The organism is Geodermatophilus sp. SYSU D01106 (genome assembly GCF_054049995.1).
In genome coordinates this window covers 1-57518 of sequence record NZ_JBJGYM010000018.1, presented here as the reverse complement: position 1 = coordinate 57518, position 57518 = coordinate 1, and the positions used below count along the sequence as shown (strand labels likewise).

General features: G+C 74.9%; 54 protein-coding genes and 1 pseudogene (1 of these 55 running past the window's edge). 31 read left to right on the top strand and 24 right to left on the bottom strand.

The window, feature by feature from the left end; all coding sequences use genetic code 11:
- Positions 1–1074 carry the end of a putative bifunctional diguanylate cyclase/phosphodiesterase gene (locus ACI78R_RS17645; protein ID WP_457041664.1) on the top strand. The gene continues 1452 nt to the left of window position 1, outside the view, so 1074 of the gene's 2526 nt are visible here — the last part of the coding sequence; its start codon lies off the left edge, out of view; the stop codon is at positions 1072–1074.
- A 54-nt stretch (positions 1075–1128) separates the two neighbouring features.
- On the opposite strand, the gene ACI78R_RS17640 is transcribed toward ACI78R_RS17645, so the two are convergent.
- On the bottom strand, positions 1129–1539 hold the full coding sequence (locus ACI78R_RS17640) for an ArsI/CadI family heavy metal resistance metalloenzyme (protein WP_073417900.1): 411 nt from the start codon (positions 1537–1539) through the stop codon (positions 1129–1131).
- A gap of 119 nt (positions 1540–1658) precedes the next feature.
- On the opposite strand from ACI78R_RS17640, the gene ACI78R_RS17635 reads away from it, so the two are divergent.
- From ACI78R_RS17635 to ACI78R_RS17620, 4 genes are read left to right on the top strand one after another with little or no spacing between them, the layout of a single operon-like run.
- Positions 1659–1997: an ArsR/SmtB family transcription factor gene (locus ACI78R_RS17635; RefSeq protein WP_245794219.1), complete on the top strand. Its 339-nt coding sequence runs from the start codon at positions 1659–1661 to the stop codon at positions 1995–1997.
- A complete protein-coding gene (gene arsB / locus ACI78R_RS17630; protein WP_457041663.1) occupies positions 1994–3103 on the top strand; it encodes an ACR3 family arsenite efflux transporter in 1110 nt (369 codons plus the stop codon). Before ACI78R_RS17635 ends, arsB begins: the two co-directional genes overlap by 4 nt.
- Positions 3100–3516 carry an arsenate reductase ArsC gene (locus tag ACI78R_RS17625; RefSeq protein ID WP_457041662.1) on the top strand — a complete coding sequence of 139 codons (417 nt, stop codon included), beginning with the start codon at positions 3100–3102 and terminating at the stop codon, positions 3514–3516. Before arsB ends, ACI78R_RS17625 begins: the two co-directional genes overlap by 4 nt.
- Before the next feature lie 58 nt (positions 3517–3574).
- Positions 3575–4621: a GGDEF domain-containing protein gene (locus tag ACI78R_RS17620; protein ID WP_457041661.1), complete on the top strand. Its 1047-nt coding sequence runs from the start codon at positions 3575–3577 to the stop codon at positions 4619–4621.
- Between the two features lie 26 nt (positions 4622–4647).
- Here the strand turns inward: ACI78R_RS17620 and ACI78R_RS17615 are convergent, their stop codons facing one another.
- A complete protein-coding gene (locus tag ACI78R_RS17615; RefSeq protein WP_457041660.1) occupies positions 4648–5547 on the bottom strand; it encodes an MBL fold metallo-hydrolase in 900 nt (299 codons plus the stop codon).
- An 84-nt stretch (positions 5548–5631) separates the two neighbouring features.
- Here ACI78R_RS17615 and ACI78R_RS17610 point away from each other — a divergent pair, with 84 nt between their 5' ends.
- The 9 genes from ACI78R_RS17610 (at position 5632) to ACI78R_RS17570 (ending at position 14354) form a co-directional block, all read left to right on the top strand.
- A complete protein-coding gene (locus ACI78R_RS17610) occupies positions 5632–6405 on the top strand; it encodes a FadR/GntR family transcriptional regulator (RefSeq protein WP_073417910.1) in 774 nt (257 codons plus the stop codon).
- The gene (locus ACI78R_RS17605; protein ID WP_457041659.1) at positions 6402–7166 is read left to right on the top strand and encodes a cache domain-containing protein; all 765 of its coding nucleotides are present in this window, start codon (positions 6402–6404) and stop codon (positions 7164–7166) included. Before ACI78R_RS17610 ends, ACI78R_RS17605 begins: the two co-directional genes overlap by 4 nt.
- Positions 7167–7292: 126 nt before the next feature.
- Positions 7293–8609 carry an NAD(P)/FAD-dependent oxidoreductase gene (locus ACI78R_RS17600; RefSeq protein WP_457041658.1) on the top strand — a complete coding sequence of 439 codons (1317 nt, stop codon included), beginning with the start codon at positions 7293–7295 and terminating at the stop codon, positions 8607–8609.
- Between the two features lie 31 nt (positions 8610–8640).
- Positions 8641–10176: an aldehyde dehydrogenase family protein gene (locus ACI78R_RS17595; RefSeq protein WP_457041657.1), complete on the top strand. Its 1536-nt coding sequence runs from the start codon at positions 8641–8643 to the stop codon at positions 10174–10176.
- Between the two features lie 53 nt (positions 10177–10229).
- A complete protein-coding gene (locus tag ACI78R_RS17590; protein WP_457041656.1) occupies positions 10230–11390 on the top strand; it encodes an aminotransferase class III-fold pyridoxal phosphate-dependent enzyme in 1161 nt (386 codons plus the stop codon).
- Complete coding sequence (locus ACI78R_RS17585) at positions 11387–12151, top strand: amino acid ABC transporter ATP-binding protein (RefSeq protein ID WP_073417918.1); 765 nt, start codon at positions 11387–11389, stop codon at positions 12149–12151. Before ACI78R_RS17590 ends, ACI78R_RS17585 begins: the two co-directional genes overlap by 4 nt.
- Positions 12151–12789 (top strand): amino acid ABC transporter permease, encoded by a 639-nt coding sequence (locus ACI78R_RS17580; protein ID WP_083628114.1) that lies wholly within the window; start codon positions 12151–12153, stop codon positions 12787–12789. Before ACI78R_RS17585 ends, ACI78R_RS17580 begins: the two co-directional genes overlap by 1 nt.
- A complete protein-coding gene (locus tag ACI78R_RS17575; protein WP_073417922.1) occupies positions 12786–13442 on the top strand; it encodes an amino acid ABC transporter permease in 657 nt (218 codons plus the stop codon). The genes ACI78R_RS17580 and ACI78R_RS17575 overlap by 4 nt, the downstream gene beginning before the upstream one ends.
- A 75-nt stretch (positions 13443–13517) precedes the next feature.
- Positions 13518–14354, top strand: a complete 837-nt coding sequence (locus ACI78R_RS17570) for a substrate-binding periplasmic protein (protein ID WP_457041655.1) — start codon at positions 13518–13520, stop codon at positions 14352–14354.
- Between the two features lie 109 nt (positions 14355–14463).
- On the opposite strand, the gene ACI78R_RS17565 is transcribed toward ACI78R_RS17570, so the two are convergent.
- Positions 14464–15573 (bottom strand): NAD(P)/FAD-dependent oxidoreductase, encoded by a 1110-nt coding sequence (locus ACI78R_RS17565; protein ID WP_457041654.1) that lies wholly within the window; start codon positions 15571–15573, stop codon positions 14464–14466.
- Positions 15574–15655: 82 nt separating this feature from the next.
- Here ACI78R_RS17565 and ACI78R_RS17560 point away from each other — a divergent pair, with 82 nt between their 5' ends.
- A complete protein-coding gene (locus ACI78R_RS17560; protein ID WP_457041653.1) occupies positions 15656–16204 on the top strand; it encodes a DinB family protein in 549 nt (182 codons plus the stop codon).
- On the opposite strand, the gene ACI78R_RS17555 is transcribed toward ACI78R_RS17560, so the two are convergent.
- Both ACI78R_RS17555 and ACI78R_RS17550 read right to left on the bottom strand, forming a co-directional pair.
- Complete coding sequence (locus ACI78R_RS17555; protein ID WP_457041652.1) at positions 16201–16764, bottom strand: LOG family protein; 564 nt, start codon at positions 16762–16764, stop codon at positions 16201–16203. The genes ACI78R_RS17560 and ACI78R_RS17555 overlap by 4 nt on opposite strands.
- Positions 16764–17222, bottom strand: a complete 459-nt coding sequence (locus tag ACI78R_RS17550; RefSeq protein WP_454555416.1) for a MaoC family dehydratase — start codon at positions 17220–17222, stop codon at positions 16764–16766. The genes ACI78R_RS17555 and ACI78R_RS17550 overlap by 1 nt, the downstream gene beginning before the upstream one ends.
- A gap of 66 nt (positions 17223–17288) precedes the next feature.
- On the opposite strand from ACI78R_RS17550, the gene ACI78R_RS17545 reads away from it, so the two are divergent.
- A complete protein-coding gene (locus tag ACI78R_RS17545; RefSeq protein WP_454555417.1) occupies positions 17289–17780 on the top strand; it encodes an NUDIX domain-containing protein in 492 nt (163 codons plus the stop codon).
- Between the two features lie 4 nt (positions 17781–17784).
- On the opposite strand, the gene ACI78R_RS17540 is transcribed toward ACI78R_RS17545, so the two are convergent.
- A complete protein-coding gene (locus ACI78R_RS17540) occupies positions 17785–18588 on the bottom strand; it encodes an endonuclease/exonuclease/phosphatase family protein (protein ID WP_245794221.1) in 804 nt (267 codons plus the stop codon).
- Between the two features lie 130 nt (positions 18589–18718).
- Between ACI78R_RS17540 and ACI78R_RS17535 the strand changes: the two genes are divergently transcribed.
- The 4 genes from ACI78R_RS17535 to ACI78R_RS17520 all read left to right on the top strand — a co-directional run bounded on the left by ACI78R_RS17535 (position 18719) and on the right by ACI78R_RS17520 (position 21548).
- On the top strand, positions 18719–19495 hold the full coding sequence (locus ACI78R_RS17535; RefSeq protein ID WP_457041651.1) for a hypothetical protein: 777 nt from the start codon (positions 18719–18721) through the stop codon (positions 19493–19495).
- Positions 19496–19548: 53 nt separating this feature from the next.
- Positions 19549–20439, top strand: coding sequence for a 1,4-dihydroxy-2-naphthoyl-CoA synthase (locus ACI78R_RS17530; protein WP_073417932.1), 891 nt, complete (start codon positions 19549–19551; stop codon positions 20437–20439).
- Between the two features lie 13 nt (positions 20440–20452).
- Positions 20453–20800, top strand: coding sequence for a hypothetical protein (locus tag ACI78R_RS17525; protein WP_457041650.1), 348 nt, complete (start codon positions 20453–20455; stop codon positions 20798–20800).
- A 133-nt stretch (positions 20801–20933) separates the two neighbouring features.
- Entirely contained in the window at positions 20934–21548 is a 615-nt protein-coding gene (locus ACI78R_RS17520) for a TetR-like C-terminal domain-containing protein (protein ID WP_457041649.1), read from the top strand.
- Between the two features lie 10 nt (positions 21549–21558).
- On the opposite strand, the gene ACI78R_RS17515 is transcribed toward ACI78R_RS17520, so the two are convergent.
- Positions 21559–22260: a TetR/AcrR family transcriptional regulator gene (locus tag ACI78R_RS17515; protein WP_457041648.1), complete on the bottom strand. Its 702-nt coding sequence runs from the start codon at positions 22258–22260 to the stop codon at positions 21559–21561.
- 255 nt (positions 22261–22515) lie between these two features.
- Between ACI78R_RS17515 and ACI78R_RS17510 the strand changes: the two genes are divergently transcribed.
- Positions 22516–23631 carry an NDMA-dependent alcohol dehydrogenase gene (locus ACI78R_RS17510; protein ID WP_457041647.1) on the top strand — a complete coding sequence of 372 codons (1116 nt, stop codon included), beginning with the start codon at positions 22516–22518 and terminating at the stop codon, positions 23629–23631.
- Between the two features lie 29 nt (positions 23632–23660).
- Complete coding sequence (locus tag ACI78R_RS17505) at positions 23661–24611, top strand: Gfo/Idh/MocA family protein (protein ID WP_457041646.1); 951 nt, start codon at positions 23661–23663, stop codon at positions 24609–24611.
- A 13-nt stretch (positions 24612–24624) separates the two neighbouring features.
- Here the strand turns inward: ACI78R_RS17505 and ACI78R_RS17500 are convergent, their stop codons facing one another.
- The 6 genes from ACI78R_RS17500 to ACI78R_RS17475 form a co-directional block, all read right to left on the bottom strand.
- Positions 24625–25785 (bottom strand): glycosyltransferase, encoded by a 1161-nt coding sequence (locus ACI78R_RS17500; protein WP_457041645.1) that lies wholly within the window; start codon positions 25783–25785, stop codon positions 24625–24627.
- An 8-nt stretch (positions 25786–25793) separates the two neighbouring features.
- On the bottom strand, positions 25794–26756 hold the full coding sequence (locus ACI78R_RS17495) for a glucosyl-3-phosphoglycerate synthase (RefSeq protein WP_457041644.1): 963 nt from the start codon (positions 26754–26756) through the stop codon (positions 25794–25796).
- 127 nt (positions 26757–26883) lie between these two features.
- The gene (locus ACI78R_RS17490) at positions 26884–27852 is read right to left on the bottom strand and encodes a glucosyl-3-phosphoglycerate synthase (protein ID WP_457041643.1); all 969 of its coding nucleotides are present in this window, start codon (positions 27850–27852) and stop codon (positions 26884–26886) included.
- 88 nt (positions 27853–27940) lie between these two features.
- Positions 27941–30067 carry a phage holin family protein gene (locus tag ACI78R_RS17485; RefSeq protein ID WP_457041642.1) on the bottom strand — a complete coding sequence of 709 codons (2127 nt, stop codon included), beginning with the start codon at positions 30065–30067 and terminating at the stop codon, positions 27941–27943.
- A gap of 32 nt (positions 30068–30099) precedes the next feature.
- Positions 30100–30774, bottom strand: coding sequence for a DedA family protein (locus tag ACI78R_RS17480; RefSeq protein ID WP_073417952.1), 675 nt, complete (start codon positions 30772–30774; stop codon positions 30100–30102).
- A complete protein-coding gene (locus ACI78R_RS17475; RefSeq protein ID WP_457041641.1) occupies positions 30771–31580 on the bottom strand; it encodes an MBL fold metallo-hydrolase in 810 nt (269 codons plus the stop codon). The genes ACI78R_RS17480 and ACI78R_RS17475 overlap by 4 nt, the downstream gene beginning before the upstream one ends.
- Positions 31581–31684: 104 nt before the next feature.
- On the opposite strand from ACI78R_RS17475, the gene ACI78R_RS17470 reads away from it, so the two are divergent.
- The 6 genes and pseudogenes from ACI78R_RS17470 to ACI78R_RS17445 all read left to right on the top strand — a co-directional run bounded on the left by ACI78R_RS17470 (position 31685) and on the right by ACI78R_RS17445 (position 39356).
- Entirely contained in the window at positions 31685–31948 is a 264-nt protein-coding gene (locus tag ACI78R_RS17470; RefSeq protein WP_457041640.1) for a hypothetical protein, read from the top strand.
- Between the two features lie 28 nt (positions 31949–31976).
- On the top strand, positions 31977–32363 hold the full coding sequence (locus tag ACI78R_RS17465; protein WP_457041639.1) for an MmcQ/YjbR family DNA-binding protein: 387 nt from the start codon (positions 31977–31979) through the stop codon (positions 32361–32363).
- Between the two features lie 98 nt (positions 32364–32461).
- A pseudogene (gene fdh, locus ACI78R_RS17460) lies at positions 32462–35752 on the top strand (formate dehydrogenase).
- Entirely contained in the window at positions 35749–36813 is a 1065-nt protein-coding gene (locus ACI78R_RS17455) for a 4Fe-4S dicluster domain-containing protein (RefSeq protein ID WP_457041638.1), read from the top strand. Before fdh ends, ACI78R_RS17455 begins: the two are co-directional and overlap by 4 nt.
- Complete coding sequence (gene nrfD, locus ACI78R_RS17450; protein WP_457041637.1) at positions 36810–37862, top strand: NrfD/PsrC family molybdoenzyme membrane anchor subunit; 1053 nt, start codon at positions 36810–36812, stop codon at positions 37860–37862. The genes ACI78R_RS17455 and nrfD overlap by 4 nt, the downstream gene beginning before the upstream one ends.
- 396 nt (positions 37863–38258) lie before the next feature.
- On the top strand, positions 38259–39356 hold the full coding sequence (locus ACI78R_RS17445) for a glycosyltransferase (RefSeq protein ID WP_457041636.1): 1098 nt from the start codon (positions 38259–38261) through the stop codon (positions 39354–39356).
- Here ACI78R_RS17445 and ACI78R_RS17440 read toward each other — a convergent pair.
- Together ACI78R_RS17440 and ACI78R_RS17435 are read right to left on the bottom strand one after the other, a co-directional pair.
- Positions 39326–40519, bottom strand: a complete 1194-nt coding sequence (locus ACI78R_RS17440; protein ID WP_457041635.1) for a glycosyltransferase family 4 protein — start codon at positions 40517–40519, stop codon at positions 39326–39328. The two genes, ACI78R_RS17445 and ACI78R_RS17440, sit on opposite strands and share 31 nt — an antisense overlap.
- Before the next feature lie 172 nt (positions 40520–40691).
- On the bottom strand, positions 40692–41696 hold the full coding sequence (locus ACI78R_RS17435; protein WP_457041634.1) for a hypothetical protein: 1005 nt from the start codon (positions 41694–41696) through the stop codon (positions 40692–40694).
- A gap of 689 nt (positions 41697–42385) precedes the next feature.
- Here ACI78R_RS17435 and ACI78R_RS17430 point away from each other — a divergent pair.
- The gene (locus tag ACI78R_RS17430) at positions 42386–42928 is read left to right on the top strand and encodes a YdcF family protein (RefSeq protein ID WP_457041633.1); all 543 of its coding nucleotides are present in this window, start codon (positions 42386–42388) and stop codon (positions 42926–42928) included.
- 86 nt (positions 42929–43014) lie between these two features.
- Here the strand turns inward: ACI78R_RS17430 and ACI78R_RS17425 are convergent, their stop codons facing one another.
- The 6 genes from ACI78R_RS17425 to ACI78R_RS17400 form a co-directional block, all read right to left on the bottom strand.
- Entirely contained in the window at positions 43015–44037 is a 1023-nt protein-coding gene (locus ACI78R_RS17425; RefSeq protein WP_457041632.1) for a GNAT family N-acetyltransferase, read from the bottom strand.
- Between the two features lie 47 nt (positions 44038–44084).
- Positions 44085–45275, bottom strand: a complete 1191-nt coding sequence (locus ACI78R_RS17420) for a lipopolysaccharide biosynthesis protein (protein WP_457041631.1) — start codon at positions 45273–45275, stop codon at positions 44085–44087.
- Between the two features lie 160 nt (positions 45276–45435).
- Complete coding sequence (locus tag ACI78R_RS17415) at positions 45436–46089, bottom strand: sugar transferase (protein ID WP_457041630.1); 654 nt, start codon at positions 46087–46089, stop codon at positions 45436–45438.
- Positions 46086–47237 (bottom strand): DegT/DnrJ/EryC1/StrS family aminotransferase, encoded by a 1152-nt coding sequence (locus ACI78R_RS17410; RefSeq protein WP_457041629.1) that lies wholly within the window; start codon positions 47235–47237, stop codon positions 46086–46088. Before ACI78R_RS17410 ends, ACI78R_RS17415 begins: the two co-directional genes overlap by 4 nt.
- Complete coding sequence (locus ACI78R_RS17405; RefSeq protein WP_457041696.1) at positions 47234–49063, bottom strand: polysaccharide biosynthesis protein; 1830 nt, start codon at positions 49061–49063, stop codon at positions 47234–47236. The genes ACI78R_RS17410 and ACI78R_RS17405 overlap by 4 nt, the downstream gene beginning before the upstream one ends.
- 109 nt (positions 49064–49172) lie before the next feature.
- Entirely contained in the window at positions 49173–50645 is a 1473-nt protein-coding gene (locus tag ACI78R_RS17400; protein ID WP_457041628.1) for a polysaccharide biosynthesis tyrosine autokinase, read from the bottom strand.
- 480 nt (positions 50646–51125) lie between these two features.
- On the opposite strand from ACI78R_RS17400, the gene ACI78R_RS17395 reads away from it, so the two are divergent.
- Positions 51126–52484: a hypothetical protein gene (locus tag ACI78R_RS17395; protein WP_457041627.1), complete on the top strand. Its 1359-nt coding sequence runs from the start codon at positions 51126–51128 to the stop codon at positions 52482–52484.
- Positions 52481–53452, top strand: a complete 972-nt coding sequence (locus ACI78R_RS17390) for an NAD-dependent epimerase/dehydratase family protein (protein WP_457041626.1) — start codon at positions 52481–52483, stop codon at positions 53450–53452. Before ACI78R_RS17395 ends, ACI78R_RS17390 begins: the two co-directional genes overlap by 4 nt.
- A 9-nt stretch (positions 53453–53461) precedes the next feature.
- Here ACI78R_RS17390 and ACI78R_RS17385 read toward each other — a convergent pair whose 3' ends face one another.
- The 3 genes from ACI78R_RS17385 to ACI78R_RS17375 form a co-directional block, all read right to left on the bottom strand.
- Positions 53462–55057: an FAD/NAD(P)-binding protein gene (locus ACI78R_RS17385; protein WP_457041625.1), complete on the bottom strand. Its 1596-nt coding sequence runs from the start codon at positions 55055–55057 to the stop codon at positions 53462–53464.
- The gene (locus ACI78R_RS17380; protein WP_457041624.1) at positions 55054–55755 is read right to left on the bottom strand and encodes an acetyltransferase; all 702 of its coding nucleotides are present in this window, start codon (positions 55753–55755) and stop codon (positions 55054–55056) included. Before ACI78R_RS17380 ends, ACI78R_RS17385 begins: the two co-directional genes overlap by 4 nt.
- Before the next feature lie 480 nt (positions 55756–56235).
- Positions 56236–57369, bottom strand: a complete 1134-nt coding sequence (locus ACI78R_RS17375; RefSeq protein WP_457041695.1) for a glycosyltransferase — start codon at positions 57367–57369, stop codon at positions 56236–56238.
- Positions 57370–57518 lie beyond the last annotated feature (149 nt).

The window sequence follows — 57518 nt, the reverse complement described above, 5'->3', positions numbered from 1 at the left end:
CTGGTCGACGTGACCGCCCGCGCGGCCACCCGGGTCGAGGCGCTGGTCCGCTGGCCGCGCCCGTCCGGGCTGGCGCTGCCGGCCGACTTCCTCCCGGTCGCCGAGCGCAGCGGCCTGGTGCGCACCCTCGGCCAGCAGGTGCTGCGGGCCGCCTGCCGGGGGCTCGCCCCGTGGCTGGCGGCCGACCCGGGCCGCTCGGTGGCGGTCAACGTCTCGCCGGTGCAGCTGCGCGAGCCGGACTTCGCGACGACGGTGCTCGGCATCCTGGCGCGCACCGGCGTCGGCCCGCGGCAGCTGCTGCTGGAGGTGACCGAGACGCTGTTCCTCGAGGCCGGCCCGCGGGTGGTCGGCCAGCTCGCCGAGCTGCGCGCCGCGGGCATCCGGGTGGCCATCGACGACTTCGGCACCGGCTACTCCTCCCTCGGCCGGCTGCAGGACCTGCCTGTCGACGGCGTCAAGGTCGACCGCACCTTCGTCCAGCAGATGGGCGCCGGCCCGGGGGACGCCGCGATCCTCACCGCGATGGTCACCCTCGCCCACGACCTCGGCCTCGAGGTGACCGCCGAGGGCGTGGAGACCCGGGACCAGGCGACCCGGCTGCTGGAGCTGGGCGTGGACCACCTGCAGGGCCACCACCTGGCCCGCCCGGTGCCGCTGGACGCGCTCGACGACGCGGTGGCCGCGGCCGGCGCCGCGGTGCGGGCCGCCGCCGGCTGCCCGGGCCGGTCCGGGCGGGCCACCGTGCAGCTCGTCGCCGGCGAGGACGCCCTCGGGCGGGCGGTGCGCGGCGCCCTGGTGCGCGCCGGCCTCGCCGTGGCCGGGCCGGGCGAGCCGCCGGACGCCGTCGTGCTGGTCACCGCCCGCGGCGAGGACGCGCTCGCCCGGCCGGCCGCGCTGCGGCCCCCGGGCGGTGCCGCCGTCCTGGTGCTGTGCGCGCGGGCCGACCGGGCGACCCGGGCGCGGCTGCTCGCCGCGGGTGCCGACGACGTCGTCGTCGACCCGGGCTGCCCGGCGGGCCTCGCCGACCGGGTGCGCGGGGCGCTGCGGACGGCGGCCGCCGAGGCGGGCGGCTGAGCTCCGCGACGGGACCCGGCAGCGGGACCCGGCAGCGGGACTCAGCAGCAGGACTCAGCAGCAGGACGAGGTCGTCGTCGCGCCCTCCAGGTCGGGCCGGGCGTCGGCGGTGACGGTGTAGACCTCCCACGGCTCGCCGCCGGGCGCGGTCACCCACACCTTGTCCTGGACCGCGTAACAGCAGGTGGTCTGCTCCTCGGTGCGCGTGGCGAGGCCGGCGTCGGCGAGCCGGCCGGTGGCGGCCGTGACCTCCGCCGTGTCCGCCACCTCCACGCCCAGGTGGTCGAGCCGGGTGGGCTCCCCGCCCTCGCCCTCCAGCAGGACGAGCTTGAGCGGCGGCTCGGCGACGGCGAAGTTGGCATAGCCCGGGCGGCGCTTGGCCGGCGGCGTGCCGAACAGGCGGCCGTAGAAGTCGACGGCGGCGTCGAGGTCGGCGACGCGCAGCGCGAGCTGGATCCGGGACACGGGGACCTCCTCGGGTCGGGAGACATCGACGTTCGTCGATGTCCGGGCCACCGTGCGCCTTGACATCGACGTCTGTCAATACGATGGTCGTCGAAGTAACCGACGTCGATGGAGGACCCGTGAGCGACCCGGCGGCCTGCTGCACGCCCCTGACGGGCACCGCCATGTCCGCCGAGCGCGCCGAGGAGGTGGCCGGGCTGCTCAAGGCGCTGGCCGACCCGGTGCGCCTGCGGCTGGTCAGCCTCATCGCCGGCAGCGACACCGGCGAGGCCTGCGTCTGCGACCTCAACGCCGCCTTCGACCTGACCCAGGCAACGATCAGCCACCACCTCAAGGTGCTGCACACCGCGGGCCTGCTCGACCGCGAGAAGCGGGGCGTGTGGGTGTACTACGCCGTCCGCCGGGAGGCGCTGGCCGCCGTCGCCGGCCTGTTCGACGCCGCCGCGGTCCCCGCGTGAGCGACGCCGTCCGCGAGGCCCCGGTCGCGGGGCCGGAGGCGCCGGTGCTCCGGCGGCTGTCGGTCCTCGACCGGTTCCTGCCCGTCTGGATCCTCGCCGCCATGGCCGCCGGCCTGCTGCTCGGCCGCCTGGTGCCCGGCTTCGACGACGCCCTGGCGGCCGTCGAGGTCGGCGGGGTCAGCCTGCCGATCGCCGCAGGCCTGCTCTTGATGATGTACCCGGTGCTGGCGAAGGTCCGGTACACCGAGCTCGGCCGGGTCGCCGGCGACCGGAGGCTGCTCGCCGCGAGCCTGGTGCTCAACTGGCTGGTCGGCCCGGCCGTCATGTTCGCGCTGGCCTGGCTGCTGCTGCCCGACCTGCCCGAGTACCGCACCGGCCTGGTGGTCGTGGGCCTCGCCCGCTGCATCGCCATGGTGCTGATCTGGAACGACCTGTCCTGCGGCGACCGCGAGGCCGCAGCCGTGCTGGTCGCCGTCAACGCGGTGTTCCAGGTGCTCGCCTTCGGCGCGCTCGGCTGGTTCTACCTGCAGGTGCTGCCCGGCTGGCTCGGCCTGCCCACCACGTCGGCGGAGTTCTCGGTCGCGGCGATCGTGGTCTCGGTCCTGGTCTTCCTGGGCGTCCCGCTGGCCGCCGGTGCGCTCACCCGCGTGCTGGGGGAGCGGGCCCGCGGCCGCGCCTGGTACGAGCAGCGCTTCCTGCCGCGGATCGGCCCGGTGGCGCTCTACGGCCTGCTGTTCACCATCGTCGTGCTGTTCGCGCTGCAGGGCGACGCCATCGCGTCGCGCCCCTGGGACGTCGCCCGCATCGCGCTGCCGCTGCTGGCCTACTTCGTCCTCCTGTTCGGCGGGTCGTTCCTGCTCGGGATGCGGCTTCGCCTCGGCTACGCGAGGACGGCCACGCTGGCCTTCACCGCGGCCGGCAACAACTTCGAGCTGGCCATCGCCGTCGCCATCGGCACCTTCGGCGTCACCAGCGGGCAGGCCCTGGCCGGCGTCGTCGGCCCGCTCGTCGAGGTGCCCGTCCTCGTCGCGCTCGTGTACGTCTCCCTGTGGGCCGCCCGCTGGTTCCCCGGCGACCCGACCGTCCCCGTCAGGAGCACCCCGTGACCCGTCCCAGCGTCCTGTTCGTCTGCGTGCACAACGCCGGCCGCTCGCAGATGGCCGCCGGCTGGCTGCGACACCTCGCCGGCGACGCCGTCGAGGTCCGCTCGGCCGGCTCGATGCCCGGCGACCGGATCAACCCCGCCGCGGTGCAGGCGATGGCCGAGGCCGGTATCGACATCACCGACCAGCGCCCCCGGGTCCTCACCACCGACGCCGTCGAGGCCTCCGACGTCGTCGTCACGATGGGCTGCGGGGACGCCTGCCCGGTCTTCCCGGGCAAGCGCTACCTCGACTGGGCGCTCGACGACCCCGCCGGCCAGGGGGTCGAGGCGGTCCGGCCGATCCGCGACGAGGTCGAGCGCCGGGTCCGCGGGCTGCTCGCCGAGCTGGAGGTCCCCGCTCCCGCGCGGGACTGACCTCCCCCCTCGGGGTGGCCCGGCTCAGGACGGCGGCCCCACCTGCCGAAGACCAGGTGTGGCCATCGCCCGGGGACTGCGCGCACGGCAGCCGCGCGCCGCCGCGCGGTCGCTCGTGCTGATGATCGCCGTGTCCGCCGTCGTGCTGGCCGTGGTCAGCACCTTCGGCGCCAACGCGGCGAGCGCCGTGACCGTCGGGGCCACCTGGGCGGGCGTCGCGTTCCTCGTCGTCCTCGCCGCCGTCGTGCGCCGCACCGAGCCCGGCCGGCTCGACCGGGCCGGCGTCTTCGTCGCCGTGGGGATCGCCGGGGTGGCGATGGTCTGCGTGCTCAACTGGATCACCGAGGACACCTCGGCCGGCGCGCAGGCCTTCCTCGCCTTCCCGGTGCTGTGGGCCGCCTCGCACCTGCGCCGCACCGCCGTCGTGGTGGTGACGACGACGGCGGTGCTCGCCAACGGCCTCGTCGTCCCGCTGCTGGTGCCGCTGGAGACCGCGCTGTCCGACGTGCTGCTGACGGGCGTCGTCCTCGCGGTCGTGGCCTCGATGCTCGAGCGGGCCGGGTCGGTGCAGGAGCGGCTGGTCGAGGCGCTGGAGCAGCAGGCCACCGTGGACACCCTCACCGGCCTGGTCAACCGCCGCGTCTTCGACGACGCCCTCGCCGTCGCGCTCGACGGCCGCCGCGCGGGCCCGGCCGAGGGCACCGCGCTCATGCTGCTCGACGTCGACTCGTTCAAGCAGATCAACGACGTGCACGGGCACCCGGTGGGCGACGACGCGCTGGTCCACCTCGCCGGGATCATCCGCCGGCAGATCCGCGCCGGCGACGCCGTGCTGTCCCGGCTCGGCGGCGACGAGCTCGCCGTGCTGCTGCCCGGCTGCAGCGCCGACGTCGCGGTCGACCGCGCCGGGGCGCTGCTGGAGAGCGTGCTGTCGACGCCGCTGACGCTGCCCGACGGGAGCCTGCTGGCCATGTCGGTGAGCGTGGGCGTGGCGCACTCCGGCGGCCGGGCACCCGGGATGCGCGAGTTCTACGCCGCCGCCGACCGTGCCCTCTACCGGGCCAAGCGCGGCGGCCGCGGCCGCGTCGAGGTCGCCCCGGTCTGAGTCGCCCCGGTCTGAGTCGCCTCGGTCTAGGCCAGTGCCCAGGTGCCGCCCTCGGCGCGCACCACCCCGGCGCGCTCCAGCCGGGCCAGGTGCTGCTCGGCGGTGCGCCGCTCCACCGTCGGCACGAACGGCAGCTGCACGTGCGGGCGGTACACCAGCCGGTGCTCGACCACCTCGGCCACCGTGCGCGGCCGCTCGGCGAGCAGGCCGAGCAGCGTCTCGTCGCGGCGGGCGACGACGCCCGCGTAGGTGTCGAGCGCGGCGAGGAACGCCTCCCGCCCCTCGACGACGCCCTTCTGGTGCGCGGTGCCGTACCAGCGGGCCTCGATGCCGCGGAGCCGGTCGAAGGAGGCCTCCAGCGCGTCGAGGTCGCTGCTCACGTCGCCGTAGTACGGGCCGAAGCCGGTGAGGTCGATGTCGCCGATGAACAGGAAGCCGTCGGGCTCCACGAGCAGCCCGCAGTGCCCGGCGGTGTGCCCGGGTAGGTGGACGACGGTCAGCGTGCGCCCGCCGAGGTCGATCACGTCGCCGTCGGTCACCTCCCGGACGTCGGCGTGCCCGGTGATGCCGAAGTCCGTGCGCAGTTCGTCGCGGAAGACGTCGGCGGCCGCGTCGTCCATCCCGAAGCCGGCGAGCAGCGCCTCGGTCTCGCGCACCGCGGGGGCGTCGGCCGGGTGCGCGTGCGCCGGTACCTCGGGGAAGACGTGCAGGCCCGCGACGTGGTCCTCGTGCCCGTGGCTGACGAACGCCAGGTCGACCGGCCCGACGGCGCCACCGCGGCGGCCGACCTCGATCGACGGGTCCACGAGCGCCGTCGCCTCGGTGCCCGCGACCAGCAGCGAGTTGCCGCACGGGTAGCGGCCGCCCTCGGCGGAGGCGAGGAGCGTGATGCCGCCGTAGCGGAGGTCGTCGTCGCGGCTGCCCACGCGCCCACCCTGGCACGGCGCGGAACGGCGGGGGCGACGGCGGCTCGTAGAGTGCCGCCCGACGGCGGCGGAGGAGGGGGCGGGATGCGCGACGTGCTCTCGACGCTCACCCGCGACGTGCTCTTCGGCCCGCTCGACACCCCCGGCCGGACCGAGGCGGTGGTCAACCGGTTGCGCACGGCCGTCGCCCTCGGTGTGCTCGCCGACGGCGCCCAGCTGCCCTCCGAGGTCGAGCTCGCCGCCCAGTTCAACGTCGCGCCGGGGACCCTGCGGGAGGCGCTCGCGGCGCTGCGCGAGGAGGGCATCGTCGAGACCCGGCGCGGGCGCGGCGGCGGCAGCTTCGTCCGGGTGCCCGAGTCGCTGCACGTCGCGCACGCGTCGGCGCTGCTGGCGTCGATGCCCCCGCCGGAGTTCCGCGACCTCTCCGACTGGCGGGCCGCCGTCGCCGGCGCCTCCGCCGAGCTGGCCGCCGAGCGCGCCTCCGACCAGGACGTCGGCCACCTCGGCTCGCTGGCCGGCAGCCTGGCCGCCGCCGAGGACGAGGCGACCGCCCGCCGCTTCGACGCCCGGTTCCACATCGCGCTCGCGGCCGCGGCCCAATCGCGCCGGCTGAGCACCGAGGCGATCAACCTGCAGGTCACCTACGCCCCCATGCTCGCGCTCGTGTACGCCGACCCCGACGTCCGGCGCGAGGGCGGGACGCGGCTGGCCGAGGTCGCCGACTGCGTCCGCGCCGGCGAGGCCGAGCGGGCGCGCCGCGTCGTGACCGAGCTGACCAGCGACACCGCGCGCAGACTGTCCCGGCTGCGGAGCCGGACGGCGGCGCCGGGCACCGGGACGGGGAGGGAGGCGCGGTGACGCAGGACGACGTCGACCAGGGGACCGAGGTGGCGCGGGCCGTCACGCGGGTCCGCACCCACCTCGACGGCCTGGCCGCCCTGCTGGAGGGGGTGCGGGAGCCGGTCGAGGCCGGCCTGGCCGCCGCCGGCGCCGACGTGCCCGCGCTCGGCTACCGGGAGCTGACCGCGCTGCTGCGCGAGGTCGCGGCGCCGCACTGCACCGCGGCGCTCGGCGCGGCGCCGTCGGTGGCCGGCGTCGGGTGCGTGGCGCAGAGCCCGGCGGAGGCGGGGGAGGCCTTCGCGATGGTCTGGTGGGTCAGCCGCAACGGCGTGGTGAGCGAGAAGCGGCACGACCTCAACCCCACCTCCGACGCCTTCTACGACTACCGGGACGCCGAGTGGTTCTCGGTGCCCCGCACCACCGGCGGGTTCGTCGTCGCGGGCCCCTATATCGACGCGTGGGGCACCGACGACCTCACGATCACCGCGGGCCTGCCGCTGCGGGCCGGCGGCCGGGCGATCGGGGTCGTGGCGCTCGACGTCGCCACCGCCCGCTTCGTCGGCGAGCTCACCGACGCGCTCGACGAGCTGCCGCAGGACGCCGTCCTGGTGAACGCCGACGGCCGCGTCGTCGCCTCGACGGCGCCGGACCTCAGCACCGGCCTGCGGCTGACCCCGCGCTCGCGCGCCGCCGCGGGAGCGCCGGCCGGCACCGCGGTCCCGGCCGGCGCCCGCGGCTGGTCGCTGGTGCTGCTCCCCGGGGCCGACGCCCCCGCCTGACCCGGCACCCCGCCCGCCGGGTCCCGGCGGGCCGCGCGCAACGACTCGGCAACGACCGTCAGAACAGCCGTTGACCTCTAAAACGTCAGGACTGTAGGTTTTCGCCACCGCGCCGCCCGGGAGGGCGTGCGAGGGCCCGCGGGAGCCACCTGCCGGACCCTCCGCAGCGGTCCGTCCACCGCCTCCAGACGACGTCCGGCTCCGGCCGGTCGCCGTCCGTGGAGTGCGGTCCACCAACAGCAGGGAGCCGTCGTGGGGGATGTCCGGGTCGCCGTCGTGGGAGCCGGGGTGTGTGGGGTGACCACCGCCCTGGAGCTCCAGGCGCTCGGCGTGCGCGACGTCGTCGTCCTCGACGCCCGCCACCCCGGCGACGGGTCCTCCGGGCTGTCGGTCGGCATGGTCGAGACGCAGTACGTCGAGGTGCCCGACATCGCCGTCCGGGCGCACGGCCGCCGGTACTACGACGCGGTCGAGCGCGACCACGGGCTGACGTTCGTCCGCGGCGGCTACCTGCGCACCGCCCACGACGGCGCCGACCTCGCCGACTACGAGCGCAGCGTGCGGCGGCAGCGCGAGGCCGGCGTCCCCGACGCCGAGGTGCTCGACGCCGCCGAGATCGCGCGGCGCTGGCCGCAGCTGGTGGTCGACGACCTCACCGGCGGGCTGTACGGGCCCTCCGACGGCCACATCGACGGCTACGAGTACTGCACGCTGGCCGCGCGGCTGATCCGCGAGCGCGGCGGCCGGGTGCTCCCCGGCACCCCGCTCGTCGGCGCGGAGTCCCTGCCCGGCGGCGGCTGGCGCCTGGTCACCGGCCGCGAGCCGGTGGAGGCCGACGTCGTCGTCAACGCCGCGGGGCCGTGGGCCGGGGTGGTCGGCGACCTGCTCGGCGCGCCGGTGCCCCTGGTGCCGCAGCTGCACGGGGCGGTGACCGTCGAGCTGGCCGCGCCGCTCACCCCGCTGCTGCCCTTCGTCATGGACTACGTGCCCGGCTCCGGCCAGGCCGGCGTCTACTTCCGCTCCGAGCGCGCCGACCAGCTCGTCGCCGGCCTGCACGTGGAGGAGGCCGTCGCCGAGTCGGTGTCGCCCGACGTGCCGCTGGGCCGGGTCGACGACGCCTTCCTCGAGGAGCTCGTCGAGCGCATGGGCGAGCGCCTCGCCGACACCGACGGCGCCGGCATCGGGCGCAGCTGGACCGGCATCTACCCGATGACGCCCGACCACCGGCCGATCGTCGGGCGCCACCCCGCCCGCGCCGACGTCGTCTGCGCGGTGGGCGGCGGCGGCAACGGCATCCAGCTCGCCCCGGCCATCGGCCGCGTCGCCGCCGAGGCGCTGACCGGCGCCGCCGACCCGACGTTCGCCGCGACCGACCCGGGCTGGGACCCGGCCCGCATCGCCGACGGGGCCCCCGCCGGCCCCGCCTCCGCGCAGACCCCCTGACCGACCCGACCCGACGACTGAGGAGTCCCCGGTGACCACCAGGCTCGACTACGGATCGACCGACCTCGGCGACGCCGCGCTCGACGCGCGCTTCGAGGCCGCCCTCGCCGAGGCGCGGAAGGGCGCCGACGTGCTCGACCACGTCATCGGCGGGCGGCCCGACGGGCGCGGGGAGACCTTCACCCGCGAGGACCCGTGTGCCCCCGGGACCGTGGTCTCCACCGCCCGCACCGCCGACGACGCCGTGGTGGCCGACGCCGTGGCCGCCGCCCGTGCCGCCGCCCGGGGCTGGCGGACGACGTCCCCGGCCGACCGGATCGCCGCCCTGCGCGCGGCGAAGGCCGGGTTCGCCGACCGCGCCGTGGAGATCGCCGGCGTCGTCTCCGCCGAGACCGGCAAGACCCGGCTCGAGGCGCTGGCCGAGGCGCAGGAGGCCGTCGACCTCGTCGAGCACTACTGCGCCGAGATGGAGCGCAACGACGGCTTCGTCACCCCGCTGCGGTCGGGTCCCGGCGAGCGCAACACCGACGTGCTGCGCCCCTTCGGCGTCTTCGCCGTCATCGCGCCGTTCAACTTCCCGGTCGCCCTCGCCGTCAACATGGCGGCGGCCGCGCTGGTCACCGGCAACACCGTCGTGGCCAAGCCCTCGGACAAGACGCCGCGCTCCACGGCGCTGGCGTGGGAGCTGCTCGGCGCGGCGCTGCCGGCCGGTGTGCTGAACGTGGTGCACGGCGGCGCGGACACCGGCCGCGCGCTGGCCGGCGCCGCCGTCGACGGGATCGCCTTCACGGGCTCGGCCGCCGTCGGCTGGCAGCTGGTGCGCGAGCTGGGCCAGGGCGCGTACGCCCGCCCGGTGCTCGCCGAGATGGGCGGCAGCAACCCCGCGATCGTCACCGCCACCGCCGACCTCGACGACGCCGCCCACGGCATCGCCCGCTCCGCCTTCGGACTGTCGGGCCAGAAGTGCAGCGCCTGCCGCCGGGTGGTGGTCGACCGCAGCGTCGCCGACGAGTTGCTCGAGAAGCTGGCCGCCGCGGCCGAGGCGATCGTCGTCGGCGACCCGGCCGACCCGCGTACCGGCATGGGCCCGGTCGCCGACGACGCCGTCAGCCGCCGCATCGACGACGCCCTGGCCGCCGCCGCCCGCGACGGCCGGGTGGTCACCGGCGGGCGGGCCGCGGAACTCGACGGCAACTTCTACCGGCCGGTCGTCGTCACCGACCTGCCGGCGGGCCACCCGCTGACCCGCGAGGAGCTGTTCGCGCCGTTCGTCACCGTCACCGCGGTGGACGGCTTCGACGCGGCGATCGCGGAGGCCAACGCCGTCGACTACGGCCTGTCGGCGGGGGTCTTCACCGGCGACGAGGAGGAGACGGAGCGCTTCCTCGACGAGATCGAGGCCGGCGTCGTCTACGTCAACCGCCGCGCCGGCGCGACCACCGGCGCCTGGCCCGGCATCCAGTCCTTCTGCGGCTGGAAGGCCAGCGGCTCGTCCGGCAAGGGCGGCCTCGGCCCCTGGTACCTGCCCGGCTTCATGCGCGAGCAGTCGCGCACCGTCGCCGGCTGACCGGCCCACCCCACCGACCCACCCCACCGACCCCCATCGACCGAGGAGGCACCGTGACGGTCGCCGAGCTCCGGGACCGCGCCCGCCGCGTCATGCCGGGCGGCAACACCCGCAGCACGCTGTTCGTGCCGCCGCACCCGCCGTACGCGGTGTCCGGCGCCGGCTGTGTCGTCACCGACGCCACCGGCCACCGGGTCGTCGACTGCAACAACAACTACACGGCGCTCATCCACGGCCACGCGCACCCGGAGCTGGTCGCGGTGGCCACCGAGGCGGTGGCGGCCGGCTCGGCCTTCGGGCTGCCGACGGAGTCCGAGGTGGTGTGCGCCGAGCTGCTGCGCGAGCGGACCGGGCTGCCGAGCTGGCGGTTCTGCAACTCCGGGACCGAGGCCGTGATGATGGCGCTGCGGGGCGCCCGGGCGGCCACCGGCCGCGACCTGGTGGTCCGCTTCGCCGGCAGCTACCACGGCACCTACGACGCCGTCGTCGACCCGGCCGCCCCCGGCGTCCCGGGCAGCGTCGCCGACTCGGTGGTCACCCTCCCGCAGGGCGACGCCGGCGCCCTCGCCGACCTGCTGCGCAGCCGGGGGAGCGAGGTCGCCGCCGTCCTGCTCGACCTCATGCCCAACCGGGCGGGCCTGCGCCCGGCCGACCCGGCGTTCGTCGAGCAGGCCGCCGACCTCACCCGCCGCGCCGGCGCGCTGCTCGTCGTCGACGAGGTCATCACCCTGCGGCTGGAGGTCGGTGGACTGCACACCCGCTACGGCCTCGAGCCCGACCTGGTCACCGTCGGGAAGGTCGTCGGCGGCGGCTTCCCGGTCGGTGGCGTCGGCGGGCGCACCGAGGTGCTCGACTCCTTCAGCCCGCTCACCGACGGCCCGGTCAGCTGGGGCGGCACCTTCAGCGCCAACCCGGTGACCATGCGCACCGGCACCGCCGCGCTGCGGCTGTTCGGGGCGGCGGAGGTGGCCGCGCTCAACGCCCGCGGCGACCGGCTGCGCGGGGAGCTGGCCGGACGCGGGGTCCCGGTGAGCGGCTCGGGCTCGCTGGTGCGCCTGCTGCTGCCCGACCCCGGCGCCACCTGGTGGCGGCTGTACGAGCGCGGCGTGCTGGCCGGCACCAACGGCCTGCTCGCCCTGTCGACCCCGATGACCGACGACGACGTGGACGCCGTCCGCGACGCCGTCCTGTCCGCCGTGGAGGGAGCCGCGTGAGCGCCGTCGCGCAGGAGCCGGCCGTCGTGCTCGACCGCATCCACAAGCAGTTCGGCGACCTCGTCGTCGTGAGGGACGTGTCGCTGACGGTGGCCCGCGGCGAGGTCGTCGCGATCATCGGACCCAGCGGCTCGGGCAAGAGCACCCTGCTGCGCTGCATCAACCTGCTCGAGCGGGCCGACTCCGGCCGGGTCGAGGTGGTCGGCCGCGCCGTCGAGCCGGGCGCCGGGGTGGCCGGCCGCGACCTCGCCGCCCTGCGCCGCAGTGTCGGCATGGTCTTCCAGTCGTTCAACCTGTTCCCGCACATGACCGTGCTGCGCAACGTGTCGCTGCCACAGGAGCGGGTGCTCGGCCGCAGCCGCGCCGAGGCCGACGCGCGGTCCCGGCAGCTGCTCGAGCGGGTGGGCCTGGCCGCCAAGGCCGACACCTACCCCTCCCGCTGCTCCGGCGGCCAGCAGCAGCGGGTGGCCATCGCCCGCGCCCTGGCCCTCGACCCCGAGGTGATGCTCTTCGACGAGCCGACCTCCGCGCTCGACCCGGAGCTGGGCCTCGAGGTGCTCGCGGTCATGCGGGAGCTCGCCGCCGACGGCATGACGATGGTCGTGGTCACCCACGAGATCCACTTCGCCGCCGACGTCGCCGACCGCGTCGTGGTCATGGCCGACGGCGCGGTCCTCGAGGAGGGCACCCCGGAGCAGGTGCTGCGCAGCCCGTCCACCGAGCGCGCCCGCCGCTTCCTCAGCGCGGTGGTCGACCGCTGATGGAGGTCCTCGAGGCGGTGCTGCTCGGGGTGCCGGTCACCCTGCTGGTCACGGTCGCCGCGCTGGCCCTCGGCGCGGTGCTGGCGGTGCCGCTCGCGGCGGCCCGGCGCTCCCGGGTGGTCCCGCTGCGCTGGCTCGGCCGCGTCGTCATCGACGTCGTGCGCGGCATCCCGCCGGTCGTCTGGCTGTTCCTCATCTTCTTCGGCCTGGGCCGCGACCTGATCAGGCTCGAGCCGATCGAGGCCGGGATCATCGGGCTGGGCGTCATATCCGCCGGCTACCTGGCCGAGATCTACCGCGGCGGGCTGTCGGCGGTGCACGCCGGCCAGTGGGAGGCCGCCTCGGCGCTCGGCATGGGCGGCACGGACACCCTCGTCCGCGTCGTCGCGCCGCAGGCGTTCCGGGTCTCGCTGCCGGCCGTGACGACCTACGCGATCAGCCTGCTCAAGGACTCCACGATCGTCTCGGCGATCGGGGTCAGCGAGATCCTGTTCCGCGCCACGCAGAGCGCCCGCTCGACGGGCGCCGGGCTCACCCCGTTCTTCGTCGCCGCCGCGGTGTACATCCTGCTCAGCGCGCCGCTGGCCTGGCTGTCGCGGGGCCTGGACGCCCGGCTGCGGGCGAGGGTCGCGCGATGACCGGGCTGCTCACCTCGTGGGGCGAGTGGCTGCCCCGTCTGCTGGAGGGGCTGGTCACCAGCGTCGAGCTCACCGCGGCCAGCCTGCTGCTGGGCATCCCCCTGGGGCTGGTGCTCGCGCTGCTCAGCTCCTCACGCACCCGCGCGGTGCGCTGGGCCGCGATCGCGCTGGTCGAGATCGGGCGCGGGACGCCGGCGCTGGTGATGCTGCAGTTCGTCTACTACGGGCTGCCGTCGGCGGGGCTGTCGCTGACGGCCTTCGTCTCGGCGGTGGCGGCCCTGTCGCTCACCACCGCCGGCTACACCAGCGAGATCCTGCGCGGCGGCCTGCAGGCGGTGCCGGCCGGCGAGACCGAGGCGGCCGGCGCGCTCGGGATGTCCCACCGCGACACGCTGCGCTTCGTCGTCGTGCCGCAGGGCGTCCGGATCGCGCTCCCGTCGCTCATGGGCTTCGCCATCCTGATCTTCCAGGCCACCTCGCTGACCTTCACGATCTCGGTCGTCGAGCTGCTCAGCCAGGCCTACTCGATCGGTGCGGCCACCTTCCGCTACCTCGACGTCCTCGTCCTCGCCGGCCTGCTCTACCTGGCCGTGACCATCCCGGCCGGGCTGCTGACCAACCGCACCGAACGGCGGCTGTCGCGCCACCTCTGACGGCACCACCCGCTCCACCCGCACCCAGCGCGACGGCGCCCCGCCGTCGGGCCAGTTCGTCCTGAGGAGATCCCCGTGAAGACGCACCGCCTGAGCGCCGCCGTCCTCGCCCTCGGTTCCGCCGTGGCCCTCGTGGGCTGCGGGTCGGACTCGACCAGCGAGGTGGCGGCCGACTGCGAGCCCGCCCACGAGTTCGAGACGGTCAGCGAGGGCGTGCTCACCGTCGCCCTGACCAACACCCCGCCGTACTCCTTCGAGGAGGGCGGCCAGGCCGAGGGCATCGACAGCGACATCCTCAAGGAGATCGCCGCCGACGAGTGCCTGACGATCGAGTACGAGGCCTACACCTACGCCACCGCGGTCCCGGCCGTGGAGACCGGCCGGGTCGACGTCGCCGTCGGCGGCTTCTACCGCACGGCCGCCCGCGGCGAGGTCGTCACGCTGAGCGCCCCGGTCTACCTCGACGAGCTCACCGTCATGTCCGCCGACGGCGTCTCCACCGTCGACGACCTGGTCGGCAAGCAGGTCGGCACCGTCGAGGGCTACCTGTGGGTGGACGCGCTGCGCGAACTGCTCGGTGACGACCTGCGCACCTACCCCGACTCGCTGAGCCTGGCGCAGGACCTGACCGCCGGCCGCCTCGACATCGGCCTCGACGGCTACGGCGCCGCCGCCCAGTCGACCGAGGACACCGACTTCGCGATCGAGGTCCTCGAGAGCGACCCGCGTGTGCCGGCCACCGAGGAGCCCTCGCAGACGAGCCTGCTGCTCGACCCGAGCAACGACGCCCTGGCCACCGCCGTGGACGAGCACATCGGGGCCATGCGCGAGGACGGCTCGCTCGTGACCATCCTCGAGGACAACGGCCTCCCCGCGTCGGCGGCCGAGGTCGGGGACGCGCGGCTGATCTGACCCCCGGCAGCCGCGTCCGCGGGCCCGTGGCCGGGCGACCCCCGGCCGCGGGCCCGCGCCGTCCCGCCTCCGCGCGCGGAAGGCGGGCCGACAGCGCTCCGGAGGCCCCTCAGCGCAGGGAGCGGGCCGCCGCGGCGAGGGTGCGGGCGGTGAGCCGGCCGTCGGCGAGGCCGAGCGCGACGACGTCGTCGAACACCCGCTGGTCGGCCGCCGCGGCGCGGAAGGCGGCGTCCATGACCACCGGCCACCGGCTGATCCACGACGCCGCCGACGCCGACCGGTGGTGCGCGCCCAGCCGCCGGCGCAGCGCCCGCCGGTGCAGCGTCCCCGCGCCCGCCCCGGCCGCGGCCGCCCGCCCGGCGAGCACGCCGGACAGGACCGCGTAGAAGATCCCCTCGCCGGTCATCGGGTTGACCAGCGAGGCGGCGTCCCCGGCGAGCAGCACCCGGCCGTCGGGCTGGCGCGGGCGGCCGGTCGACAGCGGCAGCCGGTGCGCGCGCAGCCCCTCCGGCTGCACCCCGGGCAGCAGCCGGTGCAGGCCCTCCACCAGCGCGGCGCGGTTCGCCCCGCCGCTGACCAGCTCGCCGTAGCCGACGTTGGCCCGCCCGTCGCCGAGCGGGAACGACCACGCGTAGGCCGGCCAGCGCTGCTCGGTGGTCACCAGCACCTGCGTGCCGGCCTGGCCGGGCAGCTCCGGCGCGTAGCCGCGCAGCGCCACCGCCAGCCGGTCGTCGCGGTTGCGGCCCAGCCCCAGCGACCGGCGCACCACCGACTCCGCGCCGTCGGCGCCCACCAGCACCCCGGCGGTGAGCACCCCGTCGACGTCCACCCCGTCCCGGCCGGGCGTGACCCGGCGGACGGCGTGCCGGCGGAACGCGGCGCCGCGGTCGAGGGCCGCGGTGAGCAGCCGGGCGTCGAACACCTCCCGCGGCACCACCGACGACGGCCGGTGCGTGTCGCGCTCCACCGCCGCGCCACCGGGGGAGCGCAGCGACAGCCGCGGCACGGGGGCGTAGCCCGCGGTCAGCGCGGCGACGTCGACGCCGAGGCCCGCGAGCACGTCGAGCGCCTCGGGGGCGACGCCGTCGCCGCAGACCTTGTCGCGGGGGAAGTCCGCCCGGTCGAGCACCAGCACCGAGGCGCCCGTGCCCAGCGCGGCGAGCGCGGCGGCCGCCCCCGCCGGGCCGCCACCGGCGACGACGACGTCCCAGCGCTCCACGCCCGCGACGCTAGGCAGGCCCGCGCCGCGCGGCCAGCCGGGGGCTGTCGGGACCGCGCCCCCGCGGCGGAGGATGGCGGCCGTGAGCGCACCGGACGAGCGGGACCTGCTGCTGCGGATGCTGGAGAACCAGCGCACCGGGCTGCGCAACGCCCTGCTGGGCCTGACCGAGGAGCAGGCGCGGGCGCGGCCCAGCGCGAGCGAGCTGTCGCTGTCGGCGCTGGTCAAGCACGTGACGCAGGGGGAGCGGGTGAACGTGGCCGGGCGCATCGGCCGCCGCCCGCACGCGGTGGAGACCGATCCGCAGGCCGAGTGGATGGCGGGCTTCACCGTGGGGCCGGGCCAGACCGTCGAGGTGCTGCTCGACCGCATGGCCGAGGTGGCGCGGGAGACCGAGGAGGTCGTGCGCGCCGAGCGCGACCTCGACCGCGTCGTCGAGGTCCCCGACGGCGTGGCGCAGTGGCTGCCGCCGGGCACCGTCCTCAGCGTGCGGTGGCTGCTGCTGCACCAGATCGAGGAGCAGGCCCGCCACGCCGGGCACGCCGACGTCATCCGCGAGTCGATCGACGGCAAGGGCGCCTGGCAGCTCGAGGCCGAGGCGCAGGGCATCGCCGCGCCGGGCTGGCGCTAGCGGGCGGCCCACTTCCGCGGCGGGTGCTCGTAGCCCTCGACGAAGGCCAGCAGGCCCGCCGCGTCGCCGACCACGCCGAGCGCGTCGAGCCGGCGCTGCTCCAGGTAGCCGTCGTCGGCCATGCGGCGCAGCTGGGCGAGCAGCGGCTGCCAGAACCCGTCGACGTCGAGCAGCGCCACGGGCTTCGCGTGCAGGCCGAGCATCCCCCAGGTCCACGCCTCGAACAGCTCCTCGAGGGTGCCGGCGGCCCCGGGCAGCGCGACGAAGGCGTCGGCGAGCTCGGTCATCCGCGCCTTGCGCTCGTGCATCGACCCGACGACGTCGAGGCGCGGCAGGCCGGGGTGGGCCAGTTCGTCGTCGACCAGGTGCTGCGGGATCACCCCGACCACCTCGCCGCCGGCGGCCAGCGCGGCGTCGGCCACCGTGCCCATGAGCCCGACGTGCCCGCCGCCGTAGACGACGCCCACCCCGGCCGCGGCCAGGTCGGCGCCCAGAGCCGAGGCGGCCGCGCGGTGCGGCTCCGGCCCGGGCCGGCTGCCGGTGAAGACCGCGACCCGCATCAGGCGCCGTAGTAGCGGAAGACCGGCTCGGCGATGCAGACCGGCTTGTCGCCGCCCTCGCGCTCGATGACCGCCGCGAGGGTCAGCTGCAGCCCGCCGGCGACCTCCTGCACGTCCTTGAGACCGGCGCTGAGCCGGACCCGCGAGCCGACCGGCACGGGGGCGGGGAAACGGACCTTGTTCAGGCCGTAGTTCACGCCCATCGCGGTGTCGGTGACCGCCAGCACCTGCCCGGACAGGGAGGCCAGCAGCGACAACGTGAGGTAGCCGTGGGCGATCGGCCCGCCGAAGGGGCTCTCGGCCTTCGCCCGCTCGACGTCGACGTGGATCCACTGGTGGTCGCCGGTGGCCTCGGCGAACGTGTCGACGTGCTCCTGCGTCACCTCGAACCACTCGCTGGTGCCGAGCTCGGTGCCGACCAGGCCGGGCAGCTCGGCCATCGTGGTCGTGGTGGTCATCGTGCGTGCTCCCGTCGTCGGTGGCGGCGTCCGCGCCGGATCCTGCCAGTGCGGTTCACTGGTCGCGTGGGGAGCAGCGGGCTGACGCCGACCGACGGCTGGACCACCTGCTCGCTCGGCCACCGGCACTGGGGCCGCGCGGGCGCGGCGGGCCTGCTGGTGCACCGCGACGGCGCGGGCGGCCCCGAGCTGCTGCTCCAGCACCGGGCGCTGTGGTCGCACCACGGCGGCACGTGGGGGACGCCCGGCGGCGCGCTGCACCTCGGCGAGAGCCCCGAGCAGGGCGCGCTGCGCGAGGTGGAGGAGGAGCTGGGGCTGCCGGCCAGCGCGCTCGTGCTCGGTGCCCGCTCGGTCGACGACCACGGCGGCTGGGCCTACACCACGGTGCTGGCCCGCCCGGCCGGCGAGCTCGACCCCGCGCGGCTGCGGCTCGACGGCGAGAGCACCGGCGTCGCCTGGGTGCCGCTGGCCGGGTTGCACCAGGTGACGCTGCACCCGGGGCTGGCGGGCTCCCTGGACCGGCTGCGCCCCCTGCTGGCGGACACCCCCGCGGCCTGAGGGGTCAGGCGCCGAGCGTCACCGTCAGCGCGCGGTGGTCGCCGACCCCCAGCACGCGGACCGCGGCGTCCCGCGCCGGCACCGGGCCCAGGGCGAGCAGGTGGTCGAGCTGGATGCGCGGCTCGTGCGCGGGGAAGCTCGGGCCGCTGACCAGCCGGGTGGCGCCGAGCAGCCGGGCCGGCACCCCGCCGGGCAGGTTCAGGTCGCCGGCGACGACGACCGGTCCGGGCAGCGCCGCCGCCCACCGCCGCAGCCGGCGCAGCTGGCGCACCGCGGTGGGCGGGGAGAAGGACAGGTGCGTGCCGACGACGGTGAGCCCGTCGAGGCAGGCGGCGACGGCGATGCGCGGCTCGTCGGGCACCCACCAGGTGCGCACCCGGCCGGTGGCGGGGTCGGGCGCGCGCAGCGGCAGCCGGGCACGGCCGGCGCCCAGCCCGAGCACCGCCCACTCCCGCACGGGACGGCGGGACACCAGCGCCACGCCGTACACGGGCCCGTCCACCGCGTCACCGGGCCCGCGCAGCGAGGGCTCCGCGGCGGTCCACGTGCCGCGGAACGGGCTCGGGGTGCCGTGCAGCGTCGCGGCGGCCCGCCAGTCGGCGGCGCCCAGCGCCCCGGCGACGACGGCGGCCTGGTCGGTGCCGTCCGAGCGGTGCTGGCCGCCGTCGACCTCCTGGACGGCGAGCACGTCGACGTCGAGATCGGCCACCGCGGCGGCGAGGCCGGCGGGGGAGAGCACGCGGCCGGCGGGGCCGCGGCCGGAGGCCAGGTTGAGGGTGCCCACGCGCAGGGCGGCGCCGTCGGGCACGGGGGCGACGCTAGCCGGGGACGGTCACCCGTGCGCGGTCCCGCGGTGGACGCGCAACCCCGCGGCTGGTACCTCGTTGTACCGGCGGTGTGAGGCCAGTCTCACCCACCTCGACGGAGAGGAACGGCCGATGAGCGCGCGGCACCGTGCGACCGACGTCGTCGCGACGACCGGACGGCCGGACCCGGACGGCGAGGCCCCGGCGTCCGCCGCTGCCGCCTCCGAGACCGCCGCGCAGCGCCTCACCTGGCGGGTGCTCATGTCCTTCGCCGTCACCGGCCTCGTCGTCGCCCCGCTCATGGCCACCGCCGGCGCCGACGCCGCGGGCGCCGCCGGGGGAGGCGGCGCGGACGGCTCCGGCGTCTACGTCGCCGACGGCACGGCGGGCGCGGCACCCGGCTACACGCGGCTCACGCCGTCCTTCGGCGTCCCCGGCACGCCCGACGGCTCCCTCTTCCCCGGCTTCGGCACCACGGCGTCGTCCTCGCAGGGCGCCGGCGGCCGGGCGGCCTCCCCGTCGGCCGGGCTGTTCGACCTCGGCGGCGCCGCCGCGTCCGCCGCGTCCGCCGCCCCCGCGCCGGCCGCGGCCCCGGCGGCGCCCGCCGCCCCCGCACCGGCACCCGGGACGCCGGCCCCCGGCACCCCGGCCGGCGGCGCACCCGCAGCCCCGGCCGCGCCCGCTCCCCAGGCGCCGGCCCCGGCGCCCGCCGCCGTCCCGGCGCCCGCGCCGGCCCCCGTGCCCGCGCCGCCGGCCCCGCTCGCGCCGGTGACCGAGCCGGTCGGGGAGCTCGTCGAGGACGTGACCGGCACGGTCGGCGGGGTCGTCGAGGACGTGACCGGCCCGGTCGGCGGCACGGTCGGCGGTGTCGTCGGCGGCGTCACCGGGGTCCTGCCCGGCGGCGGCTGACCGCGGGCCTGCCTCCGGCGGCCCGGCGTCCCGGACGCCGCTAGGTTCGGGGCATGAGTGCCCGCGACGACGTCTCGGAGATCTTCGACAGCGCCGCGTGGCAGCCGGTCGACGGGTTCGACTTCGGTGACATCACCTACCACCGCGCCGTCGACGCCGGCGTCGTCCGGATCGCCTTCGACCGGCCCGAGGTGCGCAACGCCTTCCGCCCGCAGACGGTCGACGAGCTCATCACCGCGCTCGAGCACGCCCGGCTGTCCACCGACGTCGGCTGCGTGCTGCTCACCGGCAACGGGCCGAGCCCGAAGGACGGCGGGTGGGCGTTCTGCTCCGGCGGTGACCAGCGGGTGCGCGGGCGCCACGGCTACGAGCACGAGGTGGGCCGGTCGAGCGGCCGGCTGCACGTGCTGGAGGCCCAGCGGCTGATCCGGTTCATGCCGAAGGTCGTCGTCTGCGTCGTCCCCGGGTGGGCCGCCGGCGGCGGGCACAGCCTGCACGTGGTCAGCGACCTCACCCTGGCCAGCGCCGAGCACGCCCGGTTCAAGCAGACCGACGCCGACGTCGGCAGCTTCGACGGCGGATTCGGCTCCGCCTACCTCGCCCGGCAGGTCGGCCAGAAGTTCGCCCGCGAGGTCTTCTTCCTCGGCGAGGAGTACTCGGCGGCCGACGCGCACGCCATGGGCATGGTCAACCGCGTCGTCCCGCACGCCGAGCTGGAGCGCACCGCGCTGGACTGGGGGCGGCGGATCGTCGCCAAGAGCCCCACCGCCCAGCGGATGCTCAAGTACTCGTTCAACCTGATCGACGACGGCCTCGTCGGCCAGCAGCTGTTCGCCGGGGAGACGACCCGGCTGGCCTACGCGGCCGAGGAGGCCGTCGAGGGCCGCGACGCCTTCCTGGAGAAGCGCGACCCCGACTTCTCCCGGTTTCCCTGGCATGTATGAGCCCCTGGCACGTGTGAGCGGAGGACCTGTGATCGTCGAGGTGGTGGGCGGCGCCGACGAGCGCCCCGAGGTGCGGGTCGTCGACACCGACGACCTCACGCGGTTGCACCTGGCCCTGGGCCAGGTCACCGACGAGGAGGCCGACCAGGCGCTGCGCGACGCGGGCCTGGGCCGGATGCAGGACGCCGACACCGGCGTCCTCGACGCCGCGGCCCTGCGCGCCGCGGCCGAGCCGGACGCCGACGTCGCCGACTGGGCGCAGCGCTGGGACGGCATGGTCGAGTCCGCCCGCGGCCGGGGCTGGGTCAGCGACGACGGCGCGTTCCTGCAGGTCCACGTCGAGTCGGCGGCCGGCGCCTGACCTCGCACGGGCCCCGCGCAACCCGCCGTTCCGGCAGGAGGGGTTGCGGGGGACCGGTCGGGTGACTCGGCACCCCGGTCGTTGTGGTGACTCCACCGACAGGCCAGTATGAGGCGGTGCACAACCTGATGACGTGCGAACGGACCCGCTCGTGAGCGGCACGCCCGGACGACCGCTGAGCGCCGAGCTGTCCGAGCAGCTGGTCGCGGTCGCCGTCGACATCCTCGCGGAGGAGGGCTGGGGCCGGCTCAACAGCGACCGCGTCGCGGCCCGCGCGCGGGCGGGCAAGGCCGGCATCTACCGGCGCTGGCCGTCGATGTCCGCGCTCGCCCGGTCGGCGGTCAGCCGCTTCACGCTGGTGACGGCGCCGCAGGACGAGGGCTCGCCCCGTGCCGACCTGGCCGCGCTGGTCGCCTCCTGGCGCCGGCCGCTGTCGCGCGAGGAGCGCGCCGTGGCCAGCCTGGTCGGCGCCGCCCGGCACGACGAGGACCTGCGCGCCGGGCTCGACGCGGCCCTCGTGCACCCGCTCACCGACGCCGTCGAGACGCTCGGCGACCGCTGGTCGGCGCGGGGCGAGGAGGTGCCGGCCGAGCGGCTGGCCCTGCTGCGCTCGGTGCTCGAGGCGTTCTGGTGGCAGCGGCTCACCGTGGCCGGCGACGGCGCGCTGGTGGCCGAGCACGTGGAGCAGGTCGTCGACGACGTCCTGCTGCCGATCGTGGCGCCTGCCGTGGAGCGGGTCGCGAGCTGAGGGCGCCGGGTCAGACCGCCCGCAGCGTCCCCGGGACGGCGCCGGCCGCGGTCCCGGGGCCGGCCACGCCCGCGTCCTCGAGGTCGGCCTGCATGCGGGACAGCAGCCGGCCCGTCGTCGCCCGCACCTCCGCGACGAGGGCGGGCACGTCCGCGGGCTCGGGCAGCGGGTCGCGCAGCGTGAGGACCAGCGACCGGGTGACCGACAGCCAGGTGGCCGCCACCAGCCGGGCGGCCAGGCGCGGGGGCGTGGTGAGGCCGGCGGGCGGCTCCTCCGTGAGGGCCTCCTCGAGCGCGTCCGCGAGCAGGCGCTCGGCCTCGTGGTGCAGCTCGCGCTCGGCGGCCTGCAGTGCCGGCGAGCGGTCGAGGGCGGCGACGGCGCAGCGGCCCTCGGGCTCACCGAGGCGCTGGGCGAAGCCGGCCATCGACTCCACCAGGTGGCGGCAGAGGGCGCCCAGCGGGGTCACCCCGGCGGGCCGCTCGCGGACGGCGTCGGCCGGTCCGGTCACCCAGGGGGCGCGCCCGGACCAGTAGAGCTCCTCCTTGGTCGCGAAGTGGTTGAACACCGTCTGCACGGCCACGTCCGCGGCCGCCGCGACGTCGGCGATGGTGACGGCGTCGAACCCGCGCTCGGCGAACAGGCGCTGAGCGGTCGCGAGGACGTGCGCCCGGGTCAGTGCCTTCTTCCGCGCACGCAGGGACTGCTCACTCACGGTGCGAGGCTAGCAACGCAGCGTTGCGACTCCGGTCCCATCCGGAACGACATCAGCCGGACGGGGCATGCCGGCGCGGCGACAGGGGTGTGCTCGGGCATCCGGACGATCCTGCCCCGGACCGCCCGGTCCCGCAGGCCGACGGGCCTGGCACCCGGTGCCACCCCGCCGTCGGCCGTGCCGGGCCGGTGGGGTTGGCTGGTCGCCGGACGGCGCCGACGGGGACGCCGCCGGGTTCGAGGAGGACCGACGCCGGTGAGGACCAGGGGAGCGGTGCTGCGCGAGGCGGGCACCGAGTACGAGATCGTCGACCTCGAGGTCGTGGACCCCGGGCCGGGCGAGGTCCTGGTCGAGATGGCCTACGCGGGCCTGTGCCACTCCGACGAGCACCTGCGCCACGCCAACCCCGGGGGGCGGTACCCGATCGTCGGCGGCCACGAGGGCTCCGGCGTCGTCCTGGCCGTCGGCCCGGGCGTCACGGGCGTGGCGCCCGGCGACCACGTCGTCACCAGCTTCCTGCCCGCCTGCGGGCACTGCCGGTACTGCGCGACCGGCCGGTCCAACATCTGCGACGCCGGCGCCACCATCGCCATCGGGCAGCTGCCCACCGGCACCTACCCCTTCCGGCTCGACGGCGAGCCGCTCGGCGGCTTCTGCATCGTCGGCGCGTTCGCCCGGCACACCGTGCTCAGCGAGTTCTCCTGCGTGCGCATCGACCCGCACCTGCCGCTGGACACCGCCGCCCTGCTCGCCTGCAGCGTGCCCACCGGCTGGGGCTCGGCGGTCTACTCCGGCGGCACCCGCCCCGGCGACGTCGTCGTGGTCGTCGGCCTCGGCGGGGTGGGCGTCAACGCCGTGCAGGGTGCGGTGCACGCCGGCGCGGCGCACGTCATCGGCGTCGACCCGGTGGCGATGAAGCGGGAGTTCGCGCAGACCCTGGGCGCCACGCACACCGTCGCCGACGCCGGCGAGGCGGCGCAGCTGGCGCGGCACCTCTCGCGGGGCACCGGCGCGGACGTCGTCGTCGTGACCGTCGGGAAGATGTCGCCCGGCGTGATGGCGGGCGCGTCGGCGTGCCTGGGCAAGGGCGGCACGCTGGTGCTCACGGCGCTGGCCGACCACCCGCGCGAGGGCCACGTGGACCTCAACGGGCAGATGACCACCGTGTTCGAGCACCGCGTGCAGGGCTCGCTGTTCGGCTCGTGCAACCCCTTCCGCGACATCCCGATGCTGGCACGCCTGGCCGAGGAGGGCCGGCTCGAGCTCGACAGCCTGGTCACCCGCCGGTACGCGCTCGACGAGCTCAACCAGGGCTACCGCGACCAGGCGGCGGGCGAGACAGTGCGGGGACTGCTGGTCCACGGGGGTTGACGCCCGCCGCGCCGGGGCAGGTGCCCGGCGTGGCCCTGAGGGTGGGACTGGTGGGAGCCGGCGGCGTGGGCGCGCGGCACGGCCGCACGCTGACCGGACTGGACGACGTCGAGCTGGTCGGGGTGGCCGACGCCGTCCCGGCCGCCGCGCGGGCGCTGGCCGGCGAGCTCGGCGTGCCGGCGCTCGAGCCGGACGAGCTGCTGCGCTCCCGTCTCGACGCCGTGTGGCTGTGCGTCCCGCCGTTCGCGCACGGCGAGCTCGAGCTCGCCGTGGTGCGCGCCGGGCTGCCGCTGTTCGTGGAGAAGCCGCTGGGCGCGGGGCTCGCCGTCGCCGAGGAGGTGGCCGCCGCCGTCGCGGCCGCGGGCGTGCCGACGGCGACCGGCTACCACTGGCGCCACCTCGACACCGTGGCCGCCGCCCGGGAGGTCTGCGCCGCGCACCCGCCCCGGCTGGTGTCGGCCACGTGGCTGGACAAGGTGCCGCCGCCGGCGTGGTGGTCGCGGGCCGACCGCTCCGGCGGCCAGGTGGTCGAGCAGGCCACCCACGTGCTCGACCTCGCCCGGCTGCTCGCCGGGGAGGTCGCCGAGGTGCAGGCGGTGCGCGCGCCGTCGTCGGACCCCGGCCGCGACGTCGACGACGCCACCGCGGCGGTGCTGCGGTTCGCCTCCGGCGCGGTCGGCACCCTCGCCGCCGCTTGCGCGCAGCCGGCCAAGACCCGCGCCGGCCTCGAGCTCTCCTGTGCCGGCGCCGCGGTCGAGCTGACCGAGACGGCGCTGACGGTGACCACCGCGGAGGGCGCGGACCGCCGGGAGCCCGTGGTGGACGCGCGCCTCGCCGTCGACCGGGCCTTCGTCGACCTGCTCACCGGCGGGCCGCGCGCCGACGGGCTGGTCGACTACGCCGAGGCGCTGCGCACCCACCGCGTCGCCGTCGCGGTGGCCGAGTCGGCCCGCACGGGCGCCCCCGTCCGCCCCGGATAGGGCCCTTGTAGCGCTAATGGCTCCCCAAGGGCTGCAGGGGAGCCGCCGCCGCGGCCGCGCGCGCGACCACCTCGGCGTAGAGCTCCTCGTAGGCCGCCGCCATCACCGCCGGGGCGAAGCGCCGGCGCGCCTCGGCCGCGCACGCCGCCGGGTCGATCGCGCCCACCCGGCGCAGGGCGGCGGCGAGGCCGGCCTCGTCGGCGGCGAGCAGGCCGGTGCGGCCGTCGTCGACCAGCGAGGGCAGGCAGCCGCGCGGCGTGGCGACCACCGGTGTGCCGGCGGCCAGCGCCTCGCACACCGCGGTGCCGCCCGGCTCGTCCCACCGCACCGGCGTCAGCAGCGCCCGCGCCCGGCGCAGCAGCGCGTCCTTCCCCGCGCCGGCGACGCTGCCCACCCACCTCGCGCGCCTGCCGTCGAGCAGCGGCGCGACCTCCCGGAGGAACCACGCGACGTCGGGGTGGCCGAGCCCCGGGTGGCCGGGCGTGGCCACCGCGGCGTCGAGCTCGGCCGGGCCGGCGAAGGGTCCCACCGGGCCGGCCAGCACCACCGGGACCCCGGCTGCGGCGCACGCGCGCACCGCGGTGTCGGTGCCCTTGAGCTCGCAGATGCGGGCGAGCACGAGCACGGCGTCGTCGCGGTCCTCCCGGGGCAGCGGCGGCGGGCCGTCCACCGGGACGGCCAGCGGCACCGCGGCCAGCGTCTGGCGCCGCAGCGCGTCGGGCCCGCGGACCACCTGGCTGTCGGACACCCCGGCGAAGAACACCCGGCCGCGGCCGTCGAAGCGCTCGTAGAAGGAGGAGTTGCGGCGCAGGTCCCAGTGCAGCGTGGCGAGCACCGGCGGGGCGGCCGGGCCGAGGGCGCCGAGCACCGCGGGGCCGACCACCTCGAGGTGGGTGTGCACGACGTCGAACGGCTCCGCCGCCACCGCCCCGGCGACGGCGAGCGCGTGGGCGTGCGCGTCGCCCACCACCTGCGGGTACGGCAGGCCCAGGCGCTCGAACCGGCCGGTGGGGAAGGCGCTGACCAGGCCGTCGACCGGGAGCGGGGAGTCGCCGGAGGCGGCCAGCACGACGGTGTGCCCGCGCTCGCGCAGCGCGGTGGTGAGCGTGGCGACGACGTTCTCCAGCCCGCCGTAGCCCGGCGGCGGCACCGGCAGCCACGGGCCGACGTCCATGAGCACCCTCACGACAGGGGCCCGGGCTCGCCGGCGGCCGCGCGGACCGAGCGCATCGGCGGCCGCTCGCTCACCCCCACGTCCCAGCTCACCGCCTCCACGCCGTCGGCGGTGCGGAGGAACTGCAGCAGCTCCGACGACGGCCGCCCGGCGCCCGGCCGGCGGGCGATCGCGGTGGACAGGATCTGCCCCGCCATCCGCCCGAGCGCCGCGTCGGACTGGTGGCTGTGCCGGCGGGTGCCGACGTCCACCTGGGCGAGCGCGTCGACGCCGGCCAGCCCCGCGAGGTCCACGAGCAGGCCGAACTCGACGCCGTAGCCGGAGACGAACGGCACCCGCTCGAGCAGCTCCCGGCGGCCGGCGTACTCCCCGGACAGCGGCTGCACGAAGCCCGCGAGCTCCGGCCACCAGGCGTTGAGCAGCGGCCGGGCGAGCAGCTCGGTGACCCGCCCGCCGCCGGAGGGGACGATGCCCTCGGGCGTGTGCAGCGGCCGGTCGTAGAGCGCCTTGACGTAGCCGATCGCCGGGTCGGTGAGCAGCGGGCCGAGCAGCCCGACGACGAACTGCGGGTCGAACCCGACGAGGTCGGCGTCGACGAAGACGACGAGGTCGCCGCTCGTGGCGTGCAGCCCCTTCCACAGCGCCTCGCCCTTGCCCGGCACCCGCCCGTGGGCCGGCAGCACGGTGGCGGTGTCGACGACGGTGGCCCCGGCCTCGGCGGCGACCGCGGCGGTGCGGTCGACCGACCCGCTGTCGACGACGACCACCTCGTCGACCAGCGGGGCGTCCTCCACCAGGGCCCGCCGGATCGTGCCGACGATCGTCCCGACGGTGGGCTCCTCGTCGAGCGCCGGCAGCACGACGCTGACGGTGGAGCCCCGGGCCGACTTGGCCTCAGCGAGCTCGGCGGCGCACCACGTGGCCGCGCTGAAGGTCCGCCGGCGCAGCCAGCGGGAGACGTCCGGTCGCATGGGTCTTCTCCCCATGGTCGGGTGCCGGCTCCTCTGCCGGCACGGGACCCCCCGTCGCGACAGGATGCACGACTCCGGACGTCCGGCACCCGGTCAGTTCCTCCCGGACCTCCGGGAGGAACTGGGGTCACACGGCCCCGGCGCGCTCGGCGAGGTACTCGCCGACGGTGACCATCGGCGGGCGCTCGTCGACCCCGACGCCCGTGCTGACCGGGACGAAGCCCGCGCCGTCGCTGCGGAACTGGGTGAGCAGGCCGGCCGCCGAGCCGGCCCCGCTGCGGGCGAGCACCGCCGACACCACCTGACCGGCCATCCGCCCGAGCGCCTCCTGGTCCTGGGAGGTGTGCCGGCGCACGCCGAGGTCGACCTGCGCCAGCCCGTTCAGGCCGAGCAACCCGAGCAGGTCGACCAGCAGGCCCACCTCCACGCCGTAGCCGGAGACGAACGGCACCTGCTCCAGGGCCGCGCGACGGCCGGCGTACTCCCCGCCCAGCGGCTGCACGAACCCGGCGAGCTCGGGCCACAGCGCGTTGAGCAGCGGCCGCGCGGTGAGCTCGGTGACCCGCCCGCCGCCGGCCGGGGTGCTGCGGCCGTCGATCTCCAGCGGCCGGGTGTAGCAGCCCTTCACGTAGCCCACCTGCGGGTCGGTGAGCAGCGGAGCGAGCAGCCCGGGGACGTAGTGGGAGACGTCGCCGAGCAGGTCGGCGTCGAGGAAGACGAGCAGGTCACCGGTGGTGGCGGCCAGCGACTTCCACAGCGCCTCGCCCTTGCCCGGCCGGCTGCCGTGCGCGGGCAGCACCTCGGCGGCGGCGACGACGTCGGCCCCGGCGGCGCGGGCCACCTCGGCGGTGCGGTCGCCCGAGTCGGAGTCGACCACGAGCACCTCGTCGACCAGCGGTACGAGCCGCACCCAGCGCTCGACCAGGTCGGCGACCAGCCCGCCGACGGTGGCCTCCTCGTCGCGGGCGGGCAGGACCACGCTCACCCGGTGCCCGCCGCGCCGCTTGGCGCGCAGCAGCCGGGCGACGTCGACGTCGTGGACCGAGCGGGTCGTGGACGTGCGGCCGGTGAACCAGGCGCGGGCGTCGGGTCGCATCGGCCCACTCTGGGGGAACGGGATCCGGCACCGCCACGGACGGAGCCGGTGTTCACGAACACGTAGCCCGCCGTTCCGGGACGGGGGCTCAGACCCGCCCGGCGCCGGCCGTCTGCAGGGCGGTGCGGCTGAGCGGTCCCACCGCGGCGCCGGCGCCGTCGGGCTCGGGGTGGCCGAGCTCGGTGAGCCAGCCGCGCAGCACCCGGTGCAGGTGCTCCGCGCCGACGATCTCGCCGGGCGGGGAGAGCACGCGGGGGTGGGCGAGGAAGCCGCGCTGCTGCGGGCCGCCGAGGCCGCCGTGCGAGCCGACGTGCGGCTCGAAGGGGGAGGCCTCGTCGGTGTCGGGGTCGTAGCGGCTGTTGACCATCACGTCGGGGCAGTGCGGGAACGCCGACACCCGGGCGACCAGCGCCGGCGCGTGCTCGCCGTAGGGGGCCAGCGGGTCGGCGCCGATGACCACCCCGGTGGCCAGGCGGTGCAGGCCGTCGCGGCCGAGGACGACCGGCCCGTGCTCCTCGGAGTGCACGAGCGCGAACCCGACGCCGGCGTGGTCGACGAGCGCGGGCAGGAGGTCGGGCCAGTGCCGCTCGATCTCCTCCAGCGGCACGCGGCCGTGCAGGTCGGCGAAGTGCACCCCCGCGGTGTGGCCGGAGACGACGACCACCACGCCCGGCGCCACACGGGCCACCTGCCCGGGCTGCCCCGACGGCGTGCGGTGCGTGTGCTCGCCGGCGCCGGCGCTCTCCACCCGCTCGCGCAGCCGCCGCGCGATCGGCCCGGGCCCGGACGCGGCCTCGGCCAGCGCGGAGGCCACCTGCCAGCCCTCGGCGGGGCGGCGGCTGTCCTTCGGCTCGCCGCCGCGGCGCCCGGGCGGAGGGGAGCCGCCGCAGTGCCGGCCGACGAACGCCTCGATCGTCTCGCCGAACCGCTGCGCGAACGCCTCGCCCTGCGTCTGGCCGTGGTCGGACAGCAGCACCAGGTGGTAGTCCCGCGGCGCGAGGGCACCGGCCCGGGCGAGCCGGCCGATCTGCTGGTCGATGGTGCGCAGCACCTCGAGGGTGTCGAAGCGCTCGACGCCGCTGTGGTGGGCGACCTCGTCGTAGCCGAGGAAGTCGGCGTAGACCACCGGCCGCCCGGCCAGCATGTCCTCGAGGATCGCCGCCACCACGACGTCGCGGGCGATCACCGTGGTGCCCGGCCGGGCCAGCGGGTAGATGCCGCCGCGGCTGACCCGCGGCCGGACGTCGGCGCGCCGCTGCCGGGCGGCGGCGGACAGCTCGCGGGCGACGTCGACGAGCGAGACGCCCAGCGTGCGGACGGCGTTCACCGGGTTGGCGAAGTAGGCGTAGTAGCCGGCGCCCACCCGCTCGCGGCGGCGGATCGAGCGCCGGGTGGTGACCAGCGGCAGCGAGCTCATCGTGAGGCTCACGTGCGGGGCGTCGCCGCTGAACAGGTTGCCGCGGCTGGCCCCGCCGCCGGCCAGCAGCCCGCGTCCGTCGGAGTGCCGGCGCTCGACCTCGGCGGCGTCGGCCGGGTGGGAGACCTGGACGACGTGGTCGCGGTCCTTCTCGTAGTAGCGGAAGCCGACGACGTCGTGGTTGGAGCCGTGCAGGATGCCGCACACCGCGGCGCCGGTCTGGGAGCTCCAGTCGGTGTGCCAGGAGGTGAGCGCGTGGCTGCCCGAGCGCAGCCAGGCGGCGAGGGTGGGCATCGACCCGTCGCGCACGGCGCGGCGCGCGGTGTCGAAGCCGAGGCCGTCGATCTGCAGGAACAGCACCCCGGGCGGCTGCGGGCCGGCGGCCTGGGTGCGGGCGGCCCGGCGGCGGGCGCGGCGGAAGAACAGCTCGTCCTCGTCGATGGCCAGCGCGCTGGTGACCACCGCCGTCACCCCGGCCATCGCCACCACGACCAGCACGGCCGTGCGCAGGTCGGCGACGGTGACGCCGGGGACGGCGAAGGAGGCGGCGAGCACCACGGCGCCGAGCAGCAGGAAGCTGCCGAGGCCCAGGGTGAACAGCGCCAGCGGCAGCGCCACCCGCATGACCAGCGGCCACACGACGCCGGACAGCAGGCCGAGCAGCAGCGCGGCCAGCGGGGGCTGCCACCAGTCGCGCATGGCGAAGCCGGCGAGCCACCGGTCGAGGACGACGAGCGCCAGCGTGGTGAGCGCCCAGGTGAGCAGCACGCGCGCGGTGGCCCGGCCGGGGCCGAGCACGCGCCCCCCGGCGCGCCCCGGGGACCCGGCGCTCACGATGCCGGGCCGCACGGGGACGCGCTGGCCTGCCCGGCGGGTTCCTCCGCGGGGTCGTCGCCGGACCGCTCGGGCGCGGCCCGGCGCCGGCGGGCGGCGGCGACGAGGTTGAGCAGCGCACCCACCAGGAGCACGAGCAGCGTGGCGACCAGGGTGGCCACCAGCGGGTTGTCGAACACGCCGCCGCTGACGACGCCGAGCAGGGCGTAGGCGACCGCCCACAGCGTCGAGGCCAGCAGGGAGGCCGGGAGCAGCCGCCGCCACGGGTAGGCCAGCGCACCGGCGGCGAGCAGGACGGGGATGCGCCCGGCGGGCAGCAGCCGCCCGACCAGGACGATCTGCCATCCGTGCGCCCGGAACTGGGCCCGGACCTCCTCGATCCGGTCGGCGTGCTGGCCGCGGGCCACGAAACGCACCGCGGCGGGCCCGCCGAACCGGCAGACGGCGAAGGTGACGACGTCGCCGATCCAGGCGCCGAGCGTGGACAGCACGAGCACCAGCACGAGGTCGAGGCGGCCGGTGCTCACCGCCAGGGCGGCCGCCGCGCCGACGACCGCGCCGGTGGGCACGACCGGCACGATCGAGCCGAGCAGCACACCGCCGAACACGACGGGGTAGCCGAGCGAGGACCCGTCGGTCCAGCTCGACGCCAGCGTCCCGGTGGTGCTCACGGCGTCCCCGCGGCGGCGGGCAGGACGACCGGCTCGCCCGGTTCGGCGATCACGACCGTGGTGGGCAGCGCGCGCCCGGCGACGGCGGCGGCGAACTCCCGCGGCGGCTCGGTGAGCAGCCGCCGGTAGCGCCCGGCCAGCCCCGGCACCGTGGTGCCGCCGGGCACGGTGAGCGTGCCCCAGTGCACCGGGACGGCGAACCGCGGGCGCACCCGTGCCACCGCCTCGGCCGCGCGCCGCGGGTCGAGGTGGCCGGGGCCCAGGGTGGGACCCCAGCCCCACACCGGCACGAGCGCGACGTCGACCCCGCGCCCGCCGATGCGGGCCATGCCGTCGAACAGGTCGGTGTCGCCGAGGGCGTAGACGGTCCGCCCGTCGCCCTCGACGAGGTGGCCGACGGCGGCCGTGTCGGGGCCGTGGGTGAGCCGCGGGCCCCACCGGTGGCCGCTGTGCACGGCCGGGACGGCGGTGACCCGCAGCCCGCCGTGGGTCAGCGACTCGCCCGGCGCCAGCTCGTCGACCCAGCGCAGGCCGCGCGAGCGCAGCCACGGCCCGGCGCCGCGCGGCACGACGACGCGGACGTCGTCACCCAGCAGGCGCAGCGACGGCAGGTGCAGGTGGTCGGCGTGCAGGTGGCTGACCAGCACCAGGTCGGCGCCGGCCCAGGCCGGCTCCGGCGGCGGGGGGACGACGCGGCGCAGCGGCCCGACGGTGGCGGTGAGGACCGGGTCGGTGAGCACCGTGCTGCCGGCCAGCTCGACGCGGACCGTCGAGTGGCCCAGCCAGCGCAGCCCGGGGTCGCCCACCGGGCCAGTATCGACCCCGGCACCGACGTCCCCGAACGCTTTCCCTCGGACGGATCCGTCCGTTCGAGGTGCGCGCGGCGCGGGGGCGGCCCACCATGCCTGCCATGACCTCAGCGGGGCGCGACCCGGGGTCGACCGGACCGGCTGCCGAGCTGTCCCAGGAGCTGCGCCGCATGGCCCTGCTCCTCGAGACGGCGGCGGTCCTCGACCTGCGGGCGCAGCGCACGACCGATCCCCGGCAGGTGGCGGTGCTGCGGCGCCGCGCCGAGCAGCGCAGGCAGGAGGCCGGCCGGCTGCGCGAGCACCTGGCGGCCTGCGGCCGCGCGCTCCCGCCCCGGACGTCGAGGGCGGCGGCACCGGCTCCCTGAGCCCCCGGTCGCCGCTAGCCTCCCGCGCGTGGCCACCTGGGCGGACGTCCGGCGTCTGGCCCTCGCGCTGCCGGAGACCAGCGAGGGCACGTCCTGGGGCTCGCCGGCGTGGAAGGTGCGCGACCGCACCTTCGTGTGGGAGCGGCCGCTGCGCCGCGCCGACCTCGAGCACCTGGGCCCCGGCGCCCCCGACGGGCCGCTGCTCGGCGCCGCCGTGGCCGACGAGGGCGTCAAGCGGGCGCTGGTCGCCGACGACCCCGCCGTCTACCTGACGACGCCGCACTTCGACGGGTACGCCGCCGTCCTCGTCCGGCTCGAGGCGGTCGACGCCGGCGAGCTCGCCGAGCTGGTCACCGACGCGTGGCTGGCCAAGGCGCCGAAGCGGCTGGCGCGGCGGCACCTCGCCGGCGGCTGAGCGCTCTCCGCCGGGTGCGCGGACGCCGCGGTACCGGTCCGATCGGTACCGCGGCGTTCCGCGCGCCGGATCGCCGTCGCGGTGGCACAGTCAACCGGGTGAAGACCTGGCTCGACGCGTGGCCGGTGTTCCGGCAGCTGACCGGTCCCGACCCCCTCGGACGCGGCGCGGCGGCGCGCAGCAAGGCGACGGAGGGCGTGGTGAGCCGCACGGCCACCGCCGACCGCGTCGTGCAGAGCGTGTGCCCCTACTGCGCGGTGGGCTGCGGGCAGCGGATCTACGTGAAGGACGAGCAGATCGTCCAGATCGAGGGCGACCCCGACTCGCCGATCAGCCGCGGGCGCCTGTGCCCCAAGGGCAGCGCGAGCAAGTCCCTGGTGACCAGCCCGACCCGGGTGACCAAGGTCCGCTACCGCCGGCCGTACGGCACCGAGTGGGAGGACCTCGACCTCGACACGGCGATGCACATGATCGCCGACCGCGTCCTCGAGGCCCGGCGCAAGGGCTGGCAGGACGAGAACGACGGCAAGCGCGTGAACCGCACCATGGGGTTGGCGAGCCTCGGAGGGGCGACCCTCGACAACGAGGAGAACTACCTCATGAAGAAGCTGTACAGCGCCATGGGCGCCATACAGATCGAGAACCAGGCGCGCATATAGCACTCCGCCACGGTGCCCGGTCTGGGTGCCTCGTTCGGACGTGGCGGTGCCACGAACTCCCAGGAAGACCTCGCGAACTCCGACTGCATCGTCATCGAGGGTTCCAACATGGCCGAGTGCCACCCGGTGGGTTTCCAGTGGGTGAGCGAGGCCAAGGCGCGCGGCGCGAAGGTCATCCACGTCGACCCGCGGTTCACCCGCACCAGCGCGATCGCCGACCTGCACGTGCCGCTGCGCATGGGCACCGACATCGCCTTCCTCGGCGGGCTGATCCGGTACGTCCTCGAGAACGACCTGTACTTCAAGGAGTACGTCGTCGCCTACACCAACGCCGCGGCGCTGGTGAGCGAGGACTTCGCCGACGCCGAGGACCTCGGCGGCCTGTTCTCCGGCTTCGACCCGGAGAACAACACCTACGACGAGTCCACCTGGCAGTACGAGCCGGAGGAGCCGCCGCACTCGGGCTCCGACGACCCGGCCGGTGCCGCCGAGCAGGACGAGCTCGAGGACCACCCCGAGATCCGCAAGACCGACAAGGCGCAGGCCGCCGGCAGCGGCGGCCCGCCGATCGCCGCCAAGCCGAAGCGCGACGAGACGCTGCAGCACCCGCGGACGGTCTTCCAGGTCCTCAAGCGGCACTTCGCCCGCTACACCCCGGAGATGGTGGCCGAGGTCTGCGGCGTCGAGCCGGAGGCGTTCCTGCAGGTGGCCCGCTGGGTCACCGAGAACAGCGGCCGTGACCGGACGACGGCGTGGGTGTACTCGGTGGGCTGGACGCAGCACAGCGTCGGCGCGCAGTACATCCGCACCTGCTCGATCCTGCAGACGCTGCTGGGCAACATCGGCCGGCCCGGCGGCGGCATCCTGGCGCTGCGCGGCCACGCCAGCATCCAGGGCTCGACCGACGTCCCGACGCTGTACAACCTGCTGCCCGGCTACCTGCCGATGCCGCACGCCAAGCAGCACGAGTCGCTCGACGACTACTGCGCCGACGCCGCCGGCAAGGCCGGGTTCTGGGGCAACAAGCGCGCCTACATGGTCAGCCTGCTCAAGGCCTGGTGGGGCGACGCCGCGACGGCGGAGAACGACTACGCCTTCGACCACATGCCGCGCATCGACGGCGACCACAGCTCCTACCAGCAGATCAAGGACATGATCGAGGGGAAGATCTCCGGCTACTTCCTCGTCGGTGAGAACCCCACGGTCGGCCACCCCAACGGCCGGATGAACCGCTTCGGCCTGGCCAACCTCGACTGGCTGGTCGTCCGCGACCTGCAGCTGATCGAGTCGGCGACCTTCTGGAACGAGTCGCCGGAGATCGAGACCGGCGAGCTCGCCCCCGAGACGATCGCCACCGAGGTCTTCTTCATGCCCGCGGCGTCGCACGCGGAGAAGGAGGGGACCTTCACCCAGACGCAGCGGCTGCTGCAGTGGCGGCACAAGGCCGTCGATCCGCCGGGCGACGCCAAGAGCGACCTGTGGTTCTTCTTCCACCTCGGCCGCATCCTGCGCGAGCGCCTCGCGGGCTCCACCGACCCGCGCGACCGCCCGCTGCTCGACCTCACGTGGGACTACCCGGTACACGGGCCCGACCAGGAGCCCAGCGCCGAGGACGTGCTGCGCGAGATCAACGGCGTCGGCCCCGACGGCCGCGCGGTCTCCGGGTACCTGGAGCTCAAGGACGACGGGTCGACGTCGTGCGGCTGCTGGATCTACTCCGGCGTCTACGCCGACGAGGTGAACCAGTCCGCGCGGCGCAGGCCCGGCCGCGAGCAGGGCCAGGTCGCCTCCGAGTGGGGCTGGGCGTGGCCGTACAACCGGCGGGTCCTCTACAACCGTGCCTCGGCCGACCCCGACGGGAAGCCGTGGAGCGAGCGCAAGAAGTACGTGTGGTGGGACGAGGAGGCCGGCCGCTGGACCGGCGTCGACAACCCGGACTTCGAGGCGACCAAGCGGCCGGACTACGTGCCGCCGGAGGGGGCCCGGGCGCAGGACGCGATCGGCGGCTCCGACCCGTTCATCATGCAGGGGGACGGGAAGGCCTGGCTGTACGCGCCGGCGGGCGTCGTCGACGGGCCGCTGCCGACGCACTACGAGCCGGCGGAGTCCGTCGTCGAGAACGCCCTGTACAAGCAGCAGGCGAACCCGACGATCGAGCACATCAACGGCCCGTGGAACCGGGAGAACCCGTCGCTGAGCCCGGTCTTCCCGTTCCAGGTGACCACCTATCGGCTCACCGAGCACCACACCGCCGGCGGGATGAGCCGCACGCTGCCCTACCTCTCGGAGCTCCAGCCGGAGTTCTTCGTCGAGGTCAGCCCCGAGCTCGCCGCGCTGCGCGGCCTGGTCAACGGCGAGTACGCCACGCTGGTGAGTACCCGGACGGCGATCGAGGCGAAGGTGCTGGTCACCGAGCGGATGCGGCCTATCCGGCTGCGCAGCGGCCAGGTCGTGCACCAGATCGGGATGCCCTACCACTGGTCCTACAGCGGCATCTCCACCGGCGACTCGGCCAACGACCTGCTCGGGATCGTGCTCGACCCGAACACGCACATTCAGGAGGACAAGGTCAGCACCGCCGACATCCGGCCCGGACGGCGCCCGCGCGGGCCCGAGCTGCTCGAGTTCGTCGAGGGCTACCGGCGCCGCGCCGGGGTCGAGTCCGGCCGCGTGGGCGTCAACGGCCGCGAGCCGGTGGCCGCCGAGGCGGGGGAGGGGTCGCAGCAGTGACGACGATCAGCTCGGCGAGCGCGGCCTTCACCGGCAACGACCCCGAGAACCGGCTCTTCGGGCCGGTCCCGGACGTGACCGGGCAGTCCGGCTACGAGACGGACCACCCGGCGCGGGTGGGCTTCTTCACCGACACCTCGGTGTGCATCGGCTGCAAGGCCTGCGAGGTGGCGTGCAAGGAGTGGAACACCCTGCCGATGGACGACTCGCACGGCGTGCGCGACGTCATCGGGCTGTCCGGGATGTCCTACGACAACACCGGGCAGCTCGGGGCCAACTCCTGGCGGCACGTGGCGTTCATCGAGCAGTCGCGTGCCGTCGACCTGCCCATGCCGACCTTCGGCCGCCCCGGCGACGACCGGCGGGGCAGCGGCCCGTCGGTGGCCGAGGGCGAGAACGACGGCAGCCTGGCCGCGGGGCAGCAGTCGAGCGTGCTCAACGCCGAGGCGCTGAGCGAGTTCGACCCGCAGACCGGGCAGAGCGGCACCGACAAGCAGATCCGGTGGCTCATGAGCTCCGACGTCTGCAAGCACTGCACGCACGCCGGCTGCCTCGACGTGTGCCCCACCGGCGCGCTGTTCCGCACCGAGTTCGGCACCGTCGTCGTGCAGGGCGACATCTGCAACGGCTGCGGCTACTGCGTGCCCGCCTGCCCGTACGGCGTCATCGACCAGCGCAAGGACGACGGCCGGGTCTTCAAGTGCACGATGTGCTACGACCGGCTCACCGACGGGCTGCAGCCGGCCTGCGCCACGGCCTGCCCCACGCAGTCCATCCAGTTCGGCAACCTCGACGAGCTGCAGGCCCGGGCCGACGCACGGCTGGCCACGCTGAAGAGCCAGGGTGTGGAGACGGCGCGGCTCTACGGCCGGGACGAGGACGACGGCGTCGGCGGCGCGGGGGCGTTCTTCCTGCTGCTCGACGAGCCGGAGGCCTACGGGCTGCCGCCGGACCCGGTGGTGACCACGCGCGACCTGCCCTCGATGTGGCGCGCGGCGGCGGCCGGCGCGGCGATGATCGCCGGCGTCGTGATCTCGTCGTTCCTCGGGCGGCGACCGTGACCGAGGGACTGACCGCGCCGGGCGCCGGCTGGCGGCGGGCCGACGGCCCGGCCGCGGAGGCCCGCGGCAAGCGGCGGCGCAGGGGCGGGCGGCGCGGCGGCGGTGGCGAGGTCGCCATGGTCGACGACGCCACCTTCACCTCCTACTACGGCCGCCCGATCGTCAAGCCGCCGGTGTGGAAGTCGCCCGACGTCCCGCTCTACCTGTTCCTCGGCGGGATGGCGGGGTCGTCGTCGATCCTGGCGGCGGTCGCCGACGTCACCGGCCGGCCCACGCTGACCCGGGTCAGCCGCTACACCGCCGGCGGCGGGGCGCTGGCCTCGGTGGTCTTCCTCATCCACGACCTCGGCCGGCCCGAGCGGTTCCTGCACATGCTGCGGGTGTTCAAGCCGACCTCGCCGCTGTCGGTCGGGTCCTACATCCTCGCGCCGTTCAGCGGGGCGGCCGCGGCGACGGCGGCCGTGGAGCTGCTCGGCTGGTTCCCGCGGCTCAAGCGCTTCGGCGGCGTCGTGTCGGCGCTGTTCGGCGGGCCGCTGGCCACCTACACCGGCGTGCTGCTGGCCAACACCGCGGTGCCCTCGTGGCACGCGGCGCACGACCAGCTGCCGTACGTCTTCGGCGGCTCGGCGATGGCGGCCGGCGGCGGCGTGACGATGGTCTTCACCCCGGTGGCCGAGGCGGCGCCGTCGCGGCGCACCGCGGTGGCGGGCGCGGCGATCGAGCTCGCGGTCATGCACCGGGTGGAGCACGACCACGGGATCGTGAGCGAGCCCTACCTCGAGGGCCGGCCCGGCGCGCTGCTGCGCGCGGCCAAGGCGTGCACCGCGGCCGGTGCGGCGCTGACCGTCGTCGCCGGGCGCCGGCGGGCCGGGGCGGTGGTGGCCGGGGTGCTGCTGGCGGCCGGCTCGCTGCTCACCCGGTTCGGCGTCTTCGAGGCCGGGCTGGTGAGCGCCAAGGACCCGAAGTACACCGTGGTGCCGCAGCGCGAGCGGCTGGCGGCCAGGGAGGCCGCGAAGCTCGACGGGCACGCCTCGACGATCACCCGCTGAGGCAGGTCCCAGGTCGCTGCAGCACTGAGCCCGCGCGCCGGCGTCGAACTCGGAGGTGAAGGCTCGACGCACGTCACGCTCGCGTCGAGTGACGAAGACGCGACGTCAGGTAACCTCGGCTGGTGAGCAGGTGCCCTGGACTGGCGCGTCGATGATCGCGATCTTGGCCGTCGCCATGCTCTCGTCCGTGTTCGTGGTCGTCGCAGGGCACCTGATCGGGCGCAGTCTCCGGAAGGCTGACCGACTCGACCACGACCGGCGGCGGACGAGTGCAGCCCCCGCCGCGCGTCCAGCGGATCCCAGGGTGTCCGACCCCCCGGTCCGACAGGAGGCCTGACCGCGCCCCCCGGGCTCAGGAACCCCCAGCGATCTGGCGCTCGGCTCTACAGTGCACCGGTGAGCGTGCCGCAGCTCGTCGTCGCCTCTGCTTACGGTGCGAACGGAGCCAGCACCCGCGTGCGCGTCCTCGACTGGCTGCGTTTCCTCCACCTCGACGCCGAGGTGCACAACTATCTCGGGACGTCGGACGTCCGCCCGCACACGCTCCTCCACCATCCTCTGGGCGTCGTCCGCGCGGAGCGCCGGTTGCACCGGCTGGCGCGGCGACCGTCGATCGAGCGGCTGCTGGTGTCCCGCTCCGTGGGGCCGTTCACCGGAGGCCGCCGAGAGGCCCAGATCCTGCAGCGAGCCGAGTGGGGCGTGTACGACTTCGACGACGCCCTGTACGCCGACACCCGCTCCGGGGTCTACCGCTTCCTCGGCCAGGCGGCCGGTTGGGCGCGAGCCGTCCGCGCTGCGGACCTCGTGATCGCCGGTAACGCGCTCCTGGCCGAGGCCGCTGCGGACCTCAACCCCAACGTCCAGGTCATCCCGAGTTGTGTCGACCCCGCGAGGATCCCTCTGAAGCAGGACCACTCCGTGGGCAGCACCCCGAGGCTGGTGTGGATGGGATCTCCTTCGACCGAGACCTACCTCCAGTCAATAGCGCCGGCGCTCCTCGAGGTCCACCGGCGCACGGGAGCACGTCTGCTGGTCATCAGCGCAGGCCGCCGACACCTGGGCGACCTCGAGGCGGTGGTCGACCGCGTCGAGTGGGCCGGACCGGGTACGGACAGCTTGTTGACCCAAGCGGACTGCGGCATCATGCCGCTCCCGGACTCGCCGTTCACTCGCGGGAAGTGCGCCTACAAGCTGCTGCAGTACGGGGCTGCCGGCTTGCCCGCCGTGGCCTCACCCGTGGGCGTGAACGCCCAGGTCATCCGGGAACTCGGCGCCCGTTCGGCCACCGACCAGGAGTCATGGGTGAGCGCGCTGGTGGAGTCGCTCGACGAGTCGGTCGCCGGGCGTCGGGAACGCGGCCTGGCAGCCCGCGCAGCAGTGGAGGACCACTACAGCTTCTCGGCCTGGGGCTCGGCGTTCCGACAGGCGCTGCGACTCCCGGACGAGGACCTCGCACGAGGACATCAGGAGGTACCGGCCCGGTCGCCGAGGTAGATCGTCTGTAGGCCGGACCAGATGGTCCCGGGCCGGAAGTCCCTCAGAGCCCGCTCCCGTGCCGCTCGGCCGGCTGCCCGGACCCCGTCACGGTCGCTGACACAGGAGCGGATGGTGTCGGCCAGTTGCCCGACGTCCCCGGTCTCCACCAGCCAGCCGGTGTGACCGGGGACCACCGAGTCCCGGGAACCCGTCGCCGTCGTGGTGATGCTCGGGACCTCGGCCAGGGCGGCCTCGAGGACGACGTTGGGGAAACCCTCCCGACGCGTGGGCAGACACAGGACGTCCATCCCCACGTAGACGTGGTACAGGTCGAAGGTCCAGTCGTCGATCCGGATCACCTCGTCCCCGATGGCCGCCCGGAGTTCCTCGTCCTCGACGGGGCCGAGCAGGACGAGGCGGACGGGCAGGCCGTCGAGGGACCGGAGCGCCTGGAGGAGATCCTGGACCCCCTTGTCGAAGGCGATCCGCCCGACGAACCCCACGACCAGTTCGTCCGGGCGCACGCCCCATCCGGATCGAACGGCTTCCCGGTCAACCGCGGCGAACCCCTGGTCCCAGCGTGTGGAGTCGACCCCGTTGCTGCTCCCGTGTCCGATGACGACGGGCCGGTCGCGCCGTCCGAACAGCTTCCGGGTCGTTGCTTCGTCCCGGAGGCTGTGGCTGACGCAGACGACGTCGGTCGCGAGCAGCACCGTCAGCCGCTCCGCCGCCCACAGCACCGTCCGTTGCAGGCGGGACCGCGCGCCTTCGAGTCGCAGTCCGCGCATGACGTAGACGCGCACCGGCACACGGGTCAGCCATCCGGCGAGGACGCCCAGGAGCCCGGCCTTCGGCGTGCCCACGTTCAGCACGTCGGGACGGAGCCGACGCAGCAGTCCGATCCAGCGGGCCAGGGCCACAGCGTCGCGGAGCAGGCTGGTGTCGCGCTCCATCGGCAACGTGTGGATGGTGATCTCTTCGCGCTCGGCGACGGCGTCGAGTGGAGCGCCGGGTGAGGTCACGAGATGGACGTCCCATCCCTGCCGCCGGAACCAGCCGAGCTGACCCCGCAGCAGGGTCGCGGCCGATTGAGGGACGGTGATGCCGTAGACGATGCGAGGTCGGTGCGGGGGAGATGACCTTGCAGTCGGCTCGGGTCGTTGCACCGCACGACGGGTCATCGGACTCCTCACCACTCCGTGCGTCACTGAGTCCCCCTGCGCCCGGCGACGAGGACGGAAGCTAGCTGCCGCGCGTCAGGGGGACAACGGTTCGTGTCCTGGCCGGACGGCGATCGCCCTCTCGGACCGGGGCGGATGCGCACCGCCGGCTCGGGTCCGGCACGTTGCCGCATCACTGACGGTCGAGGTCCGTCCGGTACCCGAGCATCTGGTTGTCCCCGATGTCGGCCGGATCGACGGCGATCGTGCGTATCCCCACGGGGTCCCCACAGGTCGGCTCGACCAGCGTGGCGGTGTTGCCGCGGATGACGGCGTCGGACGCGAGGCGCACGAGGATCGCCTCCGTGTGGGACACGAGGGTGTTGTCGGTGATGCTCACGCCGGTGGTCCGGTACTCGGCTGAACGGAAGCTGATGGCGGGGAGGCAGTTGTCCGTGTCGCTGCCCGGCATGGTGACCGTGTTGTCCGCGATGACCAGTCCGGAGACGTCGTTGTCGCGCGTCGTGTAGGGCGTCCCCACGGAGAAGAAGGCCCAACCGTGGCTGCCGACGGTGTTACCGGTGTAACGGACGTCGCGCCCGGGCCAGCCGTCGCCCTGTATCTCCAGGTCGAGAGCGTGGTAGGCGATGTTGTTGAAGACGCTGTCCTCCACCGACATCCCGTCGCAGGCCACGCACGAGATCCCCATCCTGCCGACCGTGTCCGCGGAGACGTGCCGGATCACGATGTCGCTCGGGATGCTGGTGTCGTCGGGGCCCTGGGCGACCGCGATGAAGTCGCCGTGCGCACCGCGTCCGTGCACGTGTTCGACCGTCACACCGTCGGTCCCCCGGATGAACAGGTTGTGGTCCCACTCGTGGGTGTCGTCGAACTCCGCGACCGGGTTGACCCCGACGAGCGACATGTCCCGCAGGGTGATGTCGGAGCCGTACTCGAGGTACCACTGAGCCCGATTGGTGTACTCGGGGGCCTCGTCGAAGGCCTTGAACGTGGCGCTGTTCCCCTCGACCACCAGCCCGTGGCGGCCCTTGAGCTCCAGGGTGCCGTCGACCCGGTAGCAGGCGCTCTCCTCGAACAGGATCGTGCTGTCGTCGGGCACCGACGTGATCCAGGCGTTCACCTCGTCCGTGACGTCGGTGGAACAGTCGCCGGGGATGTCGAGGGGGATCGTGTGCACCGGAGACCCCGAGTCCCCCGGCTCGACGACCCCCGGGGCGGGCGCTCCGGTGGTCGGCACGACTCCGGAGAGCTGGGACAGCCCGCTTCCGGACCCCGCTGTGGGCGACACCGGGATCGACTCCTGGGTGGTGTTGCCGCTGGCGGTCACGGAGACGTGTACCTCACCGCCGAACCCGGGCGGGGGGCGGAACGCGATCCGGAACCGCCCGGCGTCGTCGGTCGTCCGCCACGCCGTGGCGCTGCCCCCGTCGAAGGTCGCGGACACCACGGCCGACGTGGAGTCCGAGAACCCGTGCCCCGTGGCCAGGACGACATCATCGCGGACGCTGAGCGTCAGGACCGGATGCCCTGAGCCGATGCCCGTGTCGCTCAGGAGCGAGGCGACGACGACCCCGGCCGTCACGGCTGCCAGCCCCACCAGGAGGCCCCGCCCCCGACCTCGCGGTGCCGCGTCGCGACCCAGGGGGCGGGGGTGCGCGATCGCGTCGTGGTCCTGCCGGGGCGCCGGAGCAGTCACGGGGAGCCGCCGGTGACATGACGACGGCCGAGTGGCCGGGCGCGGGCCGACACCGTCGTCCGGAGCAGGCCGACGGCGCTGCTCGTCCGTCGGTGCTGGTCCTCCCGCGGTGACCGGTCACGGCGCGACGAGGCCCCCGCCGGCACGCGGGACCTGGCACCCTGCCTCCCGTGCGGTGGCTGGCAGTCCGCGGGCGGTGGCTCGTCGCCGTCGCGGTCCTCCTGGTGGGAGCCGGTGGTGCGGTCCTCGGTCTGTTCGTGTTCCCGTCGACCGGCGCGCTGCGGCCCGCGGACGCGGTGGTCGTCCTGGCGGGGGATGCTCCTGCGCGGCTGCCGCTCGCTGTCGCGCTGGCCGAGGGAGGACCGGCGGTCCTCGTCGTCTCCGTCGCCGAGGGGGAGGACAACGAGTCGGCGCGGGCACTGTGTGTTGAGCCGCGCGAGCTGACGGTCCGCTGCTTCCGTGCTGACGGATCGGACACCAGGGCGGAGGCGAGGGCGCTCGGCCGGCTCGTGGCGGAGGAGGGGTGGACCCGGATCACCGTCGTCACCAGCAGCTACCACGTCGTGAGGGCCGGCCTGCTCGTGCGCAGGTGCACGGACGCCGAGGTGCAGGTGGTCGATCCGCCAGCTCGCATGTCCCTCCGGCGCTGGGCGCATGCGGTCGTCGGTGAGGTCGGGGGGCTCGTGGTCGCCTCGGTGGATCGGTCCTGCTGAACGGTCCGGGACCTCCGTGGCGCGGGACCCCCGTCGTGTCCCATGGCGCCCCGCGCGACGCGGGGCGCAGCCCGCGGCGCTGTCGGTCAAGGACGACGCCACGGTGGGAAGAACCCGTCCGTCGACGTCGTCCCGGCGAGTTCCGCATAGGTCTCGGGATCGTGGACGAGCTTGGCGATGCGGAACGCGCGAGGCGCGCTGGTCGGGTCGTAGCGCCTCTTGAAGACGAACAGCGGTGAGTCGGCCCGACCTCCTAGACCGCCTCCCAGGTGGAACCCGGTGGTCCCGCGGGACTGCGCCCACTGGGCCGCGGCGAGGAAGCACCGGTTCGAGGCGCCGATCGACCGTCCCTCGTCGGTGGACCCGCCGAGGTGGTAGTGCAGCCACGTGCCGTGCACGAAACAGAGCAGCGCCGCGACGAGTTCTCCGTCCAGCCGGCCCTCGACCAGCAGCGGCTGCAACACGGCGCCGTCGGCCAGGAGCGCCTCCCAGTACTGCGTCGGGAAGTAGAAGAAGCGCTCCGCCTGTTGACGGCGCATCGTCTCCTCGTAGACCCGCCGGAACTCCTCCAGTGAGGAGGGGCGGGAGACGACGGTGATCTCGAGGCCCGCTCTGTCGGCGCGGCGTGTCGCCCGCCGGTGGTGGGCGTGCATGCCCTCGGCGAGGTCTCGCCCGGGTGTCACGTCCCACGCCACGGTGGAACCGACGTCGAGCACTCGGGCGCCGGGGGGAACGAGCGCGTCGTTCCCGAGGACGGGATGCATCCGGAGGAAGGTCGTGACGACGCCGTTGGCCCGGGCCCACGTGTCGAGAGCAGCGCCGAATGCCGGGATGCTGCGTGCTCCCCGTGCCACCGGACCGCCGTACCCGTAGGCGCTGGCCGCGTCCCAGCCCCTCCCGCCCTCCAGCGGGCGGAGCAGCAGCGGCAGCGCCACGTCGCCGTCGGGGTCGCGGTAGTGGAGCAGGACCGGGCGGGATCCCGGCGGCTCGAGGAGGACGGACGCGCGCTGGTAGGCCGCGCGAGTGTAGGTGTCCAGCCCGCCGAGGCGCGCGACGAGGGCGTCCCACTCGTCGTCGGCGAGGACCCGCACCTCCCCCACCGACCGCACGTCCCGCCCCGACGTGTCCCGCGCCCGGCGGGCAGTCCCCGTGGGGATCACGGATGCGTGTCACCCGTGGGCGTCTCGAGCCCGCGGGTCCGTCGGCTGGTCACGCGCGAGCGCGCTGTCACGGCCATCACGGTATAGGTCAAGAGCACGCAGTAGGGGATTCCCGCCGTCCCGACCAGGGGTTCCGCGACGGTCGTGCTCAGGACCAGGACGGCGCACCCCAGCAAGGCGCCCCAGGCACCGGTGCGCAGGTCGCGGAGCCCGGCGCATGCGGCGGAGTCGAAGTGGTAGCTGGCGTAGGGGATCCCTGCAGCGCAGAGGACGGGCAGGATCGAGCGGGCGGAGGAAAAGTCCGCACCGAGGAGGAGCGGGATCGCGAACCAGCCCAGCCCGGCGACGACGACGGCCAGGCTGCCGCTGAGGACCAGGACCGGACGGTACATCCGGCGCCAGGGGTCGAGGGTCCCCGTGGCCGCGATCCGTCTCGTCAGGACGGCGGTGAGGGCGACGGGTGCGATGTAGGTCAACTGGGCGAGGGAGGACGCGGCGGCGTAGATCCCGACCTCCGACGAGGACCCGTGGGCGCCGAGGATCAGCCGGTCACCGTTGACGACGAAGGACTGGCCGAGCGCCGACACCAGTGCGAAGCGGCTGAACGCCAGGAAGTGGCCGGCTTGCCGCCACCAGTCGCGCGTGCTCGCCGGGAGCCCCCCGCTGCTGGCGTCGGCCGCACGGCCGACGGCGAACTGGACCACGACGGAGACGGTGTTGCACAGTGCGAAGGAGTACAGCGCCGTCTGCGCTGTCAGGACGCCCAGCAGGTGGGCGCCGGTGATGCACAGCAGCTGACCCGCGGCGTTGCCCACGGCGATCGCCAGTGAGCTGCGGTGCCGGCCGAGCCCGTGGAGCCCCTCACGCAAGAGGTGGGCGACCAGCGCGGGGACGGAGTAGACGACGAAGGCCACGGCGACGGCCCGGTCGGCCGTGGACAGCCAGGACAGGACGAGCAGGCCGACCGTCCCGCTGATGACGAGGTGGGGCACCGCGAGTGCGAACGACAGGCAGGTGTAGCGCGACCAGCTCCACCAGCGGCCCACCTCGGCGAGGAGCACCCGCGACGCGTTCCCCGCACCGAGGCTGCTGACCAGCAGCAGGAGGGTGGCGAGCGTGGTGGCCAGCACGAGGTCACCGCGGTCCCCGGGGCCCAGCCACCGGGCGGAGAGCAGAGCCACGAACATCTGGAGGCCGACTTGCCCGAAGGACCAGATCGGTACCTGCGCGCCCCGCAGCACCCTGCGGACGTGACCGAGGTGCGGAGGTCGCGACGGCGAGGACGGAGGTGCAGGCGTGGCCGGAGCGGCCACGGAGGTCACGCTGACGCCGCGCTCCGCCGCGCTGTCACGCGGCATCGTGCCCTCGGTCACCGGGGTTCGGCCCTCCGCCGGTGAAGAGGTGCATGGTGGCGGCGCCCGGGGCGGAGATCCCCTGCCGCCGCAGGACGGTGGCGAGCGTGGCGGCGAGGATGCGCAGATCCAGGACCGGCCCCAGTTCGGTCACGTACTGGATGTCCGCGGTGAACCTGTCGTCCCAGCTGAGCTCGTTGCGTCCACGCACCTGCGCCAGTCCCGTGACGCCGGGCCGCACCTCGTGTCGACGCGCCTGCTCGGGGGTGTACCGCTCGAGGTACTCCATCAGCAGGGGGCGGGGTCCGACCAGGGACATGTCCCCGCGGAGGACGTTCCACAGCGTGGGCAGTTCGTCGAGGCTGGTACTGCGCAGCCAGCGGCCGAACGGTGTGAGCCGTTCCCCGTCGGTGCTCACGTCGTCGGAGTCGCCCAGGATGCGCATCGTACGGAACTTGACGAGCGTGAAGGGCTCGCCGTGTCGCCCCGGCCGCTGTTGCCGGAACAGGACCGGACGCCCGAGGTCGCGCCGGACGGCCACCGCGACCGCGGCCATGACCGGCGCTCCCAGCACCAGTCCGGTGCCGGACACCACGACGTCGACCGCCCGCTTGACCGCGAGGTAGACGCGGTGCTCTGGCCGCCTCACCGGAGCCGTCCCAGGAAGGTGTGGATCTCGGCGAGGACCGTCTCGACCTCCCCGGGGGACAGCGCTGAACCGCTGGGGAGGGCGAGCCCGGTGGCGAACAACCTGTCGGCGGACCCGTCGAGGAACGCGCGGGCTCGGGCGAAGACCGGCTGGGCGTGCATCGGCTTCCACAGGGGGCGCGACTCGACACCGGCTGCGTCCAGTGCGACACGCAGGTCCTCGGCGGACCACCCGGTGACCGCTGGGTCGACGATGACCGCGGTCAACCAGCAGTTGTCGTCCTCGTCGCCGTCGCGTTGGAAGACCCGGACCCCGGGGATCCCGGCGAACAGCGCCGTGTACCGCTCGCGCAGGACCCGGCGCCGCCCGATCATCTCGTCGAGTCGCTCGAGCTGCGCGATCCCCAGGGCGGCCAGCACGTTGCTCAGCCGGTAGTTGTAGCCGACCTCCGTGTGCTCGTAGTGCACCGCCGGCTGGCGTGCCTGGGTGCTGAGGTAGCGCGCGCGATCGGCGATCGCAGCGTCGTCGGTGAGCAGCATGCCGCCACCGCTCGTCGTCATGATCTTGTTGCCGTTGAACGAGAGCGCGGCGCAGGTCCCGTACGAGCCCGCGGGACGGGACGCATGACGGGCGCCCAGCGCCTCCGCCGCATCGGAGACGACGGGGACGCCGGACCGCTCGGCGATGGGTTCGATCCGCGTGTAGTCCGCACAGCGACCCAGTAGATCGACCGGGACGATGGCGGCGACCCGGGTGCCCTCTGACCGGAGCCCGGTCAGGGCGTCCTCGAGGAGACCCGGGGCGAGCGTCCCGGTCTCCGGGTCACAGTCGACCAGGACCGGCTCCGCGCCGGTGTACACGACGGCGTTGACGGTCGCTGCGAAGGTCAACGTGGGGACGACCACTGCACGACCCGGCGCTGCCCCTGCGTGGAGCAACGCGAGGTGGAGTGCCGCCGTGCCGGACGACAGCGCAACGCCGTGACGGCGCTCGCACCGGTCGGCGACACGCTGCTCGAACTCGTCCACCATCGGTCCCAGTGGCGCGATCCACCCGGAGCGGATGGCGTCGGCGACCAGTTCCCCTTCCCGCACGCCGACGTCAGGGGACGACAGGAGGATCCGTCGTCGCGTGGCCGTGGGCGTCATCGAGCGACCGACCGGAACTCGGCGTGACGAGACGCCCAGGTGTCGGGGTCCTCCGGCGGGGTCCGCATCTGGTCCCCGATCCGCAACTGGTCCAGGTGCTCCAGGGCGGCGGTCGCCAGCGGCGACACCGGGACGTGGCTGATCATCGGGTGGACCGGGCGGGCGTCCACCTCGCCGGCACCGAAGAGGTCCTCGTGCAGCTTCTCGCCCGGGCGGAGCCCGGTGAAGTGGACGGGGATCGCGCGCCCTTCCATGTCGATCAGTTGTCGGGCGACGTCCGCGATCCGCACAGGGGCGCCCATGTCCAGGACGAGGGCCTCGCCGGCGTTCCCGATGGCGCCGGCCTGGATGACCAGCTGTACCGCCTCGGGGATGGTCATGAAGTAGCGGGTCACCTCGGGATGCGTGACGGTCACCGGACCGCCCCGGGCGATCTGTGCGGTGAAGGTCTCGAGCACCGATCCGCGGCTGCCGAGCACGTTGCCGAAACGGACGGACAGGAAGCGCCCGGAGTTGCGCCGCGCGTACGTGGCGGTCAGCAGCTCGGCCATGCGCTTGGTGTGGCCGAGGACGTTGACGGGGTCGGCGGCCTTGTCCGTGGAGACGTTGATGAAGTGCGTCACCTGGACCGACGTCGCAGCGGCGAGGACGTTGCGAGTGCCCAGCACGTTGGTCTTCCAGCCCTCGTCGGGGTACTGCTCGAGCATGTTCACGTGCTTCAGCGCGGCGGCATGGAAGACGACCTCAGGACGTCGTTCCGCGAACAGGTCCTGCAGCACCTCGCTGTCGCGGATGTCGGCGAGGATCGCCTGGGGCAGGTCCAGCCTCGCCTCTCCGAACATCGTCAGCTGCAGGGCGTGCAGCGCGGACTCGTCCCGGTCGAGCATCAGCAGCTCACCAGGGGCGAACCGGGTGAGCTGGCGGCACAGCTCCGACCCGATCGAACCCCCGGCCCCGGTGACGAGCACCCGCTTGCCGCGGACGTAGTCGGCGATCGCCGCCACGTCGGTGTCGATCTGCCGGCGCCCCAGCAGGTCGGCGACGTCGATGTCCCGGACGTCCCGGATCCCGATGCGGCGGGAGTCGAGCAGGTCGGTGACGCGAGGGAGGACCTTGACCGTGAGTCCCGCCGCGGTGGCCAGCCGGGAGAGGTCCCGGACGAGGTCCGATCCGGCCGAGGGGAGGGCGATGACGAGGACCTCGGCGCCGGTCGCGGCGGCCGCGGCCCGCATGCGCTCCCGCCCGCCCATCATGCGGACGCCCCGGATGCGGGCGTGTCGCTTCTCCGGGTCGTCGTCCAGGAGGCCGACGGGGAGGAAGGTGCCGGCGGGGTCGCCCAGCATGGACCGGATGAGCTGCTCGCCGGCGTCACCCGCGCCGAACACGAGCGTCGGCTGGCCGCTGCGCGGCCGGATCGCGCCCTCCCGCTGGCTCCGGATGGCCAGACGGAAGCCGATCATGAGCACGAAGCCCACGATCGCGGCGACGGTCGGCACGCTCAGGGGCAGCATCCGGCGGCTGCCGAGCGTGACGTCCAGGCCCGTGACGACGAGCGCCGTGAGGCCGACGGCGGCGCCCAGGGCCTTGAGCTCGTCCAGACTGCCCACGGCATAGCGCCCCTGGTGCAGCCGGAGCGCGCTGGAGGCGAGGGGGAAGACCGCGACGGTCACGGCTCCGGCGAGCAGCAGCCCGCGGGCGTTCATCTCGTCGAGTGATCCCTCGTACCGGGCTGCGGTCGCGAGGACGAGCCCGGCTGTGAGGGAGAGGAGGTCGACCAGGAGCATCACGCAGCGGATCAGCTTCCACCTCGAGATGGGCGAGCGCATCGTCACGCTGACCTCCGAGCGTCGGACGGGCCGGAGCCCGCGGATGGGGTGACGGGTCGGGGCGGGTTCGTCAGGAGTCCACGACGGGGGCCCCGCACCACCTGCGGCGTCACGAGGGCTCACCTGTGGTCGACGGCAGCGCGATGCCGTCCGCGGGCTCGGTGCCCGCGCGCCCGGTGGTGCGCCGGTGCGCGCCGTGCCTGGGTGCGCCGGCCGAGGCCGACCGGATGGGATCCGCCGGGTAGCTCCGACGGGGGGAGCGTCGGACCTTCGGCCGCGGGACCCGGTTCAGGACCACACCGAGGAGTCGGGCATGGACCCGCTCGAGCGTGGTCGCGGCCTCGGTGAGCTCCTCGCGACGGGTCCGCCCGGCGTGCGTGACGAGCAGGCACCCGTCGGCGATCCCGCCCACGGCGGCGGCGTCGATGACCGGGAGCAGCGGGGGCGTGTCGATGACGATCACGTCCTGCTCGTCCCGCAGGACGTCCAGGAGGCCGCGCAGCTTGGGGGAGTCGAGCACCGCGTCCGGGTCCTCCGTCATCGCCCCCGCACCGACCACCGTGAGCCGGGGGTCGTCCCAGGACTGCATGGCCTCACGCAACGTCGCGGTCCCGACCAACAGGTCGGTGAGTCCGGGGCGGTCCTCGTCGAGCCCGAGGTAGCGAGCGACGCGCGGACGCCGCAGGTTCCCGTCGACGAGCATGACGCGATGCCCGGACCGTGCGAGAGAGACGGACAGGTTGACCGCCACCGTCGAGGCCCCCTCGCCCGGCAGCGCGCTCGTCACCACGACCACCTGCGGGGCGCGACCGCCGTCGACATGGCGGAGGGTGACCCGGATCGTCCGGTACGCCTCGGCGGTGAGGGTCTCCCCGTCGAGTTCCGGTGAGACGTGCCGGACGGACAGCTGCCGGTCCTCGAACACCCGTCCCACGAGCTCCGCTCCGGTGCTGGCGGCCACGTGGTCCTCGCGCCGGACGGACGTGTCCGTGCGATGACGCAGCAACGCGAGTCCCAGACCCACCAGGAGGCCGAGCGCGGCTCCGAGCATCAGGTTGCGTCGTTCCCCGGGGCTCACTGGCACCGGATCGAAGGCCGGGGGTTGGAGGGTCTCCACCTCGACGAGAGGAGTGGTGGTGCCGTTGGGCGTCTCCAACTCGGTGACGCGTGCGGAGAACTGTCGGACCAGTGACTCCGCTATGCCCTGGGCGCGCCCAGGTGACGTGTCCACGACCTCGATCTCCAGGATCACCGTGCCCGGCAGGGGGGTGACGGTGATCTGCTCGGACAGCTCCCGGGCGGTGAGAGGGAGGCGCAGGTCGTCGACGACGCGTTGGGCCATCTCCGTCCCGGTGAGCACCTGGACGTAGGAGACGCTCCGCTGTTGGACGAAGGAGTCCGCGTCCAACGGCTGGATCTCCTCGGGGTCCGCGATGGCGGAGATGAACAGCTCGGTCGTCGAGTGGTACGTCCGCTCGGCGGTCAGGTTCAGCAGCCCTGCGGCGAGGAGGCCGGCGAGGAGCCCGCCGACGATCCACCGACGCCGGGTGCGTACGGCCTCGAGCACGTCCTTCAGTTCCAACTGTCCCCCGTTCACGGGCTCGGGCGTCGCTCTGGCCGTCGAACCGTCGTCCTGTGTGACCTGGCAGGAGAGACGGAACCTAGTGCGGACGTCGGGGCCAGCGGACGGGTCAGCGCACCAGCTGATTCCGGCCCTCGGGCCCGTGACGTGCGTTCCCGCGACGAAAGCGCAGGTCAGCGGGCCGAAGCGATTACGTGTGCACCACGTCACGCAGTGTCATGGCGGCCTGTCGCTATCGGTTGTATCGCTGGGGGTGACGCTCCGTACGGCCCGGGTGGGACCTTGGTCCCTGGCCGTCTGTGCTGCTCAGACCCCTGTCGGCGGCCGCGCGGACAGGAATGTGGGGATCCCGGCAGTGACGGACCGTGACCCCTATGGGAGTCGGCCTCGCACGGTTAGCCTCCCCGCGTGACCGAGCGGGGACCGGGGCCGTGGCGGTGGGTCGCCGTCCTCCTGTTCGGCTACATCCTGGCCCGGCCGGTGTCCTCCAACGCGGTGCTCGTCCCGGTCCTGGCGGCGATGGGGGCACTGGCCGGCGCGACGTTGTTCTTCGCCCGCCGGCGCCTCGCGGGTCCGTTGGTCCCCGTCCTGTTCGTCACGTTCGCGTTCGGTCTCGTCGGTCTGGCCGCGGGACCGACCAATCCCGGCGTGATGAGCGGGATCCTGGTCTTCGTCGCTGCCCCGCTCCTGTACTGGATGGTGGCAACAGCGGTCGACGAACGGATGCTGAAGGCGGCGTTCACGGTGGCCGCCGTGGTGACCGTCTGGCTCGGGACCACCATCGCCGTCTTCGTCGCCCAGGAGACCGGGAGCCTGCCGTCGGTCCTCCCCGCCTTCGTGTTGGACCAGTACGGCGCGGCATTCGGAGGCGAGTACGGGCGGGTGGGGGCCGGGGCCAGCGACTACACGCAGATCCGCTTCTACGGTCTGACGACCCTGGTCGCCACGGGGCCGATGTGGATCGCCTCGTTGTTCGTCCCCCGCGACGCGCTCCTCCCCCCGCAGTGGCTCCGGGTCCTCGCTGCCGTGAGCGCGGTCGCGGGCACCCTCTCCGCCGGGCGACGCGCCCTCGCGCTCGTGCTCGTCCTCTCCCCGCTGATCGCCTGGCTGGTCAAGAAGGTGGTGAGTCGTTCTGGAGGGAGGCGGCTGCAGGGTCGGCAACGCCGGACCGTCCTCCTCGGTGGCGTGGCCGCTCTCGCGGCGCTCAGCGTGGTCCCGGGCTCGTCCCGGGTGGTCGCTGCGGCGGTGGGTGGACTCTGGGGTTACGCGACGGGCGACCCGGCGTCGGCGGGCAGTTCCCCGGACGACGTGTTGCGCACCTACCAGGCTCGCCGGCTGCTCGATGCCTGGTCCGAGTCACCGCTGTGGGGACACGGGTTCGGCGCCACGATGACCGACTTCTCCCGCAGCTTCGAGGAGCCCTGGCGATGGGAACTGCAGTACCACGCCATCCTCTTCTGGACCGGCGTCGTCGGTGCCCTCCTGATCGTGGCCGGCGCGCTGCTCACCCTCAACGCGGCGATCCGAGGCGCCCGCGTCCGGCCGGACCTGGTCCCGAGCCTGGTCGTGGCCTGTGCGGCATCGGCCGGGATGCTCATCGCCAACGCCACCAATCCCTACCTCCAGGCGCCGGCGCGGGTGTGGGCCATCTTCCTGCCGGTGGCGATCGCGAACGTCATGTTGGCCGACCTGCGCACCGATCCGTCCGGTCCTCGATCGCTGGTGGCCCGGGAGCGGGTCCGCCTGCGCATCCGGGCGCGGACGGCCGACCGCCGTGCCGTGGCGGTGGGGCCCGGAGGCGGCCCACCGCTGGGAGAGCCGAGGAGGAGCCCGTCGTGACCGTCCTGATCACCGGTGTCGCAGGTTTCGTGGGCAGTGCCCTGGCCAGACGCCTCCTCGCGGCCGGTGAGCGGGTCGTCGGCATCGACGCGTACACCGACTACTACGACCCGATGCTCAAGAAGGCCAACCTGGACGGCCTCCCGACGGACGGCTTCACCTTCGTCGACGCCGACCTGAACGCGGTCGATCTCGACGAGCTCCTGCGGGGCGTGACGGTGGTCTTCCACGAAGCGGGACAACCGGGTGTGCGCAAGTCGTGGGGCGAGGACTTCGGGACGTACCTGGACCTGAACGTCCTGGCCACGCAGCGTCTGCTGGAGGCGGCACGCCGGTCCCCGGACCTGCAGCGACTGGTCTACGCATCGTCCTCGTCGGTGTACGGCAACGCGGCGGTCTACCCCACGACCGAGGACGACGTCCCGCGGCCGCACAGTCCGTACGGCGTCACGAAGCTGGCCGCGGAGCACCTGTGCACCCTGTACGCCGGGAACTTCGGCGTCCCGACGGTGTCCCTGCGCTACTTCACCGTCTACGGCCCGGGGCAGCGACCGGACATGGCGTTCAACCGCTTCATCCGCGCAGCGATCGCCGACGAGCCGATCGTGGTCTTCGGCACGGGTGAGCAGGTGCGCGACTTCACCTTCATCGACGACGTGGTCGAGGCGAACCTGCTCGCCGCCCAGGGCGACGTCCGGCCGGGCGCGGTGTTCAACGTCTCGGGGGGCTCGAGCATCAGCGTCAACGAGGTGTTGGACGTCCTCTCCGGCATCGCCGGCCGTGAATTGCGCGTGGAGCGGACGGAAGCCGTCGCCGGCGACGTCGCGCGCACCGGGGGCTCGGCGGAGCGCATCCGTGAGGCTCTCGGGTGGCGACCCACGGTGGACATCGCGACGGGTCTGCGTGCGCAGTGGAGTTCACTCGGCGGACACGCCGCCATCCCGACCGGCCCAGGGCCGAGCCGGTAGGCGTCGTCGTCAGACCGGGAGCAGGCTGCGGGCGAGGTCGGCTCCCAGGGCGGTCCCGTAGGCGCTGATGCGACCGCAGTGCTCCATGTGCCACAGCGGTCCCCCGTTGACGAGGTTGCCGGCGAGCAGGGGACCCATGACGTGGAGTCCCGGGGCGGCGGTCAGGTCGGGGTCGACGGCGATGCCCCCGCCGAAGGGGGTCGTCCGGCACAGTCCGCTCCCGATCAGCTGGGAGAGCAACGCCGCCCCGGCGTCCTGGATACGCCGGGCCGGACCCGCGCAGTTGACGACGGCATCGGCGACCGGCAGGTCCCGGACGACGCCGTCCCGCTCGTAGCGGACGCGGACCCCGGTCTCGCCGGTGCCCTGGACGCCGGCGAAGCTGCCGGCGACCAGCCGCAGCCGCTGACCGGTCGCGAGGTGGTCCAGGACGTCGCAGTACTCCCCGCCGGCGCGGCGCTGGTGACGGCCCAGCTCCGTCCCCCACCACCCGGCGAACTCGAGCGCCTGGTCGGTGGACAGCCGCGGGAGCAGGGCGACGACCGCCTGGGCGACGGGACGGAGGGTGTCGCTCACGCCGAGACCGGTCTCCCGGCCCCTGGCGATGTCGGCCAACGCCGCTGCGAAGACGTCCTCGGCTGCGACCGTGGAGGCCGCCTGGAGGGCCACGAGGCTCTCCGCGGTGAAGGGGTGCGGTGTGGTGCCGTCCTCCATCCGCTCGGGCAGCACACCGCGAGGGGACAGCACCGTGAACACGGTGTCCTCGATCGCCGGCAGGTCGAGGTCGTTGAGCTGGTACAGCATGTCCATGGTCCCGGCGTTGGCGCCGATCAGGACGACGTGGGGTGGCCGGTCCCCGGCCCGGTCCTGCTGCTCCAGGCTCGTCCGGATGCGGTCGAGGGCGGCCCCCATCCCGTCGAAGGGGTCGTCGACGAGGGCGGCGGTCGGGGCGGCGTCCGCGTCCAGCCGGGAGGCCACGGGGAGTGACCCGGCCGCGAGGACCACGCGACGGGCACGGACGTCCTGATCCCCGCAGCGGAGCAGGTAACCACCGTCGGCCGCGTCGATCGAGAGCACCTCGTCCTGTACGACCCGGGTGACGGCGACGCCCGTCTCGCGAGCCCGGTCCAGCGCGTCCTGGGTCCGTTGAGCGATGTGGAGGCCGAAGACGTAGCGGGGCAGGTAGAGCGGATCGAAGTCGTCCCGCGCGATCTCGGCCTCGTGCCGGGCCCACCAGGCGACGGAGCGCGGACCTGCCTGTGCCCTGAACTCGTCGAACACCCAGCCCTTGTTGACCGAGAGCCATGCGGTGAACAGCGCCCGCTCGTCATCCGGCAGGAAGTCCCGCAGTGAGGTGATGAGCAGCGAGCCCCTGGCGGCACGACTGCCGTAGGCCACGCCCGGGAAGGGGTCGGAGGCGCGCTCGACGACGACGACCTGCAGGGGGGAGGCGGGCGGTCGCTCCGACAGCGTGCCCAACAGCGACATCAGGACGTACGCGGTGGACACGCCGGCGCCCACGAAGGCCAGGTCGTGGGCGCGGGTTCCCGCCTCCGTCCCCAGGTCGGCCGGCTGAGCCCGCTGCTCGGACGCCACGGCCGTCATCCCGTCACCATCCTGAGCCCGGACACGGGTCGGGCGAGGGTCGGGTCGGGGACCGGTTCACCGCTGCGGTCCGGGACGATCCGCGCGGGGTTCCCCACGGCCGTGCAGTGGTCGGGGATGTCGGAGATGACGACGGCGCCGGCCCCCACCCGGCTCCACCGGCCGACCTTCACCTTGGGGATGAGGACCGCACCGGCACCGATGTGGGTGCCCTCGCCGACCTCCACGTGGCCGCAGAGGGTGGCGTGCGGACTGACGTGCGCGAAGTCGCCGACCACACAGTCGTGGTCGACGCTGGCGGCGGTGTTGACGAGCACGTGGCGGCCGACCTGCGCGTTCGGCTGGATGACGGCCCCGTGCAGGACCACGGTCCCCTCACCGATCCGGGCAGAGGGCGCGATGAGTGCCGACGGGTGGATGGCCTGCTCGAACCTCGTGTCGAGCATGGAGACGAGCTCCGCCCGCTCGCCGTTGCGGCCCACGGCCATGACGACGGGGAGGGCGTCCACGGAGAAGGGGCCCGGTCCCACGAGCCGGATGCCCGGGTGCACGTCGATGCTCTGCGGATGCTGGTTCGCCGGCATGTCGTTGTACTGCCGTCGCACCCGTACCCCTGTCGACCGGAGCACGTCGATGACGACCTGTGCGTGGCCCCCTGCGCCGTAGACGTCACACACGGAGCGTTCCTCAGCGGTCATGCGGCATCCTCCCGGACTGGCGCCCGCCCGGGGCCCCATCCGTCTGACATGCGACGCGTCCCTGGGCCGGGACGCGTCGCTGCAGAGTAGTGAGCGCCGACGGCCGGATCGCCGGACCAAGGTCCCGCTCCTCCCGGAGGCGACACCCCGCGGCCCCGCGGCGACCGGTCGCATCCGGTCGAGGACACATCGTCATCGATCCGGGCCGGCCGGGTCGGTGGCGCCCACGGTCCGTCGTCCGGTGACCGGGCCGGAGGCGATGGCACGCCACCCAGGGCGGAGCGTCGTGGTCGTGCAGCGGATGCGGCCACCCCCGAGCCCCCCCCGCTCGGGTCTCCTCCAGCGATGCCTTCGGTCCGACCACCTCGCGCCACGCACCTCAACGGGCGCCGAGACACCGTGACCGGCCGGCGACCAGACGCTCCCGGCACGTGTGGACCCCGGTGGGGGATCCAGTTGTTCGGCGACGAACCGGGCACGTCACCGCCCGTCGCGGCGCGGTGCCTGCGCGCGGCGGACACGACTCCGCCCCCTGACGAGGGCCTCGCGGTACACCGACTCGAGATCGGACCAGATGGTCTGTGGGCGGAAGTCGGCCAGGGCGCGCGCGCGGGCGGCTCGCCCCAGCTCCCGGGCGCGCAGAGGGTCCTCCGCCCAGGTGCGCAGGGCCCCGGAGAGTGCCGTGACGTCCCCCGGGGGCACGAGCCATCCGGTGATCCCCGGGAGGACGGAGTCTCGCGCTCCCGTCGCCGTGGTGGTGATCGCAGGGACCTCGGCGAGCGCGGCCTCGAGGACGACGTTCGGGAGTCCCTCCCGCAGGGTCGGGAGGCAGAGGACGTCGATGCCCACGTAGACGGACGCCACGTCGTCGGTCTCGTCGACACGGACCACGCGGTCCCCGAGGGCGCGGATGGCCGGCTCCAGGTCCGCCTCGTCCAGCGAGCCGACGAGGACGAGCCGCAGGGGGAGGTCGGGCACCTCCGCGACGGCGGCCAGCAGCGTGTCGACGCCCTTGTCCCGGGTGAGGCGACCCACGAAGCCGACCACCGGTTCGTCAGGACGGACTCCCCATGCCGCGCGGACGGCGGACCGGTCGGCGGCGGCGAAGGCGGGGTCCCAACGCCCAGGGTCGACCCCGTTGCTGCTGCCCTTGGCCAGGACGACGGGTTCGTCCCGGCGTCCGAACAGGCCCCGGGTCGCCGCCTCCTGGCGGAGACTGGCGCTGACGCAGACCACGTCGGTCGCCAACCGGATGGTCAGCCGTTCGGCGAGCCAGAGGACGATCGATCGCATGCGGCCCTCCACGCCCTCGAGGCGCAGCCCTCGCATGACGTACACACGGACCGGCACCCGGGTCGACCACGCCGCCAGGCTGCCGAGCAGGGCGGCCTTCGGAGTGCCGACGTTGACCACGTCCGGACGCAGGCGGAGCAGGAGACGGATCCAGCGGAGCAGAGCCCGGACGTCTCGCGCCGGGGCGACCTCCCGTTCCATCAGGAGGGCATGGGTGGTCACCTCCTCCCTCCTGGCGACGACGTCGAGTTCCGCGCCGGGCGACGTCACCACGTGGACGTCCCATCCCCGGCTCCGGAACCAGCCGAGCTGGCCGCGCAGCAGGGTCGTCGCCGACCCCGGGACGGTGATCCCGTAGAGCAGGCGGGCTGGGGCGCCGTCCCGCCCCCCGCGGGCCCGCCGTGCCCCCTACCGGGCCCAATACTAAACCAATCGATGTACCCTCCCCCACCCCCCCCCGCCGGACGGCC

Excerpts from the sequence above, each read along its gene's own strand:
- ACI78R_RS17610 (WP_073417910.1), top strand. The coding sequence starts at position 5,632 with ATGCGCGACGTGCTCTCGACGCTCACCCGCGACGTGCTCTTCGGCCCG.
- ACI78R_RS17580 (WP_083628114.1), top strand. The coding sequence starts at position 12,151 with ATGGAGGTCCTCGAGGCGGTGCTGCTCGGGGTGCCGGTCACCCTGCTG.
- ACI78R_RS17575 (WP_073417922.1), top strand. The coding sequence starts at position 12,786 with ATGACCGGGCTGCTCACCTCGTGGGGCGAGTGGCTGCCCCGTCTGCTG.
- ACI78R_RS17555 (WP_457041652.1), bottom strand. The coding sequence starts at position 16,764 with ATGCGGGTCGCGGTCTTCACCGGCAGCCGGCCCGGGCCGGAGCCGCAC.
- ACI78R_RS17550 (WP_454555416.1), bottom strand. The coding sequence starts at position 17,222 with ATGACCACCACGACCACGATGGCCGAGCTGCCCGGCCTGGTCGGCACC.
- ACI78R_RS17535 (WP_457041651.1), top strand. The coding sequence starts at position 18,719 with ATGAGCGCGCGGCACCGTGCGACCGACGTCGTCGCGACGACCGGACGG.
- ACI78R_RS17530 (WP_073417932.1), top strand. The coding sequence starts at position 19,549 with ATGAGTGCCCGCGACGACGTCTCGGAGATCTTCGACAGCGCCGCGTGG.
- ACI78R_RS17500 (WP_457041645.1), bottom strand. The coding sequence starts at position 25,785 with ATGGACGTCGGCCCGTGGCTGCCGGTGCCGCCGCCGGGCTACGGCGGG.
- ACI78R_RS17495 (WP_457041644.1), bottom strand. The coding sequence starts at position 26,756 with ATGCGACCGGACGTCTCCCGCTGGCTGCGCCGGCGGACCTTCAGCGCG.
- ACI78R_RS17490 (WP_457041643.1), bottom strand. The coding sequence starts at position 27,852 with ATGCGACCCGACGCCCGCGCCTGGTTCACCGGCCGCACGTCCACGACC.
- ACI78R_RS17470 (WP_457041640.1), top strand. The coding sequence starts at position 31,685 with ATGACCTCAGCGGGGCGCGACCCGGGGTCGACCGGACCGGCTGCCGAG.
- ACI78R_RS17440 (WP_457041635.1), bottom strand. The coding sequence starts at position 40,519 with ATGACCCGTCGTGCGGTGCAACGACCCGAGCCGACTGCAAGGTCATCT.
- ACI78R_RS17420 (WP_457041631.1), bottom strand. The coding sequence starts at position 45,275 with ATGTTCGTGGCTCTGCTCTCCGCCCGGTGGCTGGGCCCCGGGGACCGC.
- ACI78R_RS17410 (WP_457041629.1), bottom strand. The coding sequence starts at position 47,237 with ATGACGCCCACGGCCACGCGACGACGGATCCTCCTGTCGTCCCCTGAC.
- ACI78R_RS17405 (WP_457041696.1), bottom strand. The coding sequence starts at position 49,063 with ATGCGCTCGCCCATCTCGAGGTGGAAGCTGATCCGCTGCGTGATGCTC.
- ACI78R_RS17385 (WP_457041625.1), bottom strand. The coding sequence starts at position 55,057 with ATGACGGCCGTGGCGTCCGAGCAGCGGGCTCAGCCGGCCGACCTGGGG.
- ACI78R_RS17380 (WP_457041624.1), bottom strand. The coding sequence starts at position 55,755 with ATGACCGCTGAGGAACGCTCCGTGTGTGACGTCTACGGCGCAGGGGGC.